We start from the raw sequence: 56,569 nt of genomic DNA, 5'->3' as shown, positions 1-56,569 counted from the left end.
GGCAATCAGGCACCGATGCTCTATGCGATCTCGGTTCTGGTGGTCTTCCTGTTCCTCGCGGCGCTCTATGAAAGCTGGTCGATCCCGATCTCCGTCATGCTGGTGGTGCCGATCGGGGTGCTGGGCGCGCTTGCGGCAGCCAAGCTCTTCGGCCAGTCGAATGACGTCTACTTCAAGGTGGGCCTGCTGACGACGGTCGGTCTGGCCGCGAAGAACGCGATCCTGATCGTGGAATTCGCCAAGGATCTCGAGGCCGAGGGCAAGAAACTCTACGAGGCCACGATCGAGGCCGCCCGGATGCGTCTGCGCCCGATCCTGATGACTTCCATCGCCTTCATGCTCGGGGTTCTGCCTCTGGCACGCGCCTCGGGCGCGGGGGCTGCGGCACAGAATGCCATCGGTATCGGTGTTCTGGGCGGTATGGTGGCGGCCACCTTCATCGGGATTTTCCTCGTCCCGAGCTTCTATGTCCTGATCCGCAAGATCTCCGACAAGAGCGTGCGGGGCGAGAAGCTCTGAAATCCTGAAAACCGACTGCGAAGGCCCCGGAGCGATCCGGGGCCTTTTTCATACGCTCGCCTCCGGCGCGAGTCTTCGTGCGCATAAACGATTTCTGAAGATATCGCTGGCAGAAACACAGGGACACCCAGAACCCGGGATTGCCTATGTGCCAGTATGGCTTTTTCTTGCGCGCCCTGCCGCTCGCCCTCGCCAGCCTCGCGACCGCGCCGGTCGCGGCGCAGCCTGTGTCGCTGCTGGCCGCGCAGGGAGGCACTGTCGAGCGTTCGCAGGCCCTCATCCCGTCTTTGCAAGGCCAGTCGGCCGCCACTCCGCTGGTCGAGCTGGCAAGCCTTCCCACCAAGGAGCAGGCGGCGGCTGTCGCTGCGGAGGCGGGGCCGCTCCTGCCTGGTAGCCTCTTTGCCGGCACCGGAGGCTCGAGCTTCTTTGCCCCCATGCCGCGCCGTGTGCGTGCCAACCGCACCGCCGAGAACCCTGACAGCCTGATGGACCCGATGGAGCCGATCGCCCGTCTTGCGCCCTTCATGCGGCAGGGCTCGGATGAGGCCCAATGGATCCGTCACCTGATCGCGCAAGCAGAAGCTGGCCCTGCGGGGTATGACGCGGTCAATTACGGTGCCAAGCGCCGCCCCGCACGCGCGCCGAGCCAGATGACGCTGGGCCAGATCTACCAATGGATCGACGCGACCCCCGGCCAGCCCCATGCCATCGGGCGCTACCAGTTCATCCCGACCACGCTCAGGCGGCTTGCCAATATGCTGGAGCTGGACACCAGCACCCGGTTCAGCCCCGATATCCAGGACCGTCTGGCAGACCTGCTCCTCGAGGAAGCGGGGCTGAGCAGACTGATGGCGGGCACGCTCTCGCGTCAGAGCTTCATGAACAATCTCGCCAAGATCTGGGCCGGCCTGCCGACCTCGACCGGGCAATCGCATTACCATGGATATGCGGGCAACAAGGCCACTATGACATGGGCGAAATTCGACCGCGAGATGGCGCGGATCTTCCCGGGTTAGGTCCTGCCGGACGTGGCCTTGCCGGACAGGCGTATAAACTGAAAAAGGCGCCCATCGGGCGCCACTCTGCGTGTCTGAAAAAAGTGGACCGTATCGCGCCGCGCCTGTCCTCCCCGATCAGGGGCACGATACGGTCCTTATTTGATCTGACTTGCAGATCCACAGCAATCACACCGAGGGTCCTCCAACCCGACACCAGCTCCCCTCCCCGAGAGCCGATATGCAACCGGCATCATTGTCGTTCCTCCCACTCGATCCGGACCCAAGCACGACAGGTTCGAACCGTGTAAGGCAGTTGAAGCATGTGGCGCATCCGACGTCCAGCGGGTTATTCAAGTTTCTTGATTTACCTAGGGTCAATCAAATCCGGATTCCGCCCTCGGGACGCGGCGTCACAACACGAAACGGGCCCGCGATGCGCGGGTCGCGTTCTGTAAATATTCCGAGACAAGCCGGACCCGCGCGAGGTCTTCGGTGGACTGGTGCGACAGGATCCACATCGTGCGCTTGAGCACATGGCGCGGCGCGAGGATCGGCACGAGATCGGGATCGTCATGGATAACATAGGCGGGCAGCACACCGATCCCCGCGCCCTCCCGGATAGCCTCACGCTGCGCGAGGATCGAGTTCGAACCGAAGAGCACGGGATTGGTGATCCCCAGCTCGACCTGATAGCGCATCGCATCCGTGGGCAGCAGCTCGTCGACATAGCCCACATAGTTATGGGCCTTAAGGTCATCGATCGTCTTGGGCGTTCCATGCTTTGCCAGATAGTCCCGCGAGGCGTAGAACCCCAGATGGTATTCCGTCATCCGCCGTGCCAGAAGCCGCCCTGATGTCGGCAAAGCCATTGAAAACGTTAGGTGCGCCTCTTGCCGAGACAGCCGGAACGTGCGCGAGCGGACCAAAAGCTCGATCCGGATATCGGGATACTCCTCTTGGAATTGCGTGAGCACGGGCGCCACGAAGTGGATCCCCAGACCGTCGGGCGCGCCCACCCTGACGGTGCCCGAGGCGCGTCCCGCCTCGCCCCCGATCTCCTCGCGGGCCCGCCCTGTCGCGCGCTCGATCTCGAGCGCCATCGGCAGGATACGTTCGCCCGCGGGCGTGACCTCGTAGCCATCGGGAGATTTGGTGAAAAGCTGCGCGCCAATGGATTTCTCCAGCTGGCGCACACGCCGTGCGATTGTGGTCTGGTCGATCCCGAGCGCCTGCGCGGCCGCGACCATGCGTTTTGATCTGTGAAGTGCAAGAAAGAACTTCAGATCGTTCCAGTCGAATTCATGCTGCATTTGTGCAATGTAGCTCTGCAGAAATATGAATGTCAATTCGACGCAATCGGCTCTTTTACACATCCGGCAAAGGGTGTTCACTGCGACTCATTAGCGCAGGTGCGGCCTTCCGGGCAGCCCGCGCCCAGAAATCCGATGGAGAGTTTCGTGTCCAGTTTGCCCCAGATCCCCGTTTTCGACGGCCATAACGACTTCCTGCTGCGGCTTTTGAAAGATCCTGCCCGCCGCGAGGCGATCTGGAGCGGTGCGGATGGTCGCGGACAGATCGACCTACCGCGCGCCAAGGCAGGAAATTTTGCAGGCGGCTTTTTTGCCATCTACACCCCCTCGCCGATGTCGGGCGATCTGGCGCAGATGTTTGCCGCGATGGATAACCCGCCCTATTGCCTCGATCTGCCACCAATGATGCCGATGACCGAAGCGGTGGATGTAGCATTGGCCGAGACCGGCCATCTGATGTGGCTCGAACGCAAGGGTGATCTGCAAATTTGCAGGACATCCGCCCAGATCCGGGCCGCGATGGCCGCCGGAAAGATCGCGGCGATTCTGCATATGGAGGGCGCGGAGGCGATCAGCCCCGATCTGGATTCGCTCCATGTCTGGCACGCGGCGGGGCTGCGCTCGCTCGGACCGGTCTGGTCGCGGCCCACCGTCTTTGGCCACGGGGTGCCCTTTGCCTATCCCTCCTCCCCCGATACCGGCGACGGGCTGACCATGGCGGGCAAGGACCTGATCCGCGAATGCAATGCGCTGAAAATCATGATCGATCTGAGCCATCTCAACGAGAAGGGCTTCGACGATGTGGCCCGCCTGAGCGACGCACCTCTGGTGGCCACCCATTCCAATGCGCATGTGGTCACGCCATCGGCGCGCAATCTGACCGATCGCCAACTGACGCAGATCCGCGAGACCGGCGGGATGGTCGGCCTCAATTATGCCACGCAATTCCTGCGCCCCGACGGGATGCGCGACGATTGCGGCTGGGACGAGATGATGCGCCATCTCGACCACCTTCTGTCGATCCTCGGCGAGGATCATATCGGGCTCGGCTCGGATTTCGACGGGGCCGACATTCCGTCCTGTCTTGGCGATGTCTCGGGCCTGCCCAAATTGCTGCAGGCAATGCTCGATCACGGCTTTGGCGAGGATCTGGTAAAGAAGATCGCCCATGAGAACTGGCTGGGGTTGCTGGAACGGACCTGGGGCGCATGATTTCCGCAACACGCTGAAACTTCCGCGCCACGGGCGGCGTTGCTCTTGCAACAGTTCCAAAAGGAGAGCCCCATGCTCCAGATCCTCTCGGCCTATATCGCCTCCACAATCATTTTTCTCGGTCTCGATATGGTCGGGCTGAAATTCATCGTGAAACCGGTCTTCGACCGCCATATCTCGGACCTCTATGCCGATCCGTTCCGCATGGGGCCTGCGGCGGTCTTCTATCTGGCCTATGTGGCGGGCGCGGTATTTCTGGTCAGCCTGCCCGCGCTTCGTGCCGATGCGCCGGTGCAGGCGCTGATCAACGGCGCGGTGTTGGGAGCGTTGGCCTATGGCACCTACGAGTTTACCTCGCTCGCGGTGATGCGCGACTGGTCGTGGGAGCAGGTCATCACCGATACGCTCTGGGGCACGGTGCTGACCGGTGTCTCGCTGTGGCTCGGTGTGCTGGTGGCGCGTCTCTTCGACTGACGGAAAGGCGCGCGCCTTTCCGCTGCATTTATGCAATCGCGTATTGCTCAAATGCCCATCAACTGCGGGGTCTGTGTCGCGGGATGCGCACCCTGCCCGATACGCCGCCCCGTGATCGGATCGAAAAGATGGAGGCCGGCGGGGTCGACCGCAAGCTGCATGTTCGGCTCGATCTCCGTCTCGGGCGGCACCTGCGCGGCAAAGGGCTGGCCACCCAGCGTGCCATGCACAAGGCGGCTATTGCCCAGATCCTCGACATAAGCGGTGCGGAACGCCCCCGCGCCTGCCCACAGGGTGACCGTCTCGGGCCTGAGCCCCGCCACGACCTCGCCGCGCCCCGGCACATCCGCAGCAATGGCCAGATCATCGACCATCAGCACATTGTTCTCGATCCGCGCATCGATCAGGTTCATCCCCGGCGAGCCGATGAAGCCCGCAACAAACACGGTCTGCGGAGTGCGATACAACTCGAGCGGCGTGCCCACCTGTTCGATCTGCCCGCCATTGAGCACGACCAGCTTATCGGCCAGTGTCATCGCCTCCATCTGGTCATGGGTGACATAGACCGAGGTGGTGCCAAGGCGCTTTTGCAGCTGCTTGATCTCGCCGCGCATCGATACGCGCAGTTTCGCATCGAGGTTGGAGAGCGGCTCGTCGAACAGGAAGACCGAAGGCTCGCGCACGATGGCGCGCCCCATCGCCACCCGCTGGCGCTGCCCGCCCGACAGCGCGCGCGGTTTGCGGTCGAGGAACGGCCCGATCTGCAGAATACGGGCGACCTCCTCGACACGCGCGGCGATCTCGGGCTTGGGCATGCGGCGGTTTTTCAGCCCGTAAGACAGGTTCTCGCGCACCGACATATGCGGATAGAGCGCGTAGTTCTGGAACACCATCGCGATGTCGCGATCCATCGGCTCGAGTTCGTTCACGACCCGCTCGCCAATGGCGATCTCGCCGCCCGTCACCGTTTCAAGCCCCGCGATCATCCGCAACAGCGTGGATTTCCCGCAGCCCGATGGCCCGACCAGCACGCAGAACTCGCCATCCTCGATGGTCAGATCGACGCTCTTCACCGTGGGGGCCGTAGCGCCTGCATAGGTCTTGACGACTTCCGATAGGGTAATTGCGGCCATGTTATTTCTCCGTCTCGACAAGCCCTTTGACAAAGAGCTTCTGCATTGCGATCACCACGATCACGGGGGGCAGCATGGCCAGCACGACAGTCGCCATGACCTCGTTCCAGCGCGGGATATCATCGACGACCGAAGCCATCCGTTTGATCCCCATGACAATGGTGTAATAGCGCTCGTCGGTGGTGACGATCAGCGGCCAGAGATACTGGTTCCAGCCATAGATGAACAAAATCACCGAAAGCGCCGCGATATTGGTGCGCGACAGCGGCAGCGCATGATCCCAGAAGAATTTCAGCGGCCCCGCCCCGTCGATCCGCGCGGCCTCGGTCAGCTCGTCGGGCAGTGTCAGGAACACCTGCCGGAAAAGGAAGGTCGCCGTGGCCGAGGCGATGAGCGGGATGGACAGCCCCGCATAAGAGTTGAGGAGCCCCAGATTGGCCACCACCTCGAAGGTCGGCACGATCCGCACCTCGACAGGCAGCATCAGCGTGATGAAGATCATCCAGAAGGCCAGCTGCCGGCCCGGAAAGCGGAAATAGCAGATGGCAAAGGCCGAGGTGATCGAGATCGCGATCTTGCCGATGGTGATGGTCAGCGCCATCACGAGGCTGTTGAACAGCATATGCCCCAGCGGCGGTGTGCCCGAGGTCGAGACCCCCTGACCCAGCATGGTGAGATAGGATCTGATCCCCTCGGAGCCGAACCACAAGGGCACGGTGCCCGACACGAAACTCGAGGTCGGATGGGTGGAGGCCACAAGCGCGAGCCACACGGGCAGCGCCACGGCGGCCACACCGAGGATCAGGATGACATGCGACAGGATTGTCAGAAGCGGTCTGTTCTCGACCATCTCAATACTCCACCTTACGTTCGATATAGCGGAACTGGATCACGGTCAGGGCAATAACAATGCCCATCAGCACCACCGATTGCGCCGCCGACGCCCCCATGTTGAGCCCCACGAACCCGTCCTGATAGACCTTGTAGACAAGGATATTGGTGGCTTGCGCCGGTCCGCCCGCGGTGGCCGCATCGATCACGGCAAAGGTGTCGAACATCGTGTAGGTGATGTTGATCACCAGCAGGAAGAAGGTCGTGGGCGACAGAAGCGGGAAGACCACGCTCCAGAAGCGCTTCACGGGGCCTGCGCCATCAATGGCCGCCGCCTCGCGCAATGAGGCTGGAATGGCCTGCAACCCCGCCACGAAGAACAGGAAATTATAGCTGATCTGTTTCCAGCTCGCCGCCAGCACCACAAGGATCATCGCATCACTTGCATGGGTCGACTGGTTCCAATCATAGCCCAACTGGCGCAGTGCATAGGACATAATGCCAATGGTCGGGTTGAACATGAACCACCACAAAACCCCTGCCACCGCAGGTGCCACCGCATAGGGCCAGACCAGAAGCGTGGTATAGGCACGGTTGGCGCGGATCACGCGGTCCACACAGGCGGCAAACAACAGCCCCGCCCCCATCGACACGCCCGCCACCAGCACCGAGAACACCGCCGTGACCTTGAAAGAGTTCAGATAGCTCGGATCCTCAAACAGCGCGATATAGTTTTCGAGCCCCACGAATTGCGTGGAAAACCCGAACGCATCCTGCCGCAGGAAGCTCTGCCACATGGCCTGCCCCGCAGGCCAGAGGAAGAAGATCACGGTGATCACCAGCTGCGGGGCAAGGAGCAGATAGGGCAGCCCTTTTGAGCGGAAGATCGTCTTTTTGGTCTGCATCGTCAGATCCTGTCAAACGGCACGAAGGCCCGCCAGATGCGCGGGCCTTCGCGGACTGTGTCAGCCGTTACTGGTTGGCTTTCTCGAACTCGCGCAGAAGCTTGTTGCCGCGCTCGTCAACCGACTGCAGGGCCTCCATCGCGGTTTTCTTACCGCCCAGAAGCGCCTCGAATTCCTCATCGATGATCGAGCGGATCTGGACGTAATTGCCAAAGCGCAGACCTTTAGAATTCTCGGTAGGAGTGTTCAGCGTGATCTGCTTGATCGCCACATCCGCGCCGGGGTTCTGCTCGTAATAGCCCTGCTCCTGGCTGAGCGAATAGGCCGCTTTGGTGATCGGCAGATAGCCCGAGAACTGGTGCCAATCGGCCTGCACTTCCGGCGAGGAGAGATAGGTGAAGAAATCGGCCACACCCTTATATTCCTCTTTCGAGTGGCCCTGCAGGACCCAGAGCGTCGCGCCGCCGATGATCGAGTTCTGCGGTGCGCCCGCGACATCATCGTAATAGGGCAGCATGCCGACGCCGACATCGAATCTGGAATTCGCCATCAGACCCGCGCGCGACCCCGAGGAGTTCATGACCATCGCACAGGTGCCCGACTGGAAGGCGGGGTTTGCGTCATCGCCACCGCCCGGACCGGCATAGCGGTAAAGACCCTCTTTCTGCCATTTGGCCAGATTGCCCCAGTGACGCGCACGCAGGTCATCAGCCAGCGTCAGCTCGGCACCAAGCCCGCCGAAACCGTTCTCCATCGTGCCGATTGGCAGATTGTGCCATGCCGAGAAATTCTCGGTCTGCGCCCATGAGATCCATGCACTGGTGAAACCGCACTCCGCCGCGCCCGACTCGACGATCTTCTTGGAGAAGGCTTCCATATCGGCCCAGGTCTTGGGCGGCGTGTTCGGGTCGAGACCCGCTTTGGCAAACTCGTCCTTGTTGTAATAGAGGACAGGGGTCGAGGAGTTGAAGGGCATCGAGAGCATATTGCCATCGGTGTCGGTGTAATAGCCCGCGACCGCCGGAAGATAGGCATCGGGGTCGAAATCGGCGCCCGCATCCTTCATCAGCTGGTAGACCGGATAGACCGCGCCCTTGGCCGCCATCATCGTTCCGGCGCCCACCTCGAAGACCTGCACGATATCGGGCTGCTGCTTGGCGCGGAACGCGGCGATCGCCGCAGTCATCGTTTCGGTATAGGTGCCTTTATAAGTCGGAATGACTTCATATTCATCCTGGCTGGCGTTGTAATCGGCCACGATCTCTTCGAGCTTCTGGCCCAGCTCGCCGCCCATCGCATGCCACCAAGTGACCTGCGTCTTGGCCGCCGCCATGGTTGCCGAGGCCGCCACAAGTGCGGTGCCCATCATCAACGTCTTCAACATCTTCTATCCCCTTCGTGAGGCTGTCGTGATCTGTTGAGCGAAGCGCTAAAGCGCCTATGTGACGTCTCCTTGCCATTTGTATTAAGGTTTTTTGACAAGCTGGCTCAGGGCAGGATTTGCGCTATCTGAAGTGGTCCGGCATAAAAAAGGGGGCTTCGAGCCCCCTTTTTCCGTATCATTCAACGCCGTTGGATCAGCCGATGATCGCGTTCAGCGTGGCCGAGGGGCGCATTACCGCTGCGACCTTAGCGGGATCGGCGTGGTAGTAGCCACCCAGATCCACGGCCTTGCCCTCTGCCGCTTTCAGCTCGCCGAGGATCGCATCCTCGCCGTCCACAAGTGCCTTGGCGATGGGGGCGAAATGCGCCTTCAGCTCGGCATCCTCGTCCTGGGCTGCCATCGCCACGGCCCAGTAACGGGCAAACCAGTAATGCGACGAACGGTTATCGGGCTGGCCGACCTTGCGCTCGGGCGAGCGGTTGTCCTCGAGCACCTTCTGGGTCGCATCCTCGACCGCTGCCGCCAGAACGCCTGCCTTCGCATTGCCCTTCTCGGCCAGGAACTTGAAGCTCTCGCCAAGCGCGCAGAACTCGCCAAGGCTGTCCCAGCGCAGGTGGTTCTCTTCGACGAGCTGCTGGACGTGTTTGGGGGCCGAGCCACCTGCACCGGTCTCGAACAGACCGCCGCCCTGCATCAGCGACACGATCGAGAGCATCTTGGCCGAGGTGCCCAGCTCGAGGATCGGGAAGAGGTCGGTCAGGTAGTCGCGCAGCACGTTGCCTGTGATGGTGACCACGTCATTGCCCTTGCGCATCTCGACGAAGGTAAAGCGGGTGGCTTCGCGCGGCGCCATGATCGGGATCTCGATACCGGCCTCTTTCAGAGCGGGTTCGACATATTTGATCAGCTCGGCGTCATGGGCGCGGTTGGCATCGAGCCAGAAGGCCGCAAGGCCGGTGGCCTTGGTGCGGCGGATCGCCAGACGGATCCAGTCCTCGATCGGCGCTTTCTTGACCGTGGCCGAGCGCCAGATATCGCCTGCTTCGACAGTGTGCGAATGCAGCACGGTGCCATTGTCCAGAACGATCTCGACCTTGCCATTGGCTGCGATCTCGAAGGTGGTCGGGTGCGAGCCGTATTCTTCGGCTTTCTGCGCCATCAGACCCACGTTGGAGACCGCGCCACAGGTGGTCACGTCCAGCTTGCCGGTCTCCTTGAAGTAATTGATCGTCTCGTCATAGACGCCGGCATAGGAGTTATCCGGAATGCAGCAGTTGGTGTCGGCAGCTTTGCCATCCGGACCCCAGCCGATACCGCCTGCGCGGATCACGGCGGGCATCGACGCGTCGATGATCACATCCGAAGGAACGTGCAGGTTGGTGATGCCCTTGTCGGAATTGACCATATACATCGGCGGCTTGGCGGCCAGCGCTGCCTTCAGGTCCGCTTCCAGCTCGGCATTGCCCTTGATGCGGGCTTCCAGATCACCGATGCCGCCATTGGGGTTGAAGCCCAATGCCTTCACGGTCTCGCCATGCTTGGCAAGGAAGTCTTCCAGATAGACCGACACGAAATGGCCGAAGATGATCGGGTCGGAGACCTTCATCATCGTGGCTTTGAGATGGACAGAGAACAGCACGCCCGGCTCCATGCTCTCGATCTCGGCTTTGACAAACGCATTGAGCGCCTTGGCCGAGAGGAAGGTCGCATCGACGATCTCGCCGGCCTGATATTTCAGACCCGATTTCAGAACGGTCTCGGTGCCGTCTTCGGCGGTGAAGACGATCTTCGCGCCAGTGGCGTCCGACAGAGTCGCCGACTTTTCATTGGCAAAGAAGTCATTGCCGGGCATCGAGGCCACGGTGGTCTTGCTGTCTTTCGACCATTCGCCCATCGAATGGGGGTGCTGCATGGCGTAGTTCTTGACCGCTTTGGCCGAGCGACGGTCCGAGTTGCCCTCGCGCAGGACGGGGTTCACCGCCGAGCCCTTGATGGTGTCGTAGCGCGCACGCACGTCCTTTTCCTCGTCGGTCGAGGGCTCGTAGGGATAGTCGGGCAGCTTGTAGCCCTGCGCCTGCAATTCCTTGATCGCGGCGGTCAGCTGCGGCACCGAAGCCGAGATATTCGGCAGCTTGATGACATTGGCCTCGGGCGTCTTCACCAGCTCGCCCAGTTCGGCCAGATCATCGGTGATCTTCTGATCATCGGTCAGGTAATCGGGGAAGGTCGCCAGAATACGGCCCGCAAGCGAGATATCGCGCGTCTCAACACCCAGACCTGCCGCACCTGCAAAGGCGCTCACGATCGGCAGAAGCGAGCCCGACGCCAGCTGGGGCGCTTCGTCAACAATGGTGTAGATGATATCGGGGGTCTTGTTTGCCATGAAGAACGGTCTCCGAGCTGGTCTTGGGCAGATGCCCGTTGGGAAAGAGTTGTGCGCAGACTGGACCCGCCGCGCATGATTTGCAAACGGGTAACCCGCGTCCGTCGCCAAGTCAATGTGTGCAACCGTATACCACGCTCCTTGCTGCAAGGAACCGGTGCCAAAATAACTCTAGGGCAACAATTTACTCGCCCTTAAAGAATGACGCGTGGACAACGTGTTATGAGACCGCTACGGTCGCATGAACCCGATTTCCACCCTCTCTATTGCCAAAGGCCCGATATATATCCCCACGGGTGTATCGTGATGCTGGCACTCAAGGTCCGATGATCAAAACTGTCACCTCCCCAGCCTCCTCGACGACCCGCGATCGTATGATCGAGGTTGCGCATGATCATTTCTCAGCGCGCAGCTTTGATGCGTGCAATCTTCGCGACATTGCCGCCGATGTGGGGGTCGATGTCGCCTATCTGCACCGTTCACAGGGCGGCAAGCAAAAGCTGTTCCAGGCCGTGATCGACCGCGCCCTCGAGATGTGCTTCGAGGATGCCAAGCGCTGCTCGACCTTCACGCGCTTCATCATCGAACGTATCCGCAATGGCGATCTGCGCACGCTGAATTACGGCCCGCTCCCGATCATCAGCCAGTCTCTGGCCTGCGAGGCCGTAAAGCCGCAGATCCAGGACGCGGTGCAGAGGCTTTTCGTCGATCCGCTCATTGCCGAACATGGCGAGAAGTTCCGTGTGGAGATCGTGGCGGTCTCGATGCTGTTTCTGGGCATGAAAATCTCCTCGCCCGTTCTTCCGACCGCGCTCCTGTCGAAAGAACAGCAGACGCTGCTCGACGAGATCGCGGTGGGCATGCTGGCGGCGCTGCTCGGCGGCGAGTAAGCGCCCGCCGCGACGTCACCCCCGAAATCGGCGGTTTGTGGCAAAAGCACCGGCCACTCTCTCGACCATTCGTCGAAACTACGCTATTATCTCGATCTGACTGGTCAGCTTTTTACATAAAAGCGCGCGGCCGCACCCTGCGACTGCGCATCCTACAGCCAACCATGTCAGCGATACGGATATCCGCCTTCAAGGAGAGCAATCATGGATGGTGGGGAATTTTCCTCGCAGCGGCTGGGCGTCAACCACACCGGTGTGCGTGCCCATAACGAGCGTCTCGTTCTCAGCCTCATCCATCGCGATGGTGCCCTGCCGGGTGCCGAGATTGCCAAACGGATCGATCTGTCCGCCCAGACGATCTCCACTATCCTGCGCCGCCTCGAAACGGACGGGTTCCTGCTGCGCGGCAAACCGCAGCGCGGACGCGTGGGCAAGCCCTCGCTGCCGATGGGCATCAATCCCGACGGTGCGATCAGCTTCGGGCTGAAGATCGGGCGCCGGACCTCGGATCTGGTGATGATGGCGCTGGACGGTCAGGTGCTGGCGCAAAGCCAATGCACTTACGAGCGCCCCACCCCGCAGCTGATCCTTGACTATCTGAAAGAGGGTATCGCCTCGCTGTCGGGCGAGCTGCGTCCCGAACAGGTCGGGCGCCTTTGCGGCATCGGGATTACCGCGCCGCTGGATCTGTGGCGGGCCACCGAAAGCTGCGATATCGCGGGCAGGCATTTTCCCGAATGGCTGGGCTGCGATCTGGTCGAGCGCGTGGCCGAGTTCAGCAAGCTGCCTGTCAGCTTGATCAATGACGGCACGGCCGCCTGCTGCGCTGAGCAATATTACGGGCGCGGGCGCGAGGTCAGCGACTTCGCCAATGTGTTTCTGGGATCCTATCTGACGGGCGGGATTTCGCTCAATGGCGCCGTGGTCGAAGGTAACCGCCATAATGCGGGCATGCTGGGCGCGCTGCGGGTGATGTCGATCGAGGGGCAGAGGACAACGCTGGCCGATGAGGCCTCGATCTTCCTGCTGGAGGCCGCGATCCGTGATGCGGGGATGGATGCGGCGGGGATGTGGCGGATGCCGCAGGACTGGACCCCCTATCAGTCGCTTCTGGAACCGTGGCTCGACCGTAGCGCCAGGGCGATTGCACAAGCTGCCCGCGAAGCCTGTGCAGTGGTCGATTTTCAGGCATTGGTGATTGACGGGGCTTTCCCCGAACCGGTTCGGGCACAGCTGGTTGTCAAGGTGCGCGAGACATTGGCGGCGCTCGAGATGAACGGCATCCTGCCTCCCGATGTGCTGGAAGCCAAGACAGGCCATAACGCGCGCGCCATTGGCGCTGCGGCCGCGCCGATCTTCTCGCTCTATTTCCTGAGCTGAGCGCACACGCCCTCAGGCCTGCCGCAGGAAACTCACCGCATCCGCATAGAACGGCGTGGCCGAGGCGCCATGCGACAACCCGTCGTAGATCTTCAGCGGCACGCCCGCGCCTTCGGCCATCAGGCGTGCCCGTCCCATCATGTCGCGCTCGCGGATCCGCGCCACGCGGTCGCCGGGCTGATGGGCGGCCTCGGCGGCATGGGCGGTCTCCTGCCCGCCAATGGAGATAAACAGTTTGCCCTCGGCCTTGGCCGCTCCCAAGAGCGCCTGCGGATCGGTCCAGATCGACGGGCTGCCCGCGGCGACATGCGAGAAGAGACCGGGCGCAAGGCGGCGCGCCTGCAGTGCGAAAGACCCGCCAAAGGAGTGGCCGCAGATCATCCGCTGCGCCGGATCGCAGGCAAAGCGCGTCTCTATCTCGGGCATCAGCACAGCCTTCATCCAGCCGAGAAGCCGCTCGACCCCCGCCCCGGTCAGATCTTGCGTGCGCCGCGCCATATCGACAAGATCACGCGCTGGCCAACCGATGGCCACCACCGCCACGGGGGCTGCGTCCGCCCGCGCGGGGTCCTGCCCGCGCAGCCGCACTGCATCGCGCAGGGTGCCGAAGCTCCAGCCTGCATCCAGCGCATAGATCACACCATATCCCCCCGCCGGTGCGGGCGCCTCGGGATAGGCAATGCGGATGACGAAATCGCCCATATCCGATGGCAGGCTAAGTTCTTCCGTTCCATCGAGCCGCACCTCCGCCTGTCCCTTCTCCGCCTTCGCGGATCTGCCCGCCAGAAGTAGCGGCAGCCCCGCCAGAAGCGGCAGCACCCGTCGGCGCAGCTTCAGGTCTTCTGTCATCTCTGCCCCCTGCCTTGCGAATATATCCCGACCGGCCTACCCTATCCTCGTGCGATCGGCCAGATACAGGTCCCTTTTTGGGCCAGCCCCGTTACCTGTTGGTCCCGTGCTCACGCCCCGTTGATGTCACAAAGTCCCACCCCCACAGTCCATACCTCGCCTGTGTTCTCCTGCGCACTTTACGAAGCCCGCGCCAATCCCTATATCAATACTCAACTATTCGTATCCAATCCGGGAATTTCCTATGACGTCCGAAACACAGCAAGACGCACCGATGGAAGGCGCTCCCTTGATCAAGCCCTCCACGATCGACCATCCGATGTATGATTCGGTGGTTGCCGCGTGCCGGACCGTGTTTGATCCGGAAATTCCGGTGAATATCTACGATCTGGGTCTCATCTATACGATCGAGATCAGCGACGAGGATGATGTGCAGATCATCATGACCCTCACCGCTCCCGGCTGCCCTGTGGCGGGCGAAATGCCCGGCTGGGTGCAGGATGCGGTCTCCTGCGTCGCCGGAATCAAATCCGTCGATGTCGAGATGACCTTCGATCCGCAATGGGGCATGGATATGATGTCCGATGAGGCGCGGCTCGAACTGGGCTTCATGTAACGGCCCTTTCGCAAGCCAGACCCCTTGCATTACGCCATAGGCAAGTCATAATGCTTGCCTATGGATCTCGCTATTCTCACAGGTGACCTCGTCGGTTCGACCGGCCTGCCCCCCGATCTCGTCGAGGCGGGGTTTTCGGCTATGACCGGCCTGCAAGGGCTCGGGCTGGCATGGTTCAACCGTCATCGCGGCGATGGCTGGCAGATGGCATTGGCACAGCCCGCCTATGACCTGCGGCTTGCGCTGATGGTCCGCGCCTGCCTTCGCGCGCTCGATCCACGGCTGGAGACGCGGATCGCGATTGCGCGGGGAACCGGTAACATTCCCGAAAACGGCGATCTGAACAGGGCACAAGGGCCGGGTTTTGTCGCCTCAGGGCGGCTTCTGGACCAGATGACGGGAGCGGAGATCCGCCATGCCTCGGGCGGGGCTTGGTCGGCGGCCACCTGCCTTGCCGATGCGCTCAGCCACGGCTGGACACAGAAACAGGCCGAAGCGATGTGCCCGATGCTCGCTCTGCCCGCGCCACCGCAACAAAGCGTGGCCGATCAGTTGGGCAAATCCCGTCAGGCCGTGGCGCAGGCCCTGCAAGGTGCGGGCTATAGCGCCATCTCCGGCGCCCTTACGCTATGGGAGGCGCCATGAGTGCCGAGAGCTTCTCCGCCCTGCTGCTGGCGCATCTGCTGGGGGATTTCATCTTCCAGCCGGCAAGGATGGCCCATGCCAAGGGGCAGCGCGGGATGCGCGCCCGACTGCCCGCGCTCATCGCCCATACCGGCGTGCATCTGCTGGTGCTCGGGATAATCCTGCCCGCGCCAGACGCGCTTGCGGCCCTTGGCCTGATCCTGCTGAGCCATTTCGTGATCGATCTGGCCAAGCCCGCTTTGCGTGGGCCTGCGCTACAGGTCTTCATGGCCGACCAGATGGCGCATCTGGCGGTGATCGTGGCCGTGGTGCTGGCCCTGCCCGATCTGTGGTCGCAAACGCTTTGGACGCAGCTCCAAAGCCCTTTGATCTCCTATCTGCCCACTATATTTGCCCTGATTGCTGGCGCAATCCTCACCATCCGCACGGGCGGCTTCGCCATTGGCGCCCTGATGCGCCCGCTGGCCGACCGCGCACCCGAAGGCGGCCTACCAAAGGGCGGCCAACTGATCGGCGTGCTCGAACGCGCCCTGATTTTTGTATTAGTCCTCACAGCGCAGCCGCAGGGGATCGGCTTTCTGATTGCCGCCAAATCCATTCTTCGCTTCGAGGCAAAAGGCTGGCCGGACCATAATGCGGCCAATGAATATGTGATCATCGGCACGCTCGCCTCCTTCGGATGGGCCATTGCCTGTGCATATCTGACACTGGGCCTGTTGGCACATCTCGCGCCGATCGGCATTCCCGCCCTTGGAATTCCGGTGCCGAACCCCTAGATTGGGGGCTCATCCAAGGAGTCTCCCATGTTTGGCATTCCCGGACAGCCCGCTGTCACCATGACCCCCGCCGCCGTGAAGCATATTTCCAAGCTCATGAGCCGCGAGAACGCCGCCGGTTTCCGGATCGGCGTGAAGAAGGGTGGCTGCGCCGGTATGGAATATACGATGGAGGTCGCGCAGGAAGCGGGGCCGATGGATATGGTCATCGAGGAAGGCTCGGCGCGTGTGCTGATCGCGCCGACCGCGCAGATGTTTATGATCGGCACCGAGATCGATTACGAGAACGGCCTGCTCGAATCGGGCTTCAAATTCCGCAATCCCAACGTGGCCGAAGCCTGTGGTTGCGGCGAGTCGATCAAGTTCAAGGATATCGATGAACTGAGCGCCGAGGCCGCCCCCGCAGACGGCATCCCGCGCCTGAAAGGCTGAGCGATATCGCTAACATCTTCTCACCGGACCTCTTCCCCCTGCCCGCGCCCTGACATAGTCTGGGCGCGATTTGCATTCCCGAGGAGGACAACATGCGGAAACTAGCCGCCGGAAACTGGAAAATGAACGGGCTCGCGGCCAATCTGGCCGAGATCGAGACGCTGGTCGCAGAGCATGGCGATGCCGCCTGCGACGTGCTGATCTGCCCCCCCGCCACGCTTCTGGCCCCTATGGCCGCAACCGCTGCCGGCAAGATCGAACTCGGTGGTCAGGATTGCCACGCCAAGACCTCGGGCGCGCATACCGGCGATATCTCGGCGGCCATGCTGAAGGATGCCGGTGCCACCTCCGTTATTCTGGGCCATTCCGAGCGCCGCGCCGATCATGGCGAGAGCGACGCCGATGTCGCCGCCAAATCTCTGGCCGCCTATGAGGCGGGCCTTATTGCCGTGATCTGCATCGGCGAGACCGAGGCCGAGCGCGATGCCGGCACGACGCTGGATGTGATCGGCACCCAGCTTGCCGGATCGGTGCCCGATACCGCCACCGCCGCCAATACGGTTATCGCCTACGAACCGGTCTGGGCCATCGGCACGGGCCGCACCCCCACGCTCGAACAGATTGCCGAAGTGCATGATTTCATGCGCGACACGCTGGCCAAGCGTTTTGGCGAGGAGGCCAAAGGGATGCGCTTGCTTTATGGCGGGTCGGTCAAACCCTCGAATGCCACCGAGATCTTTGCGGTCTCGAATGTGGATGGCGCACTTGTGGGGGGCGCGAGCCTGAAGGCCGCCGATTTCGGCGCGATCATCTCGGCACTCTCGGCCGCCTGAGCCCCCTGAATACCGCTGGCAGATGCGGGTCCGCCCGCGCCTGCCCCGCCCGCAATCGTCCGTCTCGGGATCACCCGACAGGCGCGCGGGCCTTTTCATGTTCATCACGCAAGGACGAGTGCGGATGGAGTATACACTTGCCTCTCTGGCACAAGAGCAGTCAGAGCTTGGACTAAGCGTTTTCAATTACGATTTCATCTGGGATCTGGGCCAGCGCCTGCAGGCGCGCGCCAAGGCCGAGAAGGCGCCGGTGGCGATCACCATCAGCCATGGCACGGATCTGGTGTTCTGCACGGTGCTTGAAGGCGCGACGGTGCTGAACCTCGACTGGGCCGCGCGCAAACGGGCGGTGGCGCATCAGTTCCATCGCAGCTCGCTCTCGCTGAGGATCGAGGCCGAGGAGGAAGGCCATGATTTCAACAAGCGCTATCTCTTGCCCGACAGCCATTACTTCGCCACCGGTGGCGGCGTGCCGCTGATGGGGAAGAACGGCACCTATCTGGGCGCGGTCGCGGTCAGTGGCCTGCCCGATGTGGAAGATCACCGGATGATTGTCGAGACGCTGCGCGACATGCTCTAGGAACCCGCGAACCACAAAGTGAAAGCCGCCCCGAGGGGCGGCTTTCTTCGTGCGGGGAGGAGGAGGAAGGACTTATTTGATGACCGTCTCTGGGCCCATGAAGGTGGTGGGCAGATAGGTCGAGAGCCACGGGATATAGGTGATCATGATCAGGAAGATGAACAGCACACCGAGGAAGGGAAGCGCTGCCTTCACCACCCGCATCATCGACATGCCTGCCACGCCGGAGGTCACGAAGAGGTTGAGGCCAACCGGCGGGGTGATCATGCCGATCTCCATATTCACCACCATGATGATGCCGAGGTGGATCGGGTCGACGCCCAGCTCCATGGCAATCGGGAAGACCAGCGGTGCCACGATCACGATGAGCCCCGAGGGTTCCATGAACTGTCCGCCGATCAGCAGGATCAGGTTGACGATCACGAGGAACATGATCTTGCCGAAGCCTGCCGAGAGCATCGCATTGGCGATCATCTGCGGGATCTGCTCGTCGGTCAGGACGTGTTTGAGGATCAGCGCATTGGCGATGATGAACATCAGGGTGATGGTCAGCTTGCCCGCCTCGAAAAGCGTCTTGCGGGTGTCCTTGTGCCACAGAGCCGTGACCAGCGCATAGGGGCGGCGCAGCAGGTTGGATTTGCGCTCCTCGCCATCATTGAGCGGGCCCATATCCTTGTAGATGAAATTCGCCACGATCCAGGCATAGATGGAGGCAACGGCTGCAGCCTCGGTCGGCGTGAAGATCGCGCCGGTGACGCCGGGGATGCCGTAGATACCCACCATGATGATGACGATCAGCATCAGGCCCCAGAAGGCGTCCTTGAAAGCGGAGCCGATCTCGCCCCAGCCCGCGAACTCGCCCTTGGGCATTTTGCGGATACGGGCGAAGATATAGATCGCGATCATCAGCATCAGGCCCGCGAGGATACCGGGGATGACGCCTGCGAGGAACATCCGGCCCACCGAGACCTCGACGGTCGAGGCATAGACCACCATCACGATCGAGGGCGGGATCAGGATGCCCAGCGTGCCCGCGTTGCAGATGACACCTGCGGCGAAGTCCTTGGTATAGCCCATCTGGTGCATCGCGGCGATGACGATGGAGCCGATTGCGACCACGGTTGCAGGCGACGAGCCCGACAGAGCCGCGAAGATCATGCAGGCAAACACCCCCGCAATGGCCAGACCGCCATGGAAATGGCCGACACAGGCGATGGCAAAGCGCACGATCCGTTTGGCGACGCCGCCGGTGGACATGAAGCTCGATGCGAGGATGAAGAAGGGGATCGCCAGCAGCGTGTAGTGACCGGCCATCGCCTGATAGAGAGATTGCGCCACGGAGGCCAGCGAGGTCTCCGAGAAGGCCAGCAGGAAGAGGATCGAGCTCAGGCCGAGGGAGACGGCGATCGGCACGCCCAGAAGCAGCAGGCCGATGATGACCGCAAAGAGCAGAATGACTTCCATAACGTGTTACTCCTTACCGGCTGCGGTGGCGTGGGTCTGCGCCACACGGTCGACTTCGTCTTCGGCTTCATGGCTGACGATCAGGCTGTCCTGCGTGCCGCGGATCACCCGGATCAGGGCCTGAATGATGCGCAGGGTGATCAGCGCGACGCCGAAGGGAAGGATGAAATAGGGGATGACGCGGGGCAGTTTGTCATAGGCCTCGCCCTGGTTGATCAGCGGTTCGAGCCAGCGGAAGATCTCCAGCATCGGCACCTGATCGGTCTCGTACCATGCGCGGTCGCGGGTTTTCTCGAAACCGGTGGGGAACCAATGGCCCGAAGTCTGGTCGAGCGCTGCATAGGGAGCCCAGTAATCGTAAGCGCCCTTGAGCAGGAAGACCGCATAAAGCAGGCAGCAGAGCGCCGAGATGACCGCCATCACCCGCTTGCCGCGCGCAGGCAGCATATTGGTGACCACATCCACACCCAGATGCGCGGTTTTCTTGAACGCATAGGAGACGCCCAGAATGACCAACCATGCGAAAAGGATCAGCACCACTTCGAGGCCCCAGATCAGCGAGGCGTTGAACACATAGCGCAGAACGACATTCACGAAGGTGATCAGCGTCATCGCTCCGAGGATAAGCGCGATGGCATTTTCTTCGAGACTATCGAAGAACGCCCCCACCGGACCTTTTGGCGTGGTATCATAGGACATGTCCCTGCCCCCTTTACGAGATGGAAGGTAAATGGATACGGGGTAAGAAAGGCTCCGCACCGCGCGCGGAGCCTTCGGGCCGCTATCCGTGAGTGATGGCTAAAGGAGCGGCCCTTTAGCTCAGTGTTTGGCGTTGATCTCTTGGGCCAGCGCGATGTTATCCGCGCCCACATCGCCCTCGAACTCGGCCCAGACGGGCTTCATCGCATCAACCCATGCCTGACGCTGCTCGTCGGTCAGCTCGCGCACTACAGCGCCTGCATCGATGACCGCCTGACGGTTATCGGCATCAACCTGCGCGATCGCGGCGTTACGGTCCGCCGAAACCTCGGCCATGATGGTTGCCAGCTGGTCGCGGATATCCGCGTCGAGGCTGTCCCACCAGTCGGTCGAGACAACGACCATATAATCGAGGAGGCCGTGATTGGTCTCGGTGGTGCCGTCCTGCACTTCGTAGAATTTCTGGCCGTAGATATTGGACCAAGTGTTTTCCTGACCATCCACAACGCCGGTTTGCAGCGCGCCGTAAACTTCCTTGAACGCCATCGGCTGCGGGCTTGCATCCAGCGCCTTCATCTGTGCCACCAGCACGTCCGAGGGCTGAACGCGGAATTTCAGACCCTTCGCATCGGTCGGCAGCAGGAGCGGCTTGTTGGCCGAGAACTGCTTGAGCCCGTTATGCCAGAAGGCCAGACCCATCAGGCCGCGGCGCTCCATCGAGGCGAGCATGTCCTGACCTGCGTCAGATTGCTGGAACTCTTCCACAGCGTCCATGTTCTTGAACATGAAGGGAAGGTCGAAGATGCGGAAGACCTTGGTGAAGGTCTCGAATTTCGACAGCGAGGGGGCCGCCATCTGCACATCGCCCTGCAGCATCGCCTCGAGCACCTGATCATCATTATAGAGCGTCGAGTTCGGATAGACCTCGACACAGGCCTTACCGTTCATTTCTTCGTTCACACGATCTGCAAAGGCGCCTGCGGCGATCCCTTTGGGGTGCTTGTCGGCATTGGTGACGTGGCTGAACTTGATGACCATCTCGCCGTCGTCGCAGGCGGCATTTGCCAGACCAGCGGTTGCGATGATGGCGGTCGATGCCAGTGCGAATGCCTTGACGGTTTTCGTAACTTTCATGGGGCTCCTCCCAGATCCATGCGGCGCGATTGTCGCGCCCCTCTCCATGAACACAGGATTGCGGCCGCCATGCATCCACCGCAATACAGTTATGCAAAAATAATTAAATTTTTTATCTTCAGGTGGTTATGTTAAATACACATGAGCATGATCACAGGATTGTGCGAGATACCGCACTTGGCAGAAAGCCGCCTGTGCGAGATTTCGCACAACCTCGCGCCCTGTCAGGACCGGTAATCCTCGGGTTTCACACCATGCCGTGTAAGCTTGTCATAGAAGGTCTTGCGGGGCAGTTTCAGCGCCTTGGCCGCATCGGAGGCCCTGCCCTGATGTTTCTCCAGCGCGGTCACCAGAATACCGCGTTCGAGCCGCGCCATCTGCTCGGACAGGCCCGGCTCCTCCTCGGGATGCTCGCTATCGCTGAGCCCCATCGTGAAGCGCATCGCCTCCGACATCAACGCCCGCGCATTGCCCGGCCAGTCGCGGGCCGCCAAACTTTGCAGATAGCCCTGCGGAATCTCGGGCATCGGCAGCGAGGAATTCTCGCAAGCCAGACGCACATAATGGCGGAAGAGGATCGGGATATCCTCGGGACGCTCGGACAGCGCCGGCACCCGCACCCGCATCATATCGAGTTTCCAGTAGAGATCGGGGTGAAAGCGCCCCGCATCACGTTCAGCCGCCAGATCGCGATAGGTCCCCGCAATCAGCCGCGTGGCGGGCTGGGTTTCCAAAAGCTGCAACAGAGTAAATTGCACAGGCTGCGGCAGATCGGCGATCTCGTCGAGGTAAAGCGTGCCACCATCGGCGGTGGCAAAGGCCTGCTCCAGCGTTTCGGGGCTCAGCCCCGCGGCCGAGCGTTTCTCGAACGGGCGTTGGGCCGCTGCAGAGAGGAGGTGGATCACCTCAGCCGCCTTGGAATTGCCCGCGCCCGGCGCGCCTGTCACCAGCACCTCGGCCCCCGAGCGCGCGGCCATACGGCACGATTCCCGCAGCCGCTCGGCGACCTCCGAATTGCCCGCAAGCACCCGCGCCGCCGCATCGCCCTTGCGCGCCTCGCGATGGAGCGCGCGGTTTTCCATGACAAAGGCGCGGGTCTTCATCGCCTTCTCGACCACGGCCAGAAAGTCACGCGGCGCACAGGGTTTTTCCAGAAAGTCGAAAGCGCCTCCCGTCATGCCGCGCACGGCAGAGGGCACATCGCCCTCGCCCGTCAGCAAGATCACCGGCAGCTCGGGGTCGAGCCCGCGCACATAGTCGAGCAGGAAGAACCCGTCGCGCCCGGGCATGCGAATATCGCTGACCACGATACCGGAGAAATCGGGCGTCAGATGGTCCTTGGCCTCGATGAAACTGCCCGCCACGACAGGCTCCAGATCGGCCAGTTCGATGGTCTGCGACAGCGCCTCGCGCACGGCACGGTCATCATCGACCAGCAGCACCTTGTTTACCACACTCATGACATCTTTCCTTCCTTGGCCCGTTCTTTTGCCCGCGCCAGAACCAGCGTGAAGACCGCTCCGCCCTCGGGCCGGTTTGCCCCCGTCAGACTTCCGCCAAAGCTCTGCACGATCCGGTAGGAGATCGACAGGCCCAGCCCCATCCCCTCGTTCGTGCCCACCTCCTTCGTGGAATAGAACGGGTCGAACATGCGCTCGGTATCGGCAATCCCCGCGCCATTATCAAGCACGCGCAGGCAGACCTCCTCCGCCCGCTCCTCGAGCTGCAGGACGATCACCGGCGGATCCGCCTGCCCGCAGGCATCGGCGGCATTGGACAGCAGGTTCACCACCACCTGCGCCAGCCGCGTCTCGCCGCCCATCACCCAGACGGGATGATCGGGCGGGCTCCAGCGCAGCTCGAGCTTCGAGAGACGCGAGCCCGAGATCTCGAGGGCGGTCGCGACCACGCGCACCATATCGACGGGCGAGGCAGGCTCGGTCTCGGGGCGGGCAAAGGCCCGCAGGTTGCGGATGATCCGGCCCATCCGCCCCGACATCTCGCCAATCCGGCGCAGATTGTCCTGCGTGCGCTCGGGCTTGCCGCGCTCGAGAAAGATCGCCGCATTCTCGGCATAGGTGCCGATCGCCATCAGCGGCTGGTTCAGCTCGTGGCTGATCCCCGCAGACATCTGCCCCAGCGCCGAGAGCTTTCCGGCCTGCACCAGTTCGGCCTGCGCATGTAGGAGCGCCTCATGGCTCTCGCGCAGCTCGCGTGTGCGCCGCGCCACCGCCTCCTCCAGCTCGACATTGAGCGCGGCCTCCATCGCCAGACGCTCCGCCAGTGCCTGACGCCGCGCCCAGAGCGTGGCGATAAGCGTCCCGATGGCCAGCATCGCCAGCGCCGCCACGAACATCTGCACCCGCGCCTCTTTCAGGATCGGCGCGACCGGCACCTCGGAATGGCCAGTGAGCCCGATCACCGGAAGATCCAGAGAGACCGGCAGCGCGCAATCCGGGGCACAAATGATCTCCTGCCCCGCGATCACCTTGCGCCGCGGCGCCACCGTGACGAAGGGGGTGTGTGCGGGATAGACCTTGGGATCGGGCAGCGCGGCACCGGCCTTGCGCCGGAAGACGAGACCCGCCCGATTTGCGGTAAACACCACCCCCTGCGTATCGGTAAACCACACCGGCAGCGGATCACCGCGGCCGGTCGCCTCGACCGTCTCGGCATCAAGCGTGAGACGGATGATCCCGGCCACACGGCGTCCGCCTTCGGGCTGTGTCACGAAAACAGGTGCGGCAAAGGCGAAGATGCGGTGCAGCCCGTCCCCCTCCACACCATGGGTCCGGCCGAGGGCACCATGGGAGGCCCGTTCGAGATCCTCGGTCATCGGCAGGCGGACCGGAAAGCCATCGGGGGCCGCCAGCACCCGACCATCAGGGCGCAGGAGCACCAGATGCTCGGCCCCTGCCAGATCGGCAAATCGCTGAAGGGTCCGGGCCACCTCGACGGCGCCTCGACCGTCGCTCCCCGCCACGAGCGCGCGCACATACGGGTGGTCCGCGGCCAGCACCGCATCCTCACGATATTGCGCAAGTGCCCCCACCAGCCGGTCGGAGGCCAGCCGCAGATCCGCCACACCGCGCGCCCGCGCCTGCGCCATGCCGGTTTCGGCCGCATGATACCAGACCGAGACCGACGCCCAGAAGAGCGCGGCCAGCGCCACGCAAAGCGCGCCCGCATTGCGCAGCTTTCTCAGGCGGGAAAGAGGAGCGGTGCCCTGTGTCATGCTTCCTGTCATCCGGTGGCGGCCGCGATCTGTCAACCGTCGATCTGTTTGCGGGACGACGCCAAGACCGCTTGCCAATTTTTTGGACCGGGCGCTTAATGGCCCGATGACCGAACTGCTCTCCCTTCCCCATCTCTCCCGCTCCCCGCGTGATCCCGCTTTCGTGCAGGACCCCTATCCGTTCTATGACATGATCCGGCAGGCGGGCCCTGTGGTGCAGTGGCAGGAGTGGGGGCTTCCGGTGACCGCGCGCTCCACGGTCGTCTCGGCCTGCCTGCGCGACCGGCGTCTCGGGCGCGAGGCACCCGAAGGCTTCGGCCAGACCCCGCCCGCCCATCTGGCGCCGTTCTACGATATCGAGGCGCATTCGATGCTGGAGCTTGACGGCCCGCGCCATGCCAAATTGCGCGCACAGGTGCTCCGCGCCTTTACCTCGCGCCGGATCGCGGCGCTTGCGCCCGAGATCGAGACGCTGTGCCACCAGCTGATCGATGCGTTCCCTGCCGGTGGATGCGATCTGCTGCCCGCCTATGCCCAGCATCTGCCCGCCATCATCATCGCGCGTCTTTTGGGGCTGCCGGACGCGACCGCCCCAGATCTGCTACGCTGGTCGCATGCGATGGTGGGGATGTATCAGGCCCGTCGCACCGCGGAGGTGGAGGCCAAGGCGGTCGCCGCCAGCAGCGAATTCGCGGCCTTCATCCGCGCAACGCTTGCCGAGCGGCGTCGGGATCCGCGCGAGGATCTGCTGTCGGCGATGCTGGCTGCGCAGGCCGGGGATGGCTCGGGGCTTAGCGAGGACGAGATCCTCTCGACAGCGATCCTGCTGCTGAATGCGGGGCACGAGGCGACGGTGCATAGCCTCGGAAATGCGGTGGCCCAGTTTTTGGAGCGGGGGACGCAATGGCCTCAGGGCGATCCCGCCGCCGAGGCCGCGCTGGTCGAGGAGGCGCTCAGGATCGATCCGCCGCTCCATCTGTTTGAGCGTTGGGTACTGGAGGATATGGAGATCGGAGGGCAGGCCTTCCGCCGTGGCGACCGGATCGGGCTATTGCTGGCCGGTGCCAACCGCGATCCATCCGCGTGGGACAGGCCAGGGATTCTGGACCCCGCCCGCCCGAGCCGCCCGCATCACGCCTTCGGGGCTGGCGCGCATTTCTGCCTCGGCGCGCCGCTTGCGCGGATGGAATTGCAGATCGGGCTGCGGGTCCTGTTTGCGCGCCTGCCAAATCTGTCTCTGGACGAACGCCCGGTTTATGCTGACCTCTACCCATTCCACGGGCTCGAGACGCTCGCGCTGAGCTATTGAGGCAGGCCGCTCACAGCGGCAGCATAGTGGTGCTTTTGATCTCTTCCATCGACAGGAGGGCGGTCACGTTATGCACCTTCACCTCGGAGATCAGCGCCTGATAGAACACATCATAAGCGCGGGCATTCTTGACGCGGACCTTCAGGATATAGTCGATATCGCCTGCCAGACGATGCGCCTCCATCACCTCGGGGCGCGAACGCAGCGCGCTGAGGAATTTCTGCTGCCAGTCTGCCTCGTGTTCCGAGGTCCGGATCAGCACGAAGAAACAGGCGTCAAAGCCGAGCGCCTCGGCATCGAGGATCGCCGTCTGCTGACCGATGATGCCCGCCTCGCGCATCTTGCGGATACGATTCCACACGGGCGTCTTCGACGAGCCCACCTTGCGGGCGATATCGTCCAGCGACTGGCTGGCATCGAGCTGCAGCTGCGAAAGAATTTTCCTATCCATGTCATCGATACGGACCGACATTCGCGCAACCTCCAGTGATCGGAACATATGTTCCAAGTTCATATGCGATACGAACATATATCCTTATCTGCAAGACCCCCATAGCGTAAAGGTGGGATATTTTCCTATATAGAGGGAGCCAAACAGGGGTTTTCCGATGTCTCAGAGCCAGATCGCCAAAGATACATCCCTCGTCACCTTCGCCGGTGCGGGTCCCGGCTCTGCCGATCATGTCACTCTGGCGGTGGCGCGGGCTCTGGAAAGCGCCGATATCGTGCTACATGATGCGCTGGTAGGCCCCGAAGTGCTGGACCTGATCGGCGCGCAGGCCACCCGCATCCGGACTGGCAAGCAGGGGTTCGGACCCAGCATGGCGCAGGACGAGATTTCCGCGCTGATCGTGGGCTTCGCGCTACAGGGACGCCGTGTGCTGCGCCTGAAATCGGGGGATGCTTCGGTCTTCGGGCGCCTGAACGAGGAAATCGCGGCCCTTGAGGCGCATGGCATAGGCTTCCGCGTCCTGCCCGGTGTCACCTCGGCCTCGGCTGCCAGCGCGGCCATCGGCCAGAGCCTGACCGAACGCGGCCGCAATAGCGAGCTGCGTATCCTGACAGGCCATGACACCGACGGCTATACCGACTCCGATTGGGCCAGGCTTGCCGCGCCGGGCACCGTGGCCGCCTTCTACATGGGCAAAAAAGCCTCGCGCTTCATCCAGGGCCGCCTGATGATGCATGGGGCTGCCCCGAGCACGCCGGTCACCCTTGTCGAGAACGTGAGCCAGCCCGACCAGCGGATCTGGGCGGCAAACCTTGCCACCCTGCCCGATCAGGCTAGCCTATGTCAGGGGCCGACAGTCATTCTTTTCGGTCTCGCGCCGCGCGCGGCGGTGGCCACCCTTTCCCTTACCGATCTTCACCAGCCGGATCACACCGCCCTGGAAGTCCACGCCCGTGAGGAGGCATTCTGATGGCACGCAAATTCACGCCCAAAGTCCTGACCGCCAATGACCTGATGGAAGGCGATGTGATCTATCTCGCCGCCGACGGCTCGTGGGTGCGCGACCACGCGCAGGCCGAGTTCCTCGAGGACGAGACCATTGCCGAGATGCGCATGCTGGTGGCACAGGGCCAGCCCGAGATCGCCGTAGGCCCCTATCTGGCCGATGCGAAAATGGGCGAGAACGGCCCCGAACCCATCCATTTCCGCGAGGCTTTCCGGACCCGCGGCCCGTCGAACTACTTCCACGGCAAGCAAGCCGAAACGGCAAGCCAGTAACAAGGAGCGCGCGATGTATACCTATTCCGATTTCGACGAAGCTTTCGTCCGCGAGCGCTGCAAACAGTTCCGTGCGCAGGTCGCCCGCCGCATCGACGGCTCGCTGACCGAGGACGAGTTCAAGCCGCTGCGCCTGATGAATGGCGTCTATCTGCAGCTGCATGCCTATATGCTGCGCATCGCCATCCCCTATGGCACGCTGCGCTCGGACCAGATGCGCCAGCTGGGCATGATCGCCGACAAGTTCGACAAGGGCTATGGTCACTTCACCACCCGCCAGAACATCCAGTTCAACTGGCCCACGCTGAAGGATATCCCCGATATCCTCGACGCGCTGGCCGATGTGCAGATGCATGCGATCCAGACGAGCGGAAACACGATCCGCAACACGACCGTGGACCATTTCGCCGGTGCCGCCACCGACGAGATCGCCGATCCGCGCCCGACGGCCGAGCTGATCCGCCAGTGGTCCACCGACCACCCCGAATTCCAGTTCATGCCGCGCAAGTTCAAGATCGCGGTCGGGGCCTCCACCCATGATCGCGCGGCGCTCAAGGTCCATGACCTCGCCGTGGAGCTGGTCGACAAGGATGGCCAACAGGGCTACCGCATCCTCGTGGGCGGGGGCTTGGGCCGCACGCCGATGATCGGTCAGGTCATCACCGATTTCATCCCGAAAGCGGATCTGCTGCCCTATCTCGAGGCGGTGGTCTCCACCTGGAACATCATCGGTCGCCGCGACAACAAATATAAGGCCCGCATCAAGATCACCGTCTTCGAGAACGGGATCGAGAAGATGCGCGAGCTGGTCAACGAGGAATTCGCCAAGACCCGCGCGAAATTCTCGGGCTATGACCAGGAGGTTTTGGCTGATCTCGAGCGCCAGTTCGCGCCGCCGGCCTTCAAGAATGCCGACCCTTCCTCACTGGAGACGGCCGTTGCGGTCGACCCGCTGCTCGCGCGCTGGGTTGCCCGCAACACAAATCCCCATAAGGTCGAGAACCATCTGTCGGTGGTGATCTCGCTCAAGGAGCATGGCAAGACGCCAGGCGATGCGACGGGCGACCAGATGCGCCTGATGGCCGATCTGGCCGATCAGTATGGCTATGGCGAGCTGCGTATCAGCCACGAGCAGAACGTGATCCTGCCGCATGTCGCCAAGGCCGATATCCCCGCGCTCTTCACCGAACTCGCCAAGGCGGGTCTGGCGACGGCGAATGCGGGCCTGACCTCGGATATCATCGCCTGCCCCGGCATGGATTACTGCGCGCTGGCCACCGCCCGCTCGATCCCCGTGGCCGAGCAGATCGCACTGCGCGTCAAGGAGCTGGATCTGGAGGACGAGATCGGTCTGATGAAGATCAAGATCTCGGGCTGCATCAATGCCTGCGGGCATCACCATGTGGGTCATATCGGCATCCTCGGTCTGGACCGTGCGGGTGTCGAGAACTACCAGATCACGCTGGGCGGCGATGCGACCGAGACGGCCGCCATCGGCGAACGCACCGGCCCCGGTTTCGCCTATGACGAGGTGGTTCCTGCGGTCGAGCGTCTGCTGAAGACCTATCTGGAGAAACGCAACTCCGCCGAGGAAACCTTCCTCGACGCCTATCGGCGCCTCGGTGCCGATCCCTTCAAGGAGGCGCTATATGGAGACGCTAAGAAAAATGCCGCGTGACGGCTGGGCCTCGATCGAGGACCGCGTCGCGGGGCTGAACAGCCGCTACAAGCACCATGCCGCCATCACCGTGATGGAGAAGGCGCTTGATGACCATGACACGGGCGATGTGGCGATGGTGTCGTCTTTCGGCGCGGAATCCGTTGTGCTTCTGCACATGGTCTCGCTGATCCGTCCGGCCACGCCCGTGCTGTTCATCGATACGCATATGCTGTTTCAGGAGACGCTGGATTACCAGAAGGATGTGGCCGAGAAGCTGGGGCTCACCGAGGTGCGCACCATCACGGCCGATCCCAAGGATCTGGCCTTCGAGGACCCCGACGACACGTTGCACCAGTTCAACACGGATGCCTGCTGCGCGCTGCGCAAGACGATCCCGCTCGAACGGGCGCTGAGCCAGTTCGATGCGTGGATCACGGGGCGCAAGCGCTACCAGTCGGGCACCCGTGCGGCGATCGACTTCTTCGAGGTAGAAACCCCCACCCGCATGAAGATCAATCCGCTGGCGCACTGGACGCGCGAGGATCTGCAGGAATATATGATCCAGAACCGCCTGCCGAAACATCCGCTGGTGGCCAAGGGCTATCCGAGCATCGGCTGCGCCCCCTGCACCAGCCCCGTGAAACCGGGCGAAGACCCCCGCGCGGGCCGCTGGCGCGGACAGACCAAGACCGAATGCGGGATCCATTTCATCGGCGGCAAGGCCGTGCGCGTGGGCCCCGATGGCAAACCGATTGACGAAACCCTCAAGGGAGACACCGTCGCATGAGCAAGATTGTACGCGATGACGGCTTTCATGCCGATGAGTTCACGGGCGATGCTGTGGTGCTGCCCTCCGATACCGATCCCGCACAGCTGGCGGCCCTGACGCAAGGCGCCGAGATGGTGATCTGCGAGTTCCCGTCCTTCTCGGACGGGCGCGGTTTCACCCTTGGCCGCCGGTTGCGCGATCTGGGCTTTGCGGGGCGTCTGCGCGCCCGCGGCCATGTAATCGCCGATCAATATGCGATGGCGCGGCGTCAGGGCTTCGACGAGGTCGAGATCTCGGACGAGCTGGCCACCCGCCAGCCGCAGGAGCAATGGGTCTTCCGCGCCGACTGGCAGGACCATTCCTATCGCCGCCGTCTGGTCGGCTGAGCATTTGGGGCTTTGCCATAATCGCGTCACTGCGCTATGGCAGAGCCCAGCCAGAGAGAGCCAATCCCGGACGGGCCAGTTTACGAATGGGCCAGCCGTCCACCATGTTCATTCCGGATGCCCCTCCCCGTTGCCCGAGGCCCGGACCAAACACGAGACCGCCATGACCGATACCGCAACCAAAACCCCCGCCGTAAAGACCCTTCCCGATGCGCAGACCGTCACCTCGGTCAAGCACTGGACCGACAGCCTGTTCTCGTTCCGCGTGACGCGCCCGCAATCCCTGCGCTTCCGCTCGGGCGAGTTCGTGATGATCGGCCTGATGCAGACCGACGAGAAGACCGGCAAGGAAAAGCCGCTCCTGCGTGCTTATTCCATCGCCTCGCCCAATTGGGACGAGGAGCTGGAATTCTACTCGATCAAGGTGCCGGATGGCCCGCTGACCTCGCGTCTGCAGCATATCAAGGAAGGCGACGAGATCATCCTGCGCCCCAAACCGGTGGGGACGCTGGTGCATGATGCCCTCCTTCCGGGCAAGCGCGTGTGGTTCCTTGCCACTGGCACCGGCCTTGCGCCCTTCGCCTCGCTGATGCGCGACCCCGAGACCTATGAGAAATTCGACGAGGTCATCATGATGCATACCTGCCGTACCGTCGAGGAGCTGACCTATGGCCGCGAGTTGGTCGAGGGGCTGCAAAATGACGAGCTGATCGGCGAGATGGTGGAGGGAAAGCTGAAATACTATCCCACCACTACCCGTGAGGACTTCCCCACCATGGGCCGCATCACCACCAACCTGTCCTCGGGCAAGGTCTTCGAGGATCTAGGCCTTGCGCCGATGAACCCCGAAACCGACCGTGCGATGGTCTGCGGGTCGCTGGCGTTCAACAAGGACGTGATGGAAGTGCTCGAGAGCTTCGGTCTGCGCGAGGGCGCCAATTCGGAGCCGCGTGAATATGTGGTCGAAAAGGCTTTCGTTGGCGACGGCGTCTGAGCCCGTCCTGACCGAGTAGCAAACGCCCCGCCTCTGCGGGGCGTTTTTCATTCGAGCCAGCCGGTTGTCAGGGCCCGCGCCCATTCGGCCCGCCCCTCGGCTTCGGCCCGTGCCACCATCGCGGCACTGTCATAGGCCACATACCGGAAGGCGGCCTGCCAGCCCGCAGCCCGCCGTTCGACCACCGCATAGCTGGCATGGGGGGAGCCAGTCTGCATCTTATGCGGCACGGGCTCGTCATCGTCATAGGCGGGACAGCCGACACTTCCGGGATTGAGGATGATCCGCCCATCGGGCAACCGGACGAGGCGCGGGATATGGGTGTGGGCGCAAAGGATCAGACCCGCATCCACCCCCTCTGCCTCCGCCTCGATCTCGGAGAGACTGGCCGTGCGCGGCACACCATCAGGGCCGACACGCTCCAGCCAGTAACTTTCATCGCTGCGTGGCACGCCGTGACAGGCAAAGATCCCGCCTTCCAGCTCCAACACCTTGGGTAGTGCCCTGAGCCAGTCCAGATCGGCAGGCGACAACTGGTCGTAAGCCACCCTGTCGGACCGGCCCATCGCGGCGGGCTCTCGCGTGATCAGATAGCGGTCATGATTGCCGCAGATAGACAACATCTCCCGCGACCGCAGACGTGCTGCTGTCCCCGCCGCATCCAGCGGCCCGCTGAAATGATCGCCCAGATTGATGATCTGGCCGATCCCCTGCGAATCGATATCGGCCAGCACCGCCCCGAGCGCATCGGAATTTCCGTGGATATCGGCAATCACGGCAAAACGTCGCATGGCATCCATTCCCTCTGGTCTTGTGCCTCTCATGGCCCGCAGACGGCAAGAAATCCGGCGCCACCCCTTTCCTTGCCGCGCTCAGCGCTAGCTGAGCACTCAACAGTCTATGCGAAGGAATCTTGAGATGGCACGAATTTTTCTGATCGGATCCACTGGTGGCGTCGGATCCCGGCTGGTGCCCATGCTGGTGGCGGCAGGCCACGAGGTCACGGCGCTCCACCGCAAGCCCGAGCAGGCAGACCGGCTGCGCGCGCAGGGCGCGACGCCCGTACAGGGCGACATCATGGAGCTGATGGCGCAGGATCTGGTGCCGATGATCGAGGGGCATGGCATTGTGGTCTTCTCGGCGGGGGCGGCAGGTTCGGGGGTGGAGCGGACCTCACGCATCGATGGCGAGGGCCCGCGCGAGGTGGTCGCGGCGATGGACCGTGCGGGGGTGGACCGGCTCTATCTGGTCTCCGCTTTCCCCGAAGCGGGCCGCGGACGCGATCCGAACCCCAATTTCGAGCATTACATGCGGGTGAAGAAAGAGGCCGATGCGGCGGTGGTGCGCAGCGATCTGTCCTGGGTCATCCTGCGTCCCGGCACTCTGGTCTCCGAGGAGGAGGATGGCGGCATCAGCGCGGGGCTGGCCCTCCCCTATGGCAGTGTGAAACGCGGCAATGTCGCGCGGGTGCTGGCCACGCTGATCGACATGCCCGCCATCAGGCGCGAGCTGATCGAGCTGACCGATGGCGATGAGACGCCCGAAGACGCGCTGAGCACATTGCGCCGCGACATCTGAGCCGGCGATCGTGCGGCAGGGTGCGGGACAGATTCGTTGCGCGCCTGCCTTGCCCCTGCCCTGCCTCGGCGCGAGCGGGCGAGGTCACGCTCCCCTCCACAGTGCTCCGAAAACACCCAGATCACGGGCTGCTCCGGCTTCGCGCGAAATTTAATCCGATTTGCACCCCGTGCTGGAACCGGATGGCGACGATTGCGGTTGAATCCTGTGAAAAGCAGCCCTATTTTACGGCCCAACAGATTTTTTGGCTATAGAAGGATGAACGCCATAGCCCGCAGACCACATAATGCCCCGCCGACCCGCGACACTGGTCCTCGCGTGAACGGACGGATCCGCGCAACCGAAATTCGCCTGATTGGCGCGGAAGGTGAAAACGTTGGTGTCGTGACCCCGGCAAAGGCGATGGCAATGGCTGACGAAGCCGGTCTCGACCTTGTCGAGATTTCCCCCAATGCGAAACCTCCGGTCTGCAAGATCATGGATTTCGGCAAGTTCAAATACGAACAGCAGAAGCGCGAAGCCGAAGCCCGGAAGAAACAGAAGATCATCGAAGTCAAAGAGGTCAAGTTCCGTCCGGGGACCGACGTGCATGACTACGAGGTCAAACTGCGCTCCGTGAAGAAATTCCTCGAAGGCGGCGACAAGGTAAAAGTCACCCTGCGCTTCCGTGGTCGCGAGATGGCACACCAGAACCTCGGTCTGGAACTGCTCAACCGCGTCAGGGATGATGTCGGCGAACTGGGCAAGATCGAGAACATGCCCAAGCTCGAAGGCCGCCAGATGGTGATGATGATCGGGCCGAAATAAGGCCCGAGATCGCGAAGGCTGTGCAGCGCCATAGCCAGCAGGGACGCCCTCCTCGGTTTTCGGGGAGGGTTTTTCGTGGCGCATAACAGTGGCGGGTTCGTGATATTTCTGTCACCCTGTCACAGATCGCATCTGCGTGAGCAGGCGTGAATTGAGCGGGCAAAGGCTTTGTGAGATTTTTGCCCATATTCCGAAGTCTGAACGGGAGTTCAAACAATGTCTCATGATCGTTCCGGTCATCTTTCGCGGCGCAGCGCCCTGCTTCTGGGCGGTGCCGCACTCTGTGCGCCCGCGATTGCCCGTGCCGCAACGCAGGACATCCCCATGGCGCAGCAGGAAGCCATCGTGGCGGCCCCCTCGCGCCATAACATCTCGGCCTTCCGCGAGATCCACTGGCAGGACCATTTCGACACGCTCGACCGCGTGACGCTGATTGCCGATACGCATTCCAAGGCCCTGCATTACTGGGCGGTGGATGGCGCGGATTACCGCCTCTATCCGACCTCGGTGCCGATGACCGACGCGCTGACCAAGCGCGGCTATACCGAGATCGTGCGCAAGAAGGTCGGCCCCGACTGGACGCCCACCAAATCCATGCTGGTGAAAGATCCCTCGCTGCATTACATGCCGCCGGGCCCCGATAATCCGCTGGGCACCCGCGCGATGTATCTCAGCTGGCCCGCTTATATCATCCACGGCACCCATGACACCCGCAAGATCGGCCGCCGCAGCTCATCGGGCTGTATCGGCCTCTATAACGAGCAGGTGGAATCGCTTTACGAACTCTGCCCAGTGGGCACGCAGGTCAAGATCCTCTGACCAAAGTCAGACATCCGATCCCGGGAAAAGGCGCATCTTTGCAACTGCGCCTTTTTTCGTGTTCGGGACGGGAGCCATGCGGTTGCGCAAGGGTCCGCCACGCGACGTCACCCCGAACAGGGGCTATCTTCATCATTCCGTTACCATGATCATATCTTCTGTTCCAAAAGTGACAGAGAGGATCATCATGGCTCTGCCCGATACGCTATGCGCCCGCCTCATCGAGACGGTAAAGACCGAGAATCTCGGTGGCCAGTTTCTCATGCTCGGCCGCCAGCGCTGGATCGGTTCCCGGCGCGGAGCCTCGGCCGAGCTGTTTGCCGAGATGATGACCGCGCATCTGCCGCAGCTCAGCGAAGCGGATCTGCAGGATCCGTCCTCGATCTATTGCGAGACCTTCTTCCGGCAGCTGGGCTTCACCTCGGTCGATTCGATGGACATCTCGGACTTCGAGGGGGCTTCGATTATCCATGATCTCAGCCAGCCCCTGCCCGATACGCTGCGCGAGCGGTTCGATGTGATCTATGATGGCGGCACCTGCGAGCATATCTTCGACCTGCCCGCAGCCTACCGCAATCTGGATGCGATGCTGCGCCCCGGGGGCACGCTGATCGGTCACTCGCCCTGCAATGGCTGGATCAATCACGGCTTCTACCAGCTGACGCCGGAAATGGTCTACGGGTTCTGGGAGGCCGGTCTGGGCTATGAGGTGCTGGACCTGAAGCTGCAGCCGATGCTGCCCAATTTCGCCAATGCCTATGCCACGACCACAAACCCGAACGAAACAGGGGTGCGCCCGCGGCTCAGCCGGAAACTGCCGCAGAATTCGCCGATCATGCTGGTCTATGCGGTGCGTAAACCTGCGTCGGCTTCGCCCGAGACAGGGGTCTACCAGACCGATTACAAGCTGAAATGGGATGCGGCTGCCGAGTAACCCCTGTCGCTCGAGCCAGAAACGACGACCTATGAAATTCAAAGCGCCGCAGGAGGGAGGCCCGCGGCGCTTTCATCGGATCGGGTAAGGGAGACACCCGTATGATCCGCAATGGGCAGACCCCGCCGGAAACCGGCTAGAGGGAGAAGGGATCTGCCTGACCTTTGTCTAGGCCCACAGGAGATAAAGGGCTTTGACATATATCAATTCGCATGCCCCGCCCCCGTTTACCAATCAGCTTTTCGGGAGATCGCGCAGGGCCTTTCTCACCGGCCCGTTATCGTTGCGCTTCAAGATCCACTCTCCCAACCGGCGCGCCAGTTTCAGATGCCCGCGCGCGACACAGCGGTTGAACAGCTCTTTCTGGTAGCGCGGGAAATTGCGCCTTGCCCGGAGCGCCATGTGGAAATCCTGCGGGCGCAGACTGCCTTCGAGCGCCTTGAGGATGATCGGTGTGAGGATGCCCATCTGGTTGAGCGACGATCCGAGTCTATGGCCCAGTAGCGGCGCGCGCAGTTTCATGACATTGGGCGCGTCAAAACGCGCGGCATGGCCCGCATCGAGGGGCTCGTAGGGATCATAGAGGATGCTCACACGCGCGGCCGCTTTCGAGGCTTCTGCCGCATCGCCATATTTGCCCGAGAAATCCTGCCCCCAGACGGTCTTGTAGCGCGTCTCCCATGGCACCACCGCCTTGTCGACGGTGGATTGCGGCGAGATCACCACCACATCCGCGCCGGGACAGGCCGCCGAGAAGGCCGCCGCCGCATAACCGCCCATCGAGGCGCCATAGAACACGACCCGCTCGAAGCGCGCGAAGAACCCCTCGGCGGCCAGCCGGTCGAATTCGTCAAACACCCAAGGGTCGCGATACCATGTCCAGCCGCCCGCCATCGCGCCCAGCATCGACCAGCCCTGTTTCTCGATGAAGCTATAGCCCCACGGCCTGCGATCCTCGCGCTTGCCCATAGCAATGTCGAGATTGTCGAAGGTCACCACCAGTGTCTTGCCGCGTGGCACATAAAGAAAGCTGTGCTGGCCGTTATCGGTGTAAAACCCGTCGGGCCCTGCCAGCTCGCGCGCGATCTCAGCCCAGGCCGGATCGCTTTCGGCCTTAGGGGCAAAAGGGCTGAAAAGCACCCGCGTGATCTTGCCATTGCCACGGCCCTCGAACTCCTCGAGCGCCGCGCTCTCGCCATATGGCTTGAGGAAGGGGAACGCACCGGTGCCCGCACGGATATCCATCAGCATCCGGCTGTCGGCGTGGAACAGTTTGCCCATCAGCGGTGCGAGATGCTTGATCTTGGCGCTATCGCCGAAACTGGCCAGCGACAGGACCAGATCGGCGGGTTTGATCTCCTCGAGCCGCGTCACGATGCGGATCCGCGCATCATCGACGCCCGCCGCAACCAGCTCCGCCTTCACCGCCTGCGCGTGGCCGGAGGCAAGCGCCGGCCACGCGCCGTCACTGCCCAGATCAATCAGGTCGATCTCGCAATCGAACCGCTCCTGCGCGGCCAGTGCCAGATCGGGTGCCATCGCACCCAGATCGGCGATCCGTTCGATCCGGGTCAGGCCGGTTCTCTCCAGAAGGGCCGCGGCCTGCGCCCCTTGCGCCTGTTCGGGCGGGGTCACGGGCGTGACGGACTCGGCGGGTTTTACCGACCCGTCGGGCAGCACGCCATGCTTGCTCATCAGCATTCCCACACAGCTGCGGGCTTTCGGGATGCCGCCATGTTTCTCGTTGATCCGCGCGCGCAGGCGACGGCCATAGAAATGGATCGAATAGGTCTCGTCGGTCACATGTTTCTGCCAGTCATAGCCCGGCTGGGTCATCTTGGCGCGGTATTTGTAATCGATCGGATAGAGGGCGGCCTGCGGCAGGGCGTATTTGATCTCGCCTGTTTCCTTCAGGAAATGGGTCAAGCCATGCGGCCCCCATACGCCCCAGGGCTGATCACCCGCATGGACGGGTTCGCCACGCTCGCGCGCCTCCAGAAGCTCGCGGGTATAGTCATCGCCATACCATGTGGGGATGGCATATTCGTCATTGGTGAACTCGATAAGCCGGCCCAGAGCCTCGCTATCTTGCGGCAGGCCCAGCACGCCGCCATTCACCCCCTCCTTGCTTTCCCATGCAAAGAAATGCCCCGTGGGGCTGGTGAAGGGTTTCACGCAATAGGCATCGGTATCGGCCCAGATCATATGGTCGTTCTTGGCCAGAAGATGATAGCGGAAGCGGTCCGAATGCAGCGCGGGCGAATTGGTGCGGCCATGGCGCAGGAACTGCTCCGAGGAGAGGATCTCGTTGGCATCGGCAATCGCCACGCCCTCGGGCACATTGGGGATCGGCTCGTAGGAATAGAGCGTGATATGCTGGCCCGCATCCACAAAACTCTTCAGACAGAGAACTTCGAGAAAGCTCATCTTGCCGCCGATCCAAAGGGCTGCAACCTGATAATCTTTGTTCATATTCTGTTCTCTTTCTGCACAGCGCGATGCTGCCCTGTCATTCCTGCTCCGACGCAGGGGAAACTGCACGGGAGAATACGGTTATCATGCGAAGTAACTGCGACGAATCCAAGGCGTTTTCTCTGCGGGGAGCAGGCTGTTTCAAAGCCCCCCCGCCTTCGGCGCGAAACTGACCCGCACTGTCTCGGGGGCAGTCTCGCCAAAGGGCGCGGCGATCTGGGTCAGCGTGCCACGCGAACGCAAGAAGGGAAACCCGCGCGAGCCGCGGCGGATATCGATCACCAGCCTGCCATCGGGGCGCAGCATCCTTGGCAATAGCGCACCCAGCGGCGCCACCGGCCATTGATCGCCGTAGCTGCCCAGAGACAGCACGAGCCCGTCGGGCTCGAGAAGGAACGGATCGGGAACATAGCGGATAAGATCGCGCCGCACCCCCTGCGCCACCAGCCAGTCGGTATAGGGGGCCACCCAGTCGGAGATCGTCTCGCGCGCCCCGCCCTCCTCGGTCAGATCCACGAGAACGATATCGCAATTGTGCCGCCGGTGTGCCGCCAGCGCCAACGCCGGTGCCCGACCGCCAAGATCGTAGCAGGCCCGCACGACACCCACGCCCATCTGCGCCAGCACCTGCGGATCGATCCCTGTCTCCTCGAAACGGGTCCGCCCGCGCGAGGTGATCGGGGCAAACTCCGCCCGCACGCCATGTTTGCGGCACAGATGGTCCAGATAGCTGCCCGGCTGGGGTGCACTATGCGGCAGCCGCCCGAGCTTGCGCTTGTTGGAGGCCCACAGGTGCAGCCCCGTGGTCAGGGTCGAGAGCGCCGCTTTCACCTGCCCCTCGCCCCGCAGGAAGGTCTCGCGCTGCGGGAAGGGCACGGGGTAGAAGGCCGCCATCGGCTGGACCTTATCGGCCAAGCCCAGCGCACGGGTGAAATGGGTCACCATCAACGGCCCCCAGATGCCCCATGGCTGCTGGCTGACATGCACCGGATTGCCCTGCTCTGCCGCCTCACGGTAATTGCGCTGCATCTCGTGGGGCAGAAAAGGCGCCACCGAGAAGCGGTCGCGGGTAAACTCCAGCATCGCCTGCAACAGCTCGCCCTGCGCCGGAAGCCCCAGAACCGCATTGTTGATACGGTCACTTTTGGGAAGCTCATAGGCCAGAACATAGGGGCTGTCGTAGTCCAGCGGGCGGTGACAATAGACATCGGTATCAACCCAGATCATGCCGGGGCACTTGGCCAGCATATGCAGACGGAACAGATCGGCAAACAGCGCGAAACTGTCCTTGCGCTCGTATTTCAGGAACCCTTCCTGCGGATCGGGGTCGAGGATCTCGCGCCCGTCGCGCTGGATGACGCCTTCGGGAACATTGCCGATGGGTTCGTAGGAGAACAGCGTGATGTTCTGCCCCTGATCAACGAAGCTCTTGAGGCACAGGATCTCGAGCCAGCTCAGCCGCCCCCCGATCCATAGGGTCCCGATTTCACGCATATTTCCCTCGACACGGCAGGCAAGGCCCAGCGCCCTTACCATAATCTGGCACCAACCTGCCCGAAGAATTGACAATTTCCAACGGAATACACGAAAAAACCGACATGGTCTTAACTCTCTATGCGGCATATGCTTGCATGGAGGATCAGGCCTCTCGGGCTGGGGGTTCGCCGCCCGAGATAGAACAGGCCAAGACGCAGGACAAATAGACGATGGCATCAGTGATCAGACGCAGCCTCATGGCAGAAGCCCCGCAAGGGCCCGATGGAGACGGCCCCGAGACGACAGGACCGTGGCTGCTGGATGCCGTTGCATGGGAGATCGGCGGCACCCGCCATCTGCGTGCAATGCTGGCCACCCCCTCTAAGGTCGAACAGGTCACCGGGCTCGAGGGCGGCCAGATCACCGAGCTGCGCGACGTAGCAGGGGGCGCGATGGTCTGCGCGACCCTTCCGGCAGGCACGGCCGCTGTCCTGACCACGACCAGGACTGAAGGGGCTACGCCCTTTACACGCTCTCTGGCAACGGCCCCCGCAGAATGGGACGTCCTGCGCGGGCGGAACTGTCTCCTCGGGCAGCGTCTGGAAGAAAGCGCCGATACGGTCCTCGACTGGCTTAGCTGGCATGCCGACCAGCATGAGGCCGATGGCGCGGTGATCCTCAACCGCTTCCCCGATGATGCCTTCATCGCGGCTCTCGACAAGGGGATTGCCCAGCGCGATCTGGAGATCGAGGTGATCGTTCTCGATTGCCCCGTGCCCATGGGCAAACCCGATACCGGCCCCGAGAGCCATCCCTTCCTAGCCCCCGATGCGCCCGGCAAGGACCGGATGGAGATCCCTGCGCCCGATGCGACCCGCTCTCCCCTTGGACAGGGGCTGGTCTTCGAAATTGCCAAATGGCGGTTTCTGGCAGAAGCACGCGCAGTGCTGGTGCTGGATGTGACCGACTTTCTTGCCCCTGTGGCCGATGGCAGGACCGGTGCTTTTGACACCTGTGCCGCGGCGCCTTCGGGTGTAGTGATGCTGGTCGGGCGACGCATTTATCCATGGCGGATCCGTAATGACGCGCCGGAGCGCTTTGCCGATCATATCTGCCGCCAGTTCGATGCGCGGCGTGGCACGGCGCGCTGGGGCTGTGCGCCGGCCAAAGCAGGGCTCGATGCCACATGGCGAATGACCCGCGTGGCTTATGCCAAACCGAACCCTGCGCATGTCTTCACCTTCTGGCGGGCCATGGCGCTGCGGGTGCCGGGGCGCAAGGCGGCAGAGCTGGCCCCCAAAACCTCGCTCGTGGAGGATGAACAGCTTCTGGCACTCGCGATGGATGTCTGGGGCCATAAACCCGTGCGTCCGCCTGTGTCCAAGGTCAAGGCTGTCCCCAAACCCGCGATCAAAGCAGGCTCGACCGCGATCGTGACCACGATGAAGAATGAAGGCCCCTTCATCATGGAATGGCTCGCCTATCACCGCGCGATCGGGGTAGACCAGTTTCTGATCTATACCAATGACTGCACCGACGGCACCGATACGATGCTGGATATGCTGATGGCAAAGGGGCTTGTGCAGCATCGCGAGAACCCGTGGCGTCCGGGTGGAGAACTCAAACCCCAGCACGCAGCCCTGCAGGCCGCCGAAGCCGAGCCGGTCATTGAGGAGGCCGGTTGGGCGATCTGCATGGATGTGGACGAGTTCATCAATATCAAGATCGGCGATGGCACCCTGACCGATCTCTACAAGGCCATGGGCGAGGCCAATATGATCTCTCTCACATGGCGGCTCTTCGGTAATGCCGATGTCCATGAATATGAGGATCGCTTCCTTCTGGACCAGTTCACCACCTGCGCCCCCGAGGTCGTGCGCAAGCCGCATCAGGCCTGGGGGTTCAAGACGCTATTCCGCAATATGGATATCTACAAGAAGATGGGGGTGCACCGCCCCAAAGGTCTGGTGCCCGATCTCTGGGATCAGGTGAAATGGCTCAACGGCTCGGGCCAGCCCATGCCGCGCGAGATGTTCCGCAATGGCTGGCGCTCGACGCTCGAGACCTATGGCTATGACTGGGTGCAGCTCAACCACTATGCCGTGCGCTCGGCGGAAAGCTTTCTGGTCAAACGCGACCGCGGGCGGGTGAACCATGTGGACCGCGATCAGGGGCTCAATTACTGGTTCCGGATGAACCACAATCTCGAGACCGAGACCTCGATCCAGCGGATGATCCCTGCGCTACAGGCCGAATATGACCGGCTGATGGCCGACCCCGAGATCCGCGCGGCCCATGAGGCGGCGGTGAGCGCCCACCGCGCCAAGATCGCCGAACTGCGTGCCACCGAGAATTACGAGAATTTCTACGGCGATCTGACAAGTGCGAAATACGAGCGCCTCTCGCGCATGCTCCAGCATTTCGGCTCGGCTGTGTTCAATGCCGGTCCAGACTGCCTGCCCGAGGACATGCATCTGCGCGAAGTGGCGCCCGATTTCTTTTTTACGGTCGAACATGCGGGCGAGGCAGAGCATTGAGGGGCGCGTTGCGCCTCTGGCTGGCGGCGGATGCCTCCGGCAGGGATATTTATAGACGCTGGAAATGCGCTCCCTTACCCGGCAGGACGGGCGCCGATGGCTGATCCCTGCATCCTCGGCATCAGCTGCATGAAGAACGAAGGCGCCTTTCTGCTGGAATGGATCGCCCATCACCGTGCCATCGGCATGAGCGACTTCCTGATCTATTCCAATGATTGCGAGGACGGGACGGATCTCATGCTCGACCGGCTCGCCGCGATGGGCGGGCTGCATCACGAGTGTAACCCCGGCCCCTGGAAGCGCGGCCCGCAATGGGAAGCACTCTTGCGTGCCGACAAGCATCCCGCACAGGCTCGTGCCGACTGGACGCTTGTGTTCGATGTGGATGAGTTCGTGAATATCCATATCGGGACGGGCCAGTTCGGAGATCTGATCACCGCCCTGCCCGAGGCCGATGCGATTGCGCTGACATGGCGTTTTTTCGGTAATGACGGGGTGGTGGAGTTTGCAGACCTACCTGTGACCGAGCAGTTCCGGCGTGCCGCCCCCACGCAAATGCTCTGGCCGTGGCGGGCCTCGATCTTCAAGACACTGCTGCGCAATCGCGGACAGTATCGCAAGCTGGGCGTGCACCGCCCGCGCGGACTAAAGGACAGGGCAACCCCGCGCTGGCATGACGGATCGGGCAATGTCCTGCCCCCGCTCTATCATAAGAACCGCCTTTTCACCCCGCCCGACAGAGAGTGCCGGAGGCTGGTTCAGCTCAACCATTACGCGCTGGGCTCGATGGAGAATTATGTGGTCAAATGCGATCGCGGGCGGGCCAATCGTGATGTGGGCGGCTTCGATCTCTCCTACTGGGTCGAGCGGAATTTCTGCAGCGAAACCGATGTGAGCATTGAGCGCACCCGCCTCCGGCGCGAGGAGATCCGGCAGGAACTGCTGGGCGACCCCGTGCTGGGTCCGCTGCATGCGCAGGCGGTCGCGTGGCGGCGGGCGCGGATCGATGCGCTCCTTCTGGAGGAGGCGCCACGCGCGATGTTCGGACGTCTGCTGCTGACACCGCCCACACGCCCCTTGTCCGAATCCGATGCACGGCGCATGCTGAGGCTGGGACAATTGGCGCATCGGACGCAACCTGATGACGAATTGTGAACAATCGCGCCATCCTCACGAGATTGTTGACGTAAAACTTTGCAGCCATTGCATTTTCTTTCGTTCACCTTGTTTTCGTCACTTTCGGATAGTGAAAGGTTAACGGAAGATAGGGGATAGTCGGGGTCGAGGATGAGCGATGACCCGTGGCTGTCATGCGGGCCGGTTTGAGGATCGAGGGGTGGAACAGATGCAGGATATGAGCGTGACGGACTGGCAAAGCCGCATGGCCGCGCTTGGCGAGGAGTTCGGCCATTACGAAGAGCTTGGCCGTGCCCATGCCGCGCTCTTCAGTCAGGATGCGCCGGTCCTTCTGGTCACTTTCGAGCTACGTAACCCGCTCATCGATTCCGATGAGGAAGGTCTGCCGCTGGGATACCGGATCGCGCAGGAAGGCGGCTGGTCAAGCCTGACGCTGATTGCCGAGGATGCGACATGGTTCCGCTCGCCCGAGGTTTATGCCTATTTCGACCGTCTGGTGGATGACGGTTTCTTCGAGGATTTTGACCGCGTCGTTTTCTATGGTGCGGGATCATGCGGCTATGCTGCCTGTGCCTTCTCGGTGGCCGCCCCGGGAGCCACGGTGCTGGCCATCCAGCCGCAGGCGACGCTGGAGCCGCTGCTGGCAGGATGGGACGACCGTTTCCCAGAAATGCGTCAGGTCAGTTTCGATGACCGTTACGGCTTTGCCCCCGATATGATGGAGGGCGCCGAGCAGGGCTATATCATCTATGATCCGCTCGAGCGGCTCGACGCGATGCATGCGGCCCTGTTCTACCGCCCCAATATCAAGCTGATGCCCTGCATTCTGGCGGGTGGACGAATCGCCTCGCTGATCGCGCGTTGCGGCCAACTGGAACTGATGATCGCGCGGGCCTGCGAGGGCAAACTAACGCCGCGCGTGCTGCGCCATATATATCGCGACTGCCGCAAGAACATCTCCTATACCCGCAATCTTCTGCGTGCGGTCGATGCGATGGACCGCCCCTATATGGAGGCACTGGTCTGCCATCATGCGGCCGTGCGGCTGAAAGCACCACGGCTGCGCAAACGCTACAACAAACTTGTGGGCGAGCTGGCCAAGAAAGGTATCATTCTCGAACAGGCCTGAAGGGCTGCCCCGACGCCCCGTAATGCAAAAGGCGACCCGAACCATATGGTTCGGGTCGCCTTTCAACTTTTTACCATTCAACGTGTTACAAACTCTTGGCCTGTCGCCGGTGGCCCGGAAGAGACATACGAACGGCATGCCTCAGGCAAATGGGACCAACGGGAGCAGCTTCTACACTCAGGCGTAGAGACGGTCGCGATAGACATGGGCGACGATCTCGTCGCGCGCGATGCCCTTCATCGCCAATTGCGCATCGGACATGGCGTTCAGGCGAACGATTTCCGACTGGCGCGATTTCGCTTCGGTTGCCAGAACCAGAGCGCGGCCCGCTTTCTGGAACATGCGGGCGATCACGGAGCCCAAAGAAGACTTATGGGCAGTATTTACAAAACTTGCCATTTGGAAAACTCCTGTTTCGTGCTTTCAGGACTTTTCCTCCCTGCCTACCCAGATAGGGAAGATGTCCTGCCACGACTACGCCCATTTATTGCAGCCCCGCCATGCAAGCGGCGCAACCGTTCCCGCCACAGGAAGGCGGTCTTTTTCCCACAGCCGCGCCGCTCTTCGCGCTGGATTTGCGCGCGCGCTCGGGGTAAGCGGAACCCATGACCCAGATCACCATTCCCCGCCCCGATGACTGGCACCTGCATCTGCGTGATGGCGCGATGCTGAAGGCCATCGCCCCCGAAAGCGCCCGCCATTTCGGCCGCGCGATCATCATGCCCAATCTGGTGCCGCCGGTTGTGACCGGCGCTCAGGCTTCCGCCTATCGTGACCGTATCCTCAAGGCGCTGCCCGAAGGGGCGAGCTTCGAGCCGCTGATGGTGCTGTATCTGACCGAGGAGACCGACCCCGAGGATGTGGCGGCAGCCCATGCCTCGGGTCTCGTGAAAGCCGTGAAACTTTACCCCGCAGGCGCCACGACCAATTCGGCCTCGGGCGTGAAGGATTTCGACAAGGTCCGCCCCGTGCTCGAGAAGATGGCCGAGATCGGCCTGCCGCTCTGCGTGCATGGCGAGGTGACCTCGCCCGAGATCGATATCTTCGACCGCGAGGCAGTCTTCATCGACCGGATCCTCGATCCGGTTCTGCGCTCGGTCAAGGGGCTGCGCGTGGTGATGGAACATGTCACCACCAAGGACGGTGTGGACTATGTGAAATCGCAGGGCGACGATATGGGCGCCACGATCACCACGCACCATCTGATCATCAACCGCAACCACATCCTCGTGGGCGGGATCAAGCCGCATTATTACTGCCTGCCGGTGGCCAAACGCGAAGTGCATCGTCTGGCGCTGGTCGAGGCGGCAACCTCTGGTAATCCGCATTTCTTCCTCGGCACCGACTCGGCTCCGCATACCGATCATGCCAAGGAAAACCCCTGTGGCTGCGCGGGCTGTTTCACCGCAACCAACACGATGGCGCTTCTGGCGCATGTGTTCGAGGCCGAGGGCAAGCTGGATAACCTTGCGAAATTCGCAAGCGAGAATGGCCCGGCCTTCTACCGCCTGCCGGTGAACACGGCCACGCTTACGCTGAGCAAGACCGCTGAAGCCGCCCAGTGGCCCGCCAAGATCGCGGTGGAGGACAGCCCCGTGACCGTCTTCGATCCGGGCTTCCCCTGCTTCTGGCACGTCCAGGACTGATATTCCCCGCGCCGGTCCGCCGGCGCGGTTTTCCACAAGAAGGTTTCCCTCATGATCCCCGCAAGCTTCCCCCCGAAAGAAGAGATCGCCCGCCTGACCGCGCGTATGCTGCTGGAAATCAAGGCCGTGCATTTCAATGCCCGCGAGCCCTTCACGCTGGCCTCGGGCCTGCCGTCGCCCACCTATATCGACTGCCGCAAGCTGATCAGCTTCCCGCGCATCCGCTCGACGCTCATGGATTTCATGGCCGTGACTGTGATGCGCGAGGCAGGTTTTGAGGCGTTCGACAACGTGGCCGGTGGCGAGACCGCGGGTATTCCCTTTGCCGCGATGGTGGCCGAGCGTCTCGCCCTGCCGATGACCTATGTGCGCAAGAAGCCCAAGGGCTATGGCCGCAATGCCCGTATCGAGGGTGCAATGTCCGAAGGCGAGCGCGTGCTGCTGGTCGAGGACCTGACCACCGATGGCGGCTCGAAACTGTCCTTCGTCGATGCGATCCGCGAGACCGGTGCGACCTGTGCCCATACCACTGTGATCTTCTATTACGGCATTTTTGACGAGACGATCCCGAACCTGCGCGAGCATGGTGTGGAGCTGTCGTATCTGTGCACATGGTGGGATGTTCTGGCCGAGGCGCGCGCCCAGGGCGCGTTTGATGCCGAGACGCTCGACGAGGTCGAAGCCTTCCTCAAAGCGCCCCGTGCGTGGCAAGACGCCAATAAAAAAGACTGACCCCGGTCAGCTGTCTCGCCTGACGCGAGATTCCTGTGGATAAGGCTGTGGGCGGGCCTGTGCGCAAAATGTGCACAGGCCCGCCCTTTCGCATTTTCTTTCGCGCCCTCACGCCGGATATGGTAGAACGGGATCAAACCACCACAATACCCGCCCCTTGCGGAGCCTGTTCGCGGCTGAAGTGCCGTGGGTTTTCCACATTGAGTTTTGCGGGAAGGATAAGGTAAGAGACCCGCTCACGGGTATCGAGGCATGAGATGAACGAGATCAGCGCAGTTCGAAACGATCATATCGACCAGCACGGGGCTCAGGAGGCCGATCCGGTTCCGCATAATATCGAAGCGGAACAGCAGCTTCTGGGCGCGATCCTGACCAATAACGATATCTATGACCGCATCGCCCAAGTGGTGAAGGCCGATCATTTCTACGAGCCCGTCCACCGCCGCATCTACGAGACCGCCGTGGCCCGCATCCAGAAGAACGCGCTGGCCTCGCCGGTGACGCTGAAGGGCTATCTGGAGGATGACAGCGGCCTGAAGGAGCTTGGCGGGCCAGCCTATCTGGCGCGTCTCGCGGGCGCAGCCATCTCGGCCTATGCAGCCCGCGATTACGCGCAGATGATCCATGATCTGGCGCTCCGGCGTGAACTGATCAATGTCGGGCGCGAGCTGTCGGCCAATGCCTCCAAGCTCGATGTCGGCCAAGAGGCCGAACAGCTGATCGTTCAGACCGAAGGTGCGCTCTACAAGCTGGCCGAGTCGGGCACTGCCGAGAAGGGCTTCGTCTCCTTCCTCAAGGCCGTGACGGAGGCCGTGCAATCGGCCAATGCCGCCTATCAGCGCGAGGGGGGGCTGGCCGGTATCTCGACCGGCCTGCGCGATCTCGACAAGAAGCTGGGGGGGCTGCATTCCTCGGACCTCATCATTCTTGCCGGTCGTCCCTCGATGGGGAAAACCTCGCTGGCCACCAATATCGCCTTCAACATCGCCAAAGCCTATAAGCGCGGCCAGAAACCCGATGGCAGCGAAGGCGCGATCGAGGGCGGTTGTGTGGGCTTCTTCAGCCTCGAGATGTCGGCCGAGCAGCTGGCCGCGCGTATCCTGTCCGAAGCCGCCGAGGTGCCCTCCGAACAGATCCGCCGTGGCGATATGTCCGAGCACGAATTCCGCCGCTTCGTCGAGGCCGCGAAATCGCTCGAGACCTGCCCGCTCTATATCGACGACACGCCCGCTTTGCCGATCGCGCAGGTGGCCGCCCGCTGCCGTCGCCTGAAACGGACGCATGGGCTCGATGTGGTGATTGTCGACTACCTGCAGCTTCTGCGCGGCTCGGGGCGTGGCGATAACCGCGTGCAGGAGATCGGCGAGATCTCGATGGGCCTGAAGGCAATCGCCAAGGAGCTCAACATCCCCGTCATCGCGCTCTCGCAGCTGAGCCGGACAGTGGAAAGCCGCGAGGACAAACGTCCGCAGCTTTCGGACCTGCGGGAATCGGGCTCGATCGAACAGGATGCCGATGTGGTGATGTTCGTCTATCGTGACGAATATTACAAAGAGCGCGAGAAACCGGGCGATCACGAGCTGGAAAAGATGGCCGCGTGGCAGCAGGTGATGGAGCAGGTCCATGGCAAGGCCGAGATCATCTTGGGCAAGCAGCGTCACGGGCCGATCGGCTCGGTCGAGGTGGCCTTCGAGGGTCGCTTCACCCGCTTCTCCGATCTGGCCAAGGCATGGCAGGGCGACGGCTCGGACGGGTTCTGATTCGTCCTGCACCGGACAGACAGTCCCCTAGCCGCAAATAAGCGCGCGGGATATTCTTCTCCCGCGCGCCCGAATCCCGCCGATCGCGCGTCGTGAAACCACAGGTCTTGCGCATATTCTTCGGCAAATCCGCGCCGCTGCGGTTAGTTCTTGACGAGGCACGCAGAAAGGCGAAGACATTCGCCCATGGCAAGCTCTACTCTTCATATCGACCTCGACGCCATCGCCTCCAACTGGAAGGCCCTGGACGCCAAATCGGGCCCCGCGACGCAGACCGCCGCGGTGGTAAAAGCCGATTCCTACGGATTGGGGGCGGACCGTGTGGCCCGCACCTTGCTGCGCCAAGGCGCAAAAACCTTCTTCGTGGCCTTGGCCGAGGAAGGCGCGAAACTGCGCCAGGCGATTGGCGATGGACCGGAAATCTTCATCCTGTCCGGTCATATGGCAGGCGATCGCGACATGCTGGTCGATCTCGACCTCACGCCGGTGCTGAATTCCGCCGAGCAGGTGAAACGCCATATGGAAGTGTCTCCGGCCACCCCCTTCGGCGTGCAGCTTGACACCGGCATGAATCGCCTCGGGCTCGAGGATGCTGACTGGCGCGCCCTTGCGCCGATGCTGCTGGAGAAATCGCCCAAACTGGTCATGAGCCACCTCTCCTGCTCGGACGAGGTCCATATGGGGATGAACGAGCGCCAGCTGGCCGAGTTTACCCGCATGACCGACGGCACCGGCCTGCGCCGTTCGCTCTCGGCGACCGGCGGCCTGATCTACGGTAAAGAGTATCATTTCGATCTCGTGCGTCCCGGTATCGGCCTCTATGGCGGCATGCCCTTCGCGGAGGCCAGACCTGTGGTCACCCTCTCCCTTCCCGTCATCCAGACGCGGATGGTGGAGGTGGGCGAAACGGTGGGCTATGGCAATACTTGGGAGGCCAAACGCCGCAGCCATGTGGCCACGATCTCGGCAGGCTATGCCGACGGGATCAGCCGCCGCCTGTCGAACAACGCACAGCTCTGGGCGGGCGACACACCCTGCCCGCTGATCGGCCGTGTCTCGATGGACCTGATCACCGTGGATATCACCGATCTCGACGGCACGCCCGAGGAGCTGGATCTGCTGAACACCCATCAGGGTGTCGATGCGGTGGCCGATCTGATCGGCACTATCGGCTACGAGGTCCTGACCTCGCTGGGCGCCCGCTACGAGCGCCGCTATAGCGAAACGCTGGCCTGAGCCACAACCGGCAGGCGCAAGACCTCGTTCTTGCGCCTATGACGGCCCCGCATAGGCTGCGGCCCCTTGCATTCACATATCTTTTACCGCAAGCTTCCCTTGGGTGAAGAGCCGCGTCTTGCATGCGGCAACGGGTTTTCAGGGGTGTGTGATGGCAGCAACTTCTCGCAAGGCGGCGATGGCTGATGCACAGCCTGACACGGTGTCCGACATGGCGGGGGCCGCCCATCTGCGCAGCCTTGCCAAACGGCGCGGCGATCTTGCGGATATGGTCAATGCCACCGTCTCGGGGCTGGTTCTGGTGCTGGCGGTCTGTGCAGCGGGACAGTTTCTGGCCTCCGCCACGGGGCTGATGCCATGGCTGAACATTGCAGCCTCGTTCGATGGCGGCGCGGTCACTGATCTGGGTCCGTGGCTTCAGGGAGGTTTTGCCGCGATCGCTCTGGTGCTGGCGCTTTACCTGCCCGCCCATTCGCGCGTCAGCCGCCTCGAGCGCAGTCACCGCAACTTCCATATCTCGATGCAGGACGTGGCCCATGCCTATCGGATTGCCCATGAGGCGGATCGTGCGGGGGTCTTCGCGCTCTCGGGCGAATTTGACGCTATGCGTGAGCGGATTGCATGGCTGCGCAGCCATCCCGATCTGCCTGCCCTCGAGCCGGAGCTTTTGGAACTTGCCGCCCAGATGAGCCTGCAATCGCGCGACCTCTCGCGGATTTACAGCGATGCGCGGGTGAACCGTGCGCGCGACACTCTCAGGGCACGCCAGCAGGAGACCGACCGGCTGGATGCCCAGATCAAGCTGGCGCGCAAGACCTGCGACGAGATCGGCCACTGGCTGACCGATGTCGAGGCCGAGGAGCGGCGCGTGACCCGCGAGTTCCAGCTCCTCGAGCGGGATCTGGTCGCGGTTCTGGCGGCGCTTGGCTACGAGCTGGAAGAGCCGCAGGCACCTGTCACCCCCAAACGCCCGACGAGCAAGGCCGCGAAGGGCTCGAATGTCGTGGCGCTACCCGGGCCGAATGATCCTCCGGCCCGGTAAGCCCTGTTACATGCCCATCCCGAGATAATCGGCCGAGACATAGCCCGACACGCCCGGATTGTCGGCCAGCGACACACGGCACCAGAGCTGGCCGCTCTCGGTCACGCATTTCTGCTTGGTCAGGCGCGTGCCATCGGGCAGCCCCATGATGATGTTGAACCCGAGCCCCGGCCCGGCCCGCAGCTTCAGCAGATCATCGGGACCGGCCCCTTTGACGACGGCATGGTTGCTGCCCATCGCGCTACAGCTGGCGATAGAACTCAGCGCCAGGGCGGAAAGAAGAAGACGGATGCGCATCGGAAAGCCTCTCGTGGTGAATCTCACCCCCTCTATAGGAAACCCCGCCCCGCGCGCCAATTCCCCCGCCCCGATTTTCTCGCCCCGATTTTCTGCTCGGCAATTCTTGCAAGAGCGCTCCGGCCTCTTGATGTTCGCCCTGTGTTCCGCATATTTAACGGATGGCTAAGAACATCCTCTCCTATACCTGCACCGCCTGCGGCGCCGTCCATCGCAAATGGAACGGTAAATGTGATGCCTGTGGCGAATGGAACACGCTGATCGAGGAGGCCCCTCTTTCGGCGGGGCCCAAGGGCAAGACGCTGGGCACCTCCAAGGGCCGCGTCATCGGGCTGAGCAGCCTCGCCGACGAGGAGGCCCCGCCGCCCCGCACCTGTTCGGGCATGGTCGAATTCGATCGAGTTCTGGGCGGTGGTCTGGTGCCGGGATCGGCCATTCTGGTTGGCGGCGATCCGGGGATCGGGAAATCCACCCTGCTCCTGCAAGCGGTCGCGCGCTTTGCCCAAAGCGGTTTGAAGTGCCTCTATATCTCGGGCGAGGAAGCCTCCTCGCAGGTGCGGATGCGCGCGCAGCGGCTCGGGCTGGCCGATGCGCCGGTGCAACTGGGCGCCGAGACCAACCTGCGCGACATTCTCACCACGATGGAATCCGAGGCCCCCGATCTGGTGATCATCGATTCGATCCAGACCATGTGGGCCGATAATGTCGAATCGGCGCCAGGCTCTGTGTCTCAGGTCCGCGCCGCATGTCACGAGCTTGTCAGCTTTGCCAAGAAACGCGCCTGTTCGGTGGTTCTGGTGGGCCATGTCACCAAGGAAGGCCAGATTGCGGGCCCGCGCGTGGTCGAGCATATGGTCGATACCGTGCTCTATTTCGAGGGCGAACGCGGGCACCAGTTCCGTATCCTGCGCGCCGTGAAAAACCGCTTCGGCCCCGCCGCCGAGATCGGTGTTTTCGAGATGACCGGCGGTGGGCTGGCCGAAGTCACCAACCCCTCGGCGCTCTTCCTGTCGGAACGGGGTCAGGCCGCCCCCGGATCGGCGGTTTTTGCAGGGATTGAAGGCACGCGGCCTGTGCTGACAGAGATTCAGGCGCTGGTCGCCCCTTCTACCTTGGCCAGTCCGCGCCGCACCGTGGTGGGGCTCGATAGCGGCCGTATCTCTACGATCATCGCTGTGCTGGAAAGCCGTTGCGGCATCCCCTTCACCGGCCTCGATGTATTTCTTAATGTGGCAGGCGGGATGAAGGTGACCGAACCGGCAGCCGATCTGGCTGCCGCCGCGGCACTTCTGAGTGCCCGAGAAGACACAGCCCTGCCCGCCGATATGGTGATTTTTGGCGAAATCAGCCTCTCGGCGGCGCTCCGACCGGTGGGTCAGGCGGAAAACAGGTTGAAAGAGGCGGCAAAACTTGGTTTCTCACAAGCTATTGCTCCTTCCGGCACGAAAACCGAAGGGGGCGACGGGATCGCCCTGAGGAAACTCCCCGATCTCGTGACATTTGTCGGAGACATGTTCGGCGCCGGTTGACGCGCGGGCGAGACTGAAGGACGTAAAAACGTATGGACGGGTTCACTATCGTCGACGCCATCGTGGCGGTCATCATTATCCTGTCGGCCATTCTGGCCTATAGCCGCGGCTTCGTGCGCGAGGCGCTGGCGATTGTCGGCTGGATCGCCGCCGCCGTGCTGGCCTATATCTTTGCCGATGCGGCCCGCCCGCTCGTCGCACAGATCCCCGTGCTGGACCGTTTCCTTGCAGGCAATTGCGATCTGGCCACCATCGGCGGCTTTGCGGCGGTCTTTGCACTGGCACTGATCGTGATGAGCTTCATCACGCCCCTCTTCGCCTCCGCCGTGCAGCGTTCGGCGCTTGGCGGCCTCGATCAGGGTCTGGGCTTCCTCTTCGGGGTGATCCGTGGCGTGGTGCTCGTGGCTGTGGCCTTCGTCGTCTATGACCGTGTGATGGTGCATGACCAGATGGCCGTGGTCGACGATTCGCGCTCGGCCAAGGTCTTCTCGCGTATGTCGGTCCAGATGGACGAATCGATGCCCGCAGACGCGCCCGGCTGGATCACTGCCCGTTACGAACAGCTCGTCTCGGCCTGCCCGGTCGATCCCGCACAGCCGATCGAGCAATAACAGCCCCCCCGAGGGTAAAACGTGACATCGTTGTAAAGCTTTCTGGAACGGGAGGGGTTAACACCCCTCCCGTTTCGCATTATATGGCCCTCAACCCTCCCAGATTCCGAGCCCGGAGCCAGTTTCCATGAACGATCTGCCCCAGCCCTTCCTTTCCCATCCCTTTGATGATGACAAGCTGAAGGAAGAATGCGGCGTCTTCGGCGTTGTCGGCGTAAAAGACGCAGCCAACTTCGTGGCGCTCGGCCTGCATGCGCTCCAGCACCGCGGCCAGGAAGCAGGCGGCATCGTCGCCCATGACCCCGAACACGGGTTCAACTCGGCCCACCGTTTCGGCTATGTCCGCGATAACTTTACCAAAGCCTCGCTGATGGAGACCCTGCCCGGCCCGATCGCGATCGGCCATGTGCGCTATTCCACCGCCGGCAAAAAAGGCGCCGTGATCCGCGACATCCAGCCCTTCTTCGGCGAGTTCTCGCTGGGGGGTGCGGCGGTTGCGCATAACGGCAACCTGACCAATGCCGACCAGCTCCGCCGCGAACTGATCGAGATGGGCGCGATCTTCCAGTCCTCCTCGGATTCGGAATGTATCATCCACCTGATGGCGCGCTCGATCCAGAAACGCCATGCCGACCGGATCGCCGATGCGCTGCGCCGCGTCGAAGGCGCGTTCTCGGTGGTTGCGATGACCCGCACCAAGCTGATCGGTGTCCGCGATCCACTTGGTGTGCGCCCGCTGGTTCTGGGCCGTCTGGGCGATAACGGCTTCGCCCTGTCCTCCGAGACCTGTGGCCTCGACATCATCGGTGCCGAGTTCGTGCGTGAAATCGAACCGGGCGAAATGGTCGTGATCGAGAACGGGCTAGTGAAATCCTCCCGTCCCTTCGCGCCGGCCAAATCGCGCTTCTGCATCTTCGAACACGTCTATTTCTCGCGCCCCGACAGTTCCTATGGCGGTCGCTCGGTCTACGAGACGCGCCACCAGATCGGCGTGGAACTTGCCCGCGAGGCGCCTATCGAGGCGGATCTGGTCTGCCCCGTGCCGGATTCGGGCACGCCTGCAGCCATCGGCTTCTCTCAGGAATCGGGGATTCCCTTCGCACTCGGCATTACCCGTAACCAGTATATGGGGCGGACCTTCATCGAGCCGACAGAGCAGATCCGCAATATGGGCGTGCGTCTGAAGCTCAACGTCAACAAGGCGCTGATCAAGGGCAAACGGGTCATTCTGGTGGATGACTCGGTTGTGCGCGGCACCACTTCGCGCAAGATCAAGGACATGATCCTTGATGCGGGCGCCAAGGAAGTGCATTTCCGCATCGCGTCCCCGCCCACCGCATGGCCCTGCTTCTATGGCGTCGATACGCCCGACCGCTCCAAACTCCTCGCCGCCAAGATGACCGAGGACGAAATGCGCGACTGGATCGGCGTCGACAGCCTCAAATTCATCTCGCTGGACGGTCTCTACCGTGCCGCAGGCGAGGCCGAGGGCCGTAATAAGGAAAACCCGCAATATTGCGATGCGTGTTTCTCCGGCGAATATCCCATCTCGCCCGCCGACCAGCTGGCCAAGGGCTTCCAGATGAAGACCGCCGCGGAATAAAATTCCGGCAACGGCGCCCCTCAACAGGGCGCCGTTTGTGCATTTGCAGCAGCGGTTAACGGGTTATCCACGGTTCACGCATAAGTTGATGATCAATCAGCCCTTGCCGCAACTACGGATATAGCAATGCCTAACAAGTCGATCCCAGCCGACCTATTTCTACAACTTCATGCCACAACAATGGCATTGCGCGAGATCGCCAATGGCGACGAGCATCTGATTATTGATCCCCGCACTAAAGCAGAACTTGCCATGCTCTCCAGTGCGCCGCTCGGGCTGCGCCTCGTGGCGCATAAGGAAGATGATCTTAAGATCATCGCCCTGAAACTGATCGTGACCGAGATCAACGAGCCTTGCGCCAGCTGTATCATGCATACCGCATCGGATGCGCCGGTCGAGATCGAGACCCGTGGCGGCACGCCCGAGGTCAAGAAGGCCGCCGAAGACCTGATGCTCCGCGAGATCGAGCGTCTCAAAGGTGTTCTCAAGATCCTCAAGAATAACGGGATCGAGAATTGGGGCCGCGGGTTCTTCGGCAATGCCCATTCGGCAAAACCACGCGAACGGGACCAGATCATCCTCGATCTCGCCCGCCCCTGAAATTCGGATTACCACTCGCAAAACCGCTGCTCGCCCTTACGGGCGGGCAGTTTCCGTTCCAGCATCCCGCACTGCGCCCACCGGCGCGCGATGAACGGGTGCAGGGCTCAGAGAACGTCCTCGATATTATCCGCAAGCGCTTCGGCACGGGCCGCAATCTCGGCAAGCGCTTCGGTCATCTCCGGCGGGATCACCGGAACCTCGACCTTCGCCACATTGGATTTCGCCTCGGTCAGCTCGGACTGGAGCCGCGCCATATCCGCCTTCATCGCGGCGATCTCGTCCTCGACCGCCGCGGTGCGATCCGCCAGCATGAGCCCCGCCATCAACAGCATCTTGGCCTCGGGGATGCGCCCGATCTGCCCGATCAGCACGGAGGCCTCGCGGTCGAGCATCTCAGCCGCCGAGCGCAGATAGCTCTCTTCCCCGTTCTGGCAGGCGACCTCGAAGTCACGCCCGCCGATGGTCACGATCACTTCAGCCATTCGGGGTCTCCTCGCTTGCCTCTTCGTCTTCCGGTTGGATCTGCTCCGGCACAGCCTTCTCCGCAGCTGCATCCTCGCGCAATGCGGTATCGCGGGCGGCAAGGAGCGGCTCGATCCCCCCGATGATTTCATCTAGGGCCGCCCGTTCCGCCGTGCGGGCCGCACGCAGCGCCTCGACCTCGGCGCGCAGGGCCTCGTTGATCTGCAGCTGGGCCATCCGGCCTCCCGCTTCGATCAACCCGCGATTGGCGGCAATCAGTTCGGTATTGGCGGCCTGCAGGCGCTCGATTTCCGACAGTGCCTGGGTCAGGGCACGGGCGCGCTGACCCAGCCGTTTCTCCAAGGCCGAAAGCGCAGCCTCGCGCTCGGTCGCGGCGAGTTCAATCTGCGCTTGCATGTCCTTGATCTCTTCGCGTGCAGCCAGAAGATCTTCGGACAAGGATTTGTTTTCATTCTGCAATCCCTCGACAAGGATTGCTTCCGGAGCAACCATCTTCTCGGGTTCGGCCACGGCCTCTGCCACAGGGACGGCCTCAAGCGTGGCTCTGGCCTCGTCCAGATCGCTGCGCAGTGCGTCACGCCCATTGACCAATGTCTCGACATTCTTGGC

General features: G+C 62.3%; 55 protein-coding genes (2 of these 55 running past the window's edge). 35 read left to right on the top strand and 20 right to left on the bottom strand.

The annotated features are described in order from the left end of the window. Together WDB91_RS10020 and WDB91_RS10015 are read left to right on the top strand one after the other, a co-directional pair. Window positions 1-519: the end of an efflux RND transporter permease subunit gene (locus tag WDB91_RS10020; RefSeq protein ID WP_339112422.1), read on the top strand. Its footprint begins 2,589 nt before the window's first position; 519 of the gene's 3,108 nt are visible here — the last part of the coding sequence; the start codon falls outside the window, past its left edge; it ends in the stop codon at window positions 517-519. A gap of 146 nt (window positions 520-665) precedes the next feature. Further along, entirely contained in the window at window positions 666-1,535 is an 870-nt protein-coding gene (locus WDB91_RS10015; RefSeq protein ID WP_339112421.1) for a hypothetical protein, read from the top strand. A gap of 392 nt (window positions 1,536-1,927) precedes the next feature. Here the strand turns inward: WDB91_RS10015 and WDB91_RS10010 are convergent, their stop codons facing one another. Further along, window positions 1,928-2,827: a LysR family transcriptional regulator gene (locus WDB91_RS10010; RefSeq protein ID WP_339112420.1), complete on the bottom strand. Its 900-nt coding sequence runs from the start codon at window positions 2,825-2,827 to the stop codon at window positions 1,928-1,930. 147 nt (window positions 2,828-2,974) lie between these two features. Between WDB91_RS10010 and WDB91_RS10005 the strand changes: the two genes are divergently transcribed. Next, on the top strand, window positions 2,975-4,039 hold the full coding sequence (locus WDB91_RS10005; RefSeq protein WP_339112419.1) for a dipeptidase: 1,065 nt from the start codon (window positions 2,975-2,977) through the stop codon (window positions 4,037-4,039). 72 nt (window positions 4,040-4,111) lie between these two features. Continuing rightward, window positions 4,112-4,513, top strand: coding sequence for a DUF2177 family protein (locus WDB91_RS10000; RefSeq protein WP_339112418.1), 402 nt, complete (start codon window positions 4,112-4,114; stop codon window positions 4,511-4,513). Between the two features lie 47 nt (window positions 4,514-4,560). Here WDB91_RS10000 and ugpC read toward each other — a convergent pair whose 3' ends face one another. The 5 genes from ugpC to WDB91_RS09975 form a co-directional block, all read right to left on the bottom strand. Next, a complete protein-coding gene (ugpC, locus tag WDB91_RS09995) occupies window positions 4,561-5,646 on the bottom strand; it encodes a sn-glycerol-3-phosphate ABC transporter ATP-binding protein UgpC (protein ID WP_339112417.1) in 1,086 nt (361 codons plus the stop codon). Between the two features lies 1 nt (window position 5,647). Then, window positions 5,648-6,496, bottom strand: a complete 849-nt coding sequence (gene ugpE, locus WDB91_RS09990; protein WP_339112416.1) for a sn-glycerol-3-phosphate ABC transporter permease UgpE — start codon at window positions 6,494-6,496, stop codon at window positions 5,648-5,650. Window position 6,497: 1 nt separating this feature from the next. Next, window positions 6,498-7,382 (bottom strand): sn-glycerol-3-phosphate ABC transporter permease UgpA, encoded by an 885-nt coding sequence (gene ugpA / locus WDB91_RS09985; protein WP_339112415.1) that lies wholly within the window; start codon window positions 7,380-7,382, stop codon window positions 6,498-6,500. Window positions 7,383-7,449: 67 nt separating this feature from the next. Next, a complete protein-coding gene (gene ugpB, locus WDB91_RS09980; RefSeq protein ID WP_339112414.1) occupies window positions 7,450-8,766 on the bottom strand; it encodes a sn-glycerol-3-phosphate ABC transporter substrate-binding protein UgpB in 1,317 nt (438 codons plus the stop codon). A 193-nt stretch (window positions 8,767-8,959) separates the two neighbouring features. Continuing rightward, entirely contained in the window at window positions 8,960-11,149 is a 2,190-nt protein-coding gene (locus tag WDB91_RS09975; RefSeq protein ID WP_339112413.1) for an NADP-dependent isocitrate dehydrogenase, read from the bottom strand. A 326-nt stretch (window positions 11,150-11,475) separates the two neighbouring features. Between WDB91_RS09975 and WDB91_RS09970 the strand changes: the two genes are divergently transcribed. Continuing rightward, a complete protein-coding gene (locus WDB91_RS09970) occupies window positions 11,476-12,039 on the top strand; it encodes a hypothetical protein (protein WP_339112412.1) in 564 nt (187 codons plus the stop codon). Window positions 12,040-12,243: 204 nt separating this feature from the next. Then, on the top strand, window positions 12,244-13,419 hold the full coding sequence (locus tag WDB91_RS09965) for an ROK family transcriptional regulator (protein ID WP_339112411.1): 1,176 nt from the start codon (window positions 12,244-12,246) through the stop codon (window positions 13,417-13,419). Between the two features lie 12 nt (window positions 13,420-13,431). Here the strand turns inward: WDB91_RS09965 and WDB91_RS09960 are convergent, their stop codons facing one another. Continuing rightward, window positions 13,432-14,268: an alpha/beta hydrolase-fold protein gene (locus tag WDB91_RS09960; protein ID WP_339112410.1), complete on the bottom strand. Its 837-nt coding sequence runs from the start codon at window positions 14,266-14,268 to the stop codon at window positions 13,432-13,434. A 244-nt stretch (window positions 14,269-14,512) separates the two neighbouring features. Here WDB91_RS09960 and WDB91_RS09955 point away from each other — a divergent pair, with 244 nt between their 5' ends. The 6 genes from WDB91_RS09955 (at window position 14,513) to WDB91_RS09930 (ending at window position 18,150) form a co-directional block, all read left to right on the top strand. Continuing rightward, window positions 14,513-14,884, top strand: a complete 372-nt coding sequence (locus WDB91_RS09955; protein WP_339112409.1) for an SUF system Fe-S cluster assembly protein — start codon at window positions 14,513-14,515, stop codon at window positions 14,882-14,884. Between the two features lie 60 nt (window positions 14,885-14,944). Further along, a complete protein-coding gene (locus tag WDB91_RS09950; protein ID WP_339112408.1) occupies window positions 14,945-15,529 on the top strand; it encodes a MarR family transcriptional regulator in 585 nt (194 codons plus the stop codon). After that, a complete protein-coding gene (locus tag WDB91_RS09945; RefSeq protein ID WP_339112407.1) occupies window positions 15,526-16,305 on the top strand; it encodes a DUF3307 domain-containing protein in 780 nt (259 codons plus the stop codon). Before WDB91_RS09950 ends, WDB91_RS09945 begins: the two co-directional genes overlap by 4 nt. A gap of 27 nt (window positions 16,306-16,332) precedes the next feature. Beyond that, window positions 16,333-16,737, top strand: coding sequence for an iron-sulfur cluster assembly accessory protein (locus tag WDB91_RS09940; RefSeq protein WP_339112406.1), 405 nt, complete (start codon window positions 16,333-16,335; stop codon window positions 16,735-16,737). A gap of 92 nt (window positions 16,738-16,829) precedes the next feature. After that, a complete protein-coding gene (gene tpiA, locus WDB91_RS09935; protein WP_339112405.1) occupies window positions 16,830-17,570 on the top strand; it encodes a triose-phosphate isomerase in 741 nt (246 codons plus the stop codon). 124 nt (window positions 17,571-17,694) lie between these two features. After that, window positions 17,695-18,150 carry a heme-binding protein gene (locus tag WDB91_RS09930; protein WP_339112404.1) on the top strand — a complete coding sequence of 152 codons (456 nt, stop codon included), beginning with the start codon at window positions 17,695-17,697 and terminating at the stop codon, window positions 18,148-18,150. 72 nt (window positions 18,151-18,222) lie between these two features. On the opposite strand, the gene WDB91_RS09925 is transcribed toward WDB91_RS09930, so the two are convergent. From WDB91_RS09925 to WDB91_RS09905, 5 genes are all read right to left on the bottom strand, one after another. Further along, window positions 18,223-19,614 carry a TRAP transporter large permease gene (locus WDB91_RS09925; RefSeq protein ID WP_339112403.1) on the bottom strand — a complete coding sequence of 464 codons (1,392 nt, stop codon included), beginning with the start codon at window positions 19,612-19,614 and terminating at the stop codon, window positions 18,223-18,225. A 6-nt stretch (window positions 19,615-19,620) separates the two neighbouring features. Beyond that, window positions 19,621-20,313, bottom strand: a complete 693-nt coding sequence (locus WDB91_RS09920) for a TRAP transporter small permease (RefSeq protein ID WP_339112402.1) — start codon at window positions 20,311-20,313, stop codon at window positions 19,621-19,623. Window positions 20,314-20,433: 120 nt separating this feature from the next. Next, window positions 20,434-21,447 carry a TRAP transporter substrate-binding protein gene (locus tag WDB91_RS09915; protein WP_339112401.1) on the bottom strand — a complete coding sequence of 338 codons (1,014 nt, stop codon included), beginning with the start codon at window positions 21,445-21,447 and terminating at the stop codon, window positions 20,434-20,436. Between the two features lie 224 nt (window positions 21,448-21,671). Then, the gene (locus tag WDB91_RS09910; RefSeq protein WP_339114502.1) at window positions 21,672-22,901 is read right to left on the bottom strand and encodes a sigma-54 dependent transcriptional regulator; all 1,230 of its coding nucleotides are present in this window, start codon (window positions 22,899-22,901) and stop codon (window positions 21,672-21,674) included. A gap of 2 nt (window positions 22,902-22,903) precedes the next feature. Continuing rightward, the gene (locus tag WDB91_RS09905) at window positions 22,904-24,682 is read right to left on the bottom strand and encodes an ATP-binding protein (protein WP_339112400.1); all 1,779 of its coding nucleotides are present in this window, start codon (window positions 24,680-24,682) and stop codon (window positions 22,904-22,906) included. A gap of 106 nt (window positions 24,683-24,788) precedes the next feature. Between WDB91_RS09905 and WDB91_RS09900 the strand changes: the two genes are divergently transcribed. Then, window positions 24,789-25,991, top strand: a complete 1,203-nt coding sequence (locus WDB91_RS09900; RefSeq protein WP_339112399.1) for a cytochrome P450 — start codon at window positions 24,789-24,791, stop codon at window positions 25,989-25,991. Between the two features lie 10 nt (window positions 25,992-26,001). Here WDB91_RS09900 and WDB91_RS09895 read toward each other — a convergent pair whose 3' ends face one another. Further along, the gene (locus WDB91_RS09895; protein WP_339112398.1) at window positions 26,002-26,463 is read right to left on the bottom strand and encodes an Lrp/AsnC family transcriptional regulator; all 462 of its coding nucleotides are present in this window, start codon (window positions 26,461-26,463) and stop codon (window positions 26,002-26,004) included. 136 nt (window positions 26,464-26,599) lie between these two features. Here WDB91_RS09895 and cobA point away from each other — a divergent pair, with 136 nt between their 5' ends. The 6 genes from cobA (at window position 26,600) to WDB91_RS09865 (ending at window position 31,529) form a co-directional block, all read left to right on the top strand. Further along, window positions 26,600-27,412 (top strand): uroporphyrinogen-III C-methyltransferase, encoded by an 813-nt coding sequence (cobA, locus tag WDB91_RS09890; protein WP_339112397.1) that lies wholly within the window; start codon window positions 26,600-26,602, stop codon window positions 27,410-27,412. After that, a complete protein-coding gene (locus WDB91_RS09885; protein WP_339112396.1) occupies window positions 27,412-27,720 on the top strand; it encodes a DUF2849 domain-containing protein in 309 nt (102 codons plus the stop codon). Before cobA ends, WDB91_RS09885 begins: the two co-directional genes overlap by 1 nt. Window positions 27,721-27,733: 13 nt before the next feature. Beyond that, complete coding sequence (locus tag WDB91_RS09880; RefSeq protein ID WP_339112395.1) at window positions 27,734-29,398, top strand: nitrite/sulfite reductase; 1,665 nt, start codon at window positions 27,734-27,736, stop codon at window positions 29,396-29,398. Next, window positions 29,370-30,167 (top strand): phosphoadenylyl-sulfate reductase, encoded by a 798-nt coding sequence (locus tag WDB91_RS09875; protein ID WP_339112394.1) that lies wholly within the window; start codon window positions 29,370-29,372, stop codon window positions 30,165-30,167. The genes WDB91_RS09880 and WDB91_RS09875 overlap by 29 nt, the downstream gene beginning before the upstream one ends. Beyond that, on the top strand, window positions 30,164-30,535 hold the full coding sequence (locus WDB91_RS09870; RefSeq protein ID WP_339112393.1) for a DUF934 domain-containing protein: 372 nt from the start codon (window positions 30,164-30,166) through the stop codon (window positions 30,533-30,535). Before WDB91_RS09875 ends, WDB91_RS09870 begins: the two co-directional genes overlap by 4 nt. Before the next feature lie 163 nt (window positions 30,536-30,698). Continuing rightward, a complete protein-coding gene (locus tag WDB91_RS09865) occupies window positions 30,699-31,529 on the top strand; it encodes a ferredoxin--NADP reductase (RefSeq protein WP_339112392.1) in 831 nt (276 codons plus the stop codon). Between the two features lie 47 nt (window positions 31,530-31,576). On the opposite strand, the gene WDB91_RS09860 is transcribed toward WDB91_RS09865, so the two are convergent. Next, window positions 31,577-32,320, bottom strand: a complete 744-nt coding sequence (locus tag WDB91_RS09860) for a metallophosphoesterase family protein (protein WP_339112391.1) — start codon at window positions 32,318-32,320, stop codon at window positions 31,577-31,579. A 127-nt stretch (window positions 32,321-32,447) separates the two neighbouring features. Between WDB91_RS09860 and WDB91_RS09855 the strand changes: the two genes are divergently transcribed. From WDB91_RS09855 to WDB91_RS09840, 4 genes are all read left to right on the top strand, one after another. After that, entirely contained in the window at window positions 32,448-33,107 is a 660-nt protein-coding gene (locus WDB91_RS09855) for an SDR family oxidoreductase (RefSeq protein ID WP_339112390.1), read from the top strand. 258 nt (window positions 33,108-33,365) lie between these two features. Beyond that, window positions 33,366-33,914 carry a translation initiation factor IF-3 gene (gene infC / locus WDB91_RS09850; protein WP_339114501.1) on the top strand — a complete coding sequence of 183 codons (549 nt, stop codon included), beginning with the start codon at window positions 33,366-33,368 and terminating at the stop codon, window positions 33,912-33,914. Window positions 33,915-34,130: 216 nt separating this feature from the next. Then, a complete protein-coding gene (locus WDB91_RS09845; protein ID WP_339112389.1) occupies window positions 34,131-34,733 on the top strand; it encodes a L,D-transpeptidase family protein in 603 nt (200 codons plus the stop codon). A gap of 187 nt (window positions 34,734-34,920) precedes the next feature. After that, window positions 34,921-35,667: a class I SAM-dependent methyltransferase gene (locus tag WDB91_RS09840; protein WP_339112388.1), complete on the top strand. Its 747-nt coding sequence runs from the start codon at window positions 34,921-34,923 to the stop codon at window positions 35,665-35,667. A 234-nt stretch (window positions 35,668-35,901) separates the two neighbouring features. On the opposite strand, the gene WDB91_RS09835 is transcribed toward WDB91_RS09840, so the two are convergent. Both WDB91_RS09835 and WDB91_RS09830 read right to left on the bottom strand, forming a co-directional pair. After that, window positions 35,902-38,139 carry a hypothetical protein gene (locus WDB91_RS09835; protein WP_339112387.1) on the bottom strand — a complete coding sequence of 746 codons (2,238 nt, stop codon included), beginning with the start codon at window positions 38,137-38,139 and terminating at the stop codon, window positions 35,902-35,904. 141 nt (window positions 38,140-38,280) lie between these two features. Beyond that, complete coding sequence (locus WDB91_RS09830; protein ID WP_339112386.1) at window positions 38,281-39,633, bottom strand: hypothetical protein; 1,353 nt, start codon at window positions 39,631-39,633, stop codon at window positions 38,281-38,283. Between the two features lie 212 nt (window positions 39,634-39,845). On the opposite strand from WDB91_RS09830, the gene WDB91_RS09825 reads away from it, so the two are divergent. The 3 genes from WDB91_RS09825 to WDB91_RS09815 all read left to right on the top strand — a co-directional run bounded on the left by WDB91_RS09825 (window position 39,846) and on the right by WDB91_RS09815 (window position 44,418). After that, entirely contained in the window at window positions 39,846-42,152 is a 2,307-nt protein-coding gene (locus WDB91_RS09825; protein ID WP_339112385.1) for a glycosyltransferase family 2 protein, read from the top strand. 96 nt (window positions 42,153-42,248) lie between these two features. Beyond that, window positions 42,249-43,307, top strand: coding sequence for a glycosyltransferase family 2 protein (locus WDB91_RS09820; protein WP_339112384.1), 1,059 nt, complete (start codon window positions 42,249-42,251; stop codon window positions 43,305-43,307). 139 nt (window positions 43,308-43,446) lie between these two features. Next, a complete protein-coding gene (locus WDB91_RS09815) occupies window positions 43,447-44,418 on the top strand; it encodes a phosphoadenosine phosphosulfate reductase (protein ID WP_339112383.1) in 972 nt (323 codons plus the stop codon). A gap of 177 nt (window positions 44,419-44,595) precedes the next feature. On the opposite strand, the gene WDB91_RS09810 is transcribed toward WDB91_RS09815, so the two are convergent. Continuing rightward, a complete protein-coding gene (locus WDB91_RS09810) occupies window positions 44,596-44,817 on the bottom strand; it encodes a hypothetical protein (protein WP_339112382.1) in 222 nt (73 codons plus the stop codon). Window positions 44,818-45,023: 206 nt separating this feature from the next. Between WDB91_RS09810 and pyrC the strand changes: the two genes are divergently transcribed. The 5 genes from pyrC to WDB91_RS09785 all read left to right on the top strand — a co-directional run bounded on the left by pyrC (window position 45,024) and on the right by WDB91_RS09785 (window position 50,834). Beyond that, window positions 45,024-46,064, top strand: coding sequence for a dihydroorotase (pyrC, locus tag WDB91_RS09805; protein ID WP_339112381.1), 1,041 nt, complete (start codon window positions 45,024-45,026; stop codon window positions 46,062-46,064). A 51-nt stretch (window positions 46,065-46,115) separates the two neighbouring features. Then, the gene (locus tag WDB91_RS09800; RefSeq protein ID WP_339112380.1) at window positions 46,116-46,796 is read left to right on the top strand and encodes an orotate phosphoribosyltransferase; all 681 of its coding nucleotides are present in this window, start codon (window positions 46,116-46,118) and stop codon (window positions 46,794-46,796) included. Window positions 46,797-47,053: 257 nt separating this feature from the next. Then, window positions 47,054-48,556 (top strand): replicative DNA helicase, encoded by a 1,503-nt coding sequence (locus tag WDB91_RS09795; RefSeq protein ID WP_339112379.1) that lies wholly within the window; start codon window positions 47,054-47,056, stop codon window positions 48,554-48,556. A gap of 186 nt (window positions 48,557-48,742) precedes the next feature. After that, entirely contained in the window at window positions 48,743-49,792 is a 1,050-nt protein-coding gene (gene alr, locus WDB91_RS09790; RefSeq protein WP_339112378.1) for an alanine racemase, read from the top strand. Between the two features lie 151 nt (window positions 49,793-49,943). After that, window positions 49,944-50,834 carry a DNA repair protein gene (locus tag WDB91_RS09785; protein WP_339112377.1) on the top strand — a complete coding sequence of 297 codons (891 nt, stop codon included), beginning with the start codon at window positions 49,944-49,946 and terminating at the stop codon, window positions 50,832-50,834. Between the two features lie 6 nt (window positions 50,835-50,840). Here WDB91_RS09785 and WDB91_RS09780 read toward each other — a convergent pair whose 3' ends face one another. Next, window positions 50,841-51,131 (bottom strand): SH3 domain-containing protein, encoded by a 291-nt coding sequence (locus tag WDB91_RS09780; protein WP_339112376.1) that lies wholly within the window; start codon window positions 51,129-51,131, stop codon window positions 50,841-50,843. 161 nt (window positions 51,132-51,292) lie between these two features. Here WDB91_RS09780 and radA point away from each other — a divergent pair, with 161 nt between their 5' ends. From radA to WDB91_RS09760, 4 genes are all read left to right on the top strand, one after another. After that, a complete protein-coding gene (radA, locus tag WDB91_RS09775) occupies window positions 51,293-52,660 on the top strand; it encodes a DNA repair protein RadA (RefSeq protein ID WP_339112375.1) in 1,368 nt (455 codons plus the stop codon). 32 nt (window positions 52,661-52,692) lie between these two features. Then, a complete protein-coding gene (locus tag WDB91_RS09770) occupies window positions 52,693-53,271 on the top strand; it encodes a CvpA family protein (protein ID WP_339112374.1) in 579 nt (192 codons plus the stop codon). Between the two features lie 127 nt (window positions 53,272-53,398). After that, window positions 53,399-54,874 (top strand): amidophosphoribosyltransferase, encoded by a 1,476-nt coding sequence (purF, locus tag WDB91_RS09765; protein WP_339112373.1) that lies wholly within the window; start codon window positions 53,399-53,401, stop codon window positions 54,872-54,874. A gap of 126 nt (window positions 54,875-55,000) precedes the next feature. Continuing rightward, window positions 55,001-55,474: a hypothetical protein gene (locus WDB91_RS09760; RefSeq protein ID WP_339112372.1), complete on the top strand. Its 474-nt coding sequence runs from the start codon at window positions 55,001-55,003 to the stop codon at window positions 55,472-55,474. A 107-nt stretch (window positions 55,475-55,581) separates the two neighbouring features. On the opposite strand, the gene WDB91_RS09755 is transcribed toward WDB91_RS09760, so the two are convergent. Next, entirely contained in the window at window positions 55,582-55,959 is a 378-nt protein-coding gene (locus WDB91_RS09755) for a cell division protein ZapA (protein WP_339112371.1), read from the bottom strand. Then, window positions 55,952-56,569: the 3' portion of a hypothetical protein gene (locus tag WDB91_RS09750; RefSeq protein WP_339112370.1), read on the bottom strand. Its footprint extends 66 nt past the window's final position; 618 of the gene's 684 nt are visible here — the last part of the coding sequence; the start codon falls outside the window, past its right edge — the gene reads right to left on this strand; the stop codon is at window positions 55,952-55,954. Before WDB91_RS09750 ends, WDB91_RS09755 begins: the two co-directional genes overlap by 8 nt.

It is taken from the genome of Thioclava sp. GXIMD2076, from assembly GCF_037949795.1.
Classification (GTDB): domain Bacteria; phylum Pseudomonadota; class Alphaproteobacteria; order Rhodobacterales; family Rhodobacteraceae; genus Thioclava; species Thioclava kandeliae.
The sequence above is the reverse complement of the archived record's forward strand: the minus strand, read 5'-3'. Positions and strand labels throughout refer to the sequence as shown.

Coding starts and splice junctions, on each gene's coding strand:
- WDB91_RS10015 (WP_339112421.1), top strand. CDS start 666: ATGTGCCAGTATGGCTTTTTCTTGCGCGCCCTGCCGCTCGCCCTCGCC.
- WDB91_RS10010 (WP_339112420.1), bottom strand. CDS start 2,827: ATGCAGCATGAATTCGACTGGAACGATCTGAAGTTCTTTCTTGCACTT.
- WDB91_RS10000 (WP_339112418.1), top strand. CDS start 4,112: ATGCTCCAGATCCTCTCGGCCTATATCGCCTCCACAATCATTTTTCTC.
- ugpC (WP_339112417.1), bottom strand. CDS start 5,646: ATGGCCGCAATTACCCTATCGGAAGTCGTCAAGACCTATGCAGGCGCT.
- ugpE (WP_339112416.1), bottom strand. CDS start 6,496: ATGGTCGAGAACAGACCGCTTCTGACAATCCTGTCGCATGTCATCCTG.
- ugpA (WP_339112415.1), bottom strand. CDS start 7,382: ATGCAGACCAAAAAGACGATCTTCCGCTCAAAAGGGCTGCCCTATCTG.
- ugpB (WP_339112414.1), bottom strand. CDS start 8,766: ATGTTGAAGACGTTGATGATGGGCACCGCACTTGTGGCGGCCTCGGCA.
- WDB91_RS09975 (WP_339112413.1), bottom strand. CDS start 11,149: ATGGCAAACAAGACCCCCGATATCATCTACACCATTGTTGACGAAGCG.
- WDB91_RS09970 (WP_339112412.1), top strand. CDS start 11,476: ATGATCAAAACTGTCACCTCCCCAGCCTCCTCGACGACCCGCGATCGT.
- WDB91_RS09965 (WP_339112411.1), top strand. CDS start 12,244: ATGGATGGTGGGGAATTTTCCTCGCAGCGGCTGGGCGTCAACCACACC.
- WDB91_RS09960 (WP_339112410.1), bottom strand. CDS start 14,268: ATGACAGAAGACCTGAAGCTGCGCCGACGGGTGCTGCCGCTTCTGGCG.
- WDB91_RS09955 (WP_339112409.1), top strand. CDS start 14,513: ATGACGTCCGAAACACAGCAAGACGCACCGATGGAAGGCGCTCCCTTG.
- WDB91_RS09950 (WP_339112408.1), top strand. CDS start 14,945: ATGGATCTCGCTATTCTCACAGGTGACCTCGTCGGTTCGACCGGCCTG.
- WDB91_RS09945 (WP_339112407.1), top strand. CDS start 15,526: ATGAGTGCCGAGAGCTTCTCCGCCCTGCTGCTGGCGCATCTGCTGGGG.
- WDB91_RS09940 (WP_339112406.1), top strand. CDS start 16,333: ATGTTTGGCATTCCCGGACAGCCCGCTGTCACCATGACCCCCGCCGCC.
- tpiA (WP_339112405.1), top strand. CDS start 16,830: ATGCGGAAACTAGCCGCCGGAAACTGGAAAATGAACGGGCTCGCGGCC.
- WDB91_RS09930 (WP_339112404.1), top strand. CDS start 17,695: ATGGAGTATACACTTGCCTCTCTGGCACAAGAGCAGTCAGAGCTTGGA.
- WDB91_RS09925 (WP_339112403.1), bottom strand. CDS start 19,614: ATGGAAGTCATTCTGCTCTTTGCGGTCATCATCGGCCTGCTGCTTCTG.
- WDB91_RS09920 (WP_339112402.1), bottom strand. CDS start 20,313: ATGTCCTATGATACCACGCCAAAAGGTCCGGTGGGGGCGTTCTTCGAT.
- WDB91_RS09915 (WP_339112401.1), bottom strand. CDS start 21,447: ATGAAAGTTACGAAAACCGTCAAGGCATTCGCACTGGCATCGACCGCC.
- WDB91_RS09905 (WP_339112400.1), bottom strand. CDS start 24,682: ATGACACAGGGCACCGCTCCTCTTTCCCGCCTGAGAAAGCTGCGCAAT.
- WDB91_RS09900 (WP_339112399.1), top strand. CDS start 24,789: ATGACCGAACTGCTCTCCCTTCCCCATCTCTCCCGCTCCCCGCGTGAT.
- WDB91_RS09895 (WP_339112398.1), bottom strand. CDS start 26,463: ATGTCGGTCCGTATCGATGACATGGATAGGAAAATTCTTTCGCAGCTG.
- cobA (WP_339112397.1), top strand. CDS start 26,600: ATGTCTCAGAGCCAGATCGCCAAAGATACATCCCTCGTCACCTTCGCC.
- WDB91_RS09885 (WP_339112396.1), top strand. CDS start 27,412: ATGGCACGCAAATTCACGCCCAAAGTCCTGACCGCCAATGACCTGATG.
- WDB91_RS09880 (WP_339112395.1), top strand. CDS start 27,734: ATGTATACCTATTCCGATTTCGACGAAGCTTTCGTCCGCGAGCGCTGC.
- WDB91_RS09875 (WP_339112394.1), top strand. CDS start 29,370: ATGGAGACGCTAAGAAAAATGCCGCGTGACGGCTGGGCCTCGATCGAG.
- WDB91_RS09870 (WP_339112393.1), top strand. CDS start 30,164: ATGAGCAAGATTGTACGCGATGACGGCTTTCATGCCGATGAGTTCACG.
- WDB91_RS09865 (WP_339112392.1), top strand. CDS start 30,699: ATGACCGATACCGCAACCAAAACCCCCGCCGTAAAGACCCTTCCCGAT.
- WDB91_RS09860 (WP_339112391.1), bottom strand. CDS start 32,320: ATGCGACGTTTTGCCGTGATTGCCGATATCCACGGAAATTCCGATGCG.
- WDB91_RS09855 (WP_339112390.1), top strand. CDS start 32,448: ATGGCACGAATTTTTCTGATCGGATCCACTGGTGGCGTCGGATCCCGG.
- infC (WP_339114501.1), top strand. CDS start 33,366: ATGAACGCCATAGCCCGCAGACCACATAATGCCCCGCCGACCCGCGAC.
- WDB91_RS09845 (WP_339112389.1), top strand. CDS start 34,131: ATGTCTCATGATCGTTCCGGTCATCTTTCGCGGCGCAGCGCCCTGCTT.
- WDB91_RS09840 (WP_339112388.1), top strand. CDS start 34,921: ATGGCTCTGCCCGATACGCTATGCGCCCGCCTCATCGAGACGGTAAAG.
- WDB91_RS09835 (WP_339112387.1), bottom strand. CDS start 38,139: ATGAACAAAGATTATCAGGTTGCAGCCCTTTGGATCGGCGGCAAGATG.
- WDB91_RS09830 (WP_339112386.1), bottom strand. CDS start 39,633: ATGCGTGAAATCGGGACCCTATGGATCGGGGGGCGGCTGAGCTGGCTC.
- WDB91_RS09825 (WP_339112385.1), top strand. CDS start 39,846: ATGGCATCAGTGATCAGACGCAGCCTCATGGCAGAAGCCCCGCAAGGG.
- WDB91_RS09820 (WP_339112384.1), top strand. CDS start 42,249: ATGGCTGATCCCTGCATCCTCGGCATCAGCTGCATGAAGAACGAAGGC.
- WDB91_RS09815 (WP_339112383.1), top strand. CDS start 43,447: ATGACCCGTGGCTGTCATGCGGGCCGGTTTGAGGATCGAGGGGTGGAA.
- WDB91_RS09810 (WP_339112382.1), bottom strand. CDS start 44,817: ATGGCAAGTTTTGTAAATACTGCCCATAAGTCTTCTTTGGGCTCCGTG.
- pyrC (WP_339112381.1), top strand. CDS start 45,024: ATGACCCAGATCACCATTCCCCGCCCCGATGACTGGCACCTGCATCTG.
- WDB91_RS09800 (WP_339112380.1), top strand. CDS start 46,116: ATGATCCCCGCAAGCTTCCCCCCGAAAGAAGAGATCGCCCGCCTGACC.
- WDB91_RS09795 (WP_339112379.1), top strand. CDS start 47,054: ATGAACGAGATCAGCGCAGTTCGAAACGATCATATCGACCAGCACGGG.
- alr (WP_339112378.1), top strand. CDS start 48,743: ATGGCAAGCTCTACTCTTCATATCGACCTCGACGCCATCGCCTCCAAC.
- WDB91_RS09785 (WP_339112377.1), top strand. CDS start 49,944: ATGGCAGCAACTTCTCGCAAGGCGGCGATGGCTGATGCACAGCCTGAC.
- WDB91_RS09780 (WP_339112376.1), bottom strand. CDS start 51,131: ATGCGCATCCGTCTTCTTCTTTCCGCCCTGGCGCTGAGTTCTATCGCC.
- radA (WP_339112375.1), top strand. CDS start 51,293: ATGGCTAAGAACATCCTCTCCTATACCTGCACCGCCTGCGGCGCCGTC.
- WDB91_RS09770 (WP_339112374.1), top strand. CDS start 52,693: ATGGACGGGTTCACTATCGTCGACGCCATCGTGGCGGTCATCATTATC.
- purF (WP_339112373.1), top strand. CDS start 53,399: ATGAACGATCTGCCCCAGCCCTTCCTTTCCCATCCCTTTGATGATGAC.
- WDB91_RS09760 (WP_339112372.1), top strand. CDS start 55,001: ATGCCTAACAAGTCGATCCCAGCCGACCTATTTCTACAACTTCATGCC.
- WDB91_RS09755 (WP_339112371.1), bottom strand. CDS start 55,959: ATGGCTGAAGTGATCGTGACCATCGGCGGGCGTGACTTCGAGGTCGCC.